A 57671-nucleotide genomic window follows, 5' to 3' on the forward strand; every position below is an offset into this window, starting at 1 on the left:
AATTGTAACCAATTTATCACCAAATCGACTTGGCAGAAGCCAAGTCTTTTTAATAAAATGGAAATGAGTGAGTAAAAGGGAGGAAACCATGAAAAAGATACTAGTGATTGATGATCATCCAGCTGTCATGGAGGGCACCAAGACGATTCTGGAAACGGACACGAATCTTTCTGTCGATTGCCTCAGTCCTGATGCCAGTGAACAATTCGTTCTCCGGCATGATTTTTCAGCTTACGATCTCATATTAATGGATTTAAATCTGGGTGATGACATCAGCGGCATAGAGCTTTCTAAGAAAATCTTAAAAGAGAATCCTCTCTGTAAAATCATTGTCTACACAGGCTATGAGGTTGAAGATTATTTTGAAGAATCCATCCGCGCGGGCCTGCATGGCGCCATCAGCAAAACCGAATCTAAAGAGAAAATCATGCAATACATATATCACGTGCTCAACGGACAGATTTTAGTTGATTTCTCCTATTTCAAACAGCTGATGACCCAGCAAAAAACAAAAACGTCTTCTTCCCCTCAAAGTGAGCAGGATCGGTTAACCCCGAGAGAGCGCCATATTCTCCAAGAGGTCGAAAAAGGTTTGACCAATCAGGAAATCGCAGATGCACTTCACTTAAGCAAGCGGTCAATTGAATACAGCCTGACATCCATTTTTAACAAGCTGAATGTCGGCTCCCGCACTGAAGCGGTGCTGATCGCCAAGTCAGATAACGTACTATAAATCTTGAAGGGAGAATGACCTATGAATCTGAACAATACATTGCTCGGCGCACTCGGTATTGAAATCACTGAAAACACACCGGAGAGATGCGTGGCGGTGATGCCGGTGGATAAGAGGACGGTGCAGCCTTTCGGATATCTGCATGGTGGCGCGTCAGCAGCGCTGGCGGAGACTGTTGCAAGTGTCGGGGCCCAGCATTTTATCGACCGGTCGAACCAGGCGTGTGTCGGGCTTGAGATTAATGCCAATCATTTAAAATCCGTGAAAGAGGGCGGGACGGTCACGGCGATTGCGAAACCCGTTCACACAGGCAGGGCAACCATTGTGTACGGGATTAACATTTTCGATGAACGGGAAAGGCTGATCTGTGTTTCCCGCTGCACGCTGGCTGTTATAACAAAATAAACAAACAGCCGGAACCCTGAATCGTCCGGCTGTTTGTTTTTACAAATATGAATCTTCTTTACGTTTGATCACAAAGTTTCTGATCCCTTTGTAATCATCCTGAACGCTTCTTTTATCAAGCGCCGCTCCCGAATTGTACGCGGCCCTGCATATGAGGTGCGCTCCGACCGGCGCCGTCAGCAGGATAAAAATGATGCCGAGCAGTATTTTTACAGAAATTTCTCCGGTCAGCATCCACAAGTAGCCTAACACCCCGAGCAATACCAAATTAACGCCGAGTGTCGAGCCTTTTGAAGAGGCGTGGGCGCGCGTATACACATCAGGAAGCCTGAGTGTGCCGAAAGACGCGACCAGGCAGATCAGCGATCCCATCAGAATACAAACGGCGACGGCCCATTTAACGATTTCGATCATTTTCGATAATCTCTCCTTTCTCCAAAAACTTAGCAAAGGCAATCGTGCCGATAAACGATAAAATGCCGAGCAGCAGAATGATGTCCAAAAAGGCCGATGTGTTTAAGAGAATGGATACAAGCGCGGTCATGGCAATCAGATTAATGCCGATCCCATCAAGCGCGACGACCCGGTCCGGTATCGTAGGCCCTTTTATGACGCGAATGACGTACAGAAGAGTCGAAACCGCCATAATGCCGAGTGATAATTGCAGAATAAACGTAAACATCAGCGGCTCACCTCCTGAATGGCTTTCTCAAAAGAGACGCGGATGTCATGGATCGCTTTCTCCGCATCTTCAATGTCCATGGCGTGTATATAGAGAATCGACCGGTCATCGGAGATATCCATCACGAGCGTACCCGGTGTTAAAGTGATTAACAGCGAGAGCAGCGTGATCTCCCAATCCTCCGTCAATTCCGTCTTAAACGCGAAAATGCCCGGGCGGATGTTCAGTTTCGGCGATATAACGGTTTTCAGCACGCTGACATTGGCCAAATATAATTCCTTTATAAAGATCAGCGCCAGTTTGATGACTGACCATATTTTCCAAATATAAAACGGCCGCGAGAAGAAGCGCCGGAAAAAAAACAGCGCCGCCAAGCCCGCGATAAATCCGGTCATAAAACCCGCCGCGCTGAGGCTGTTTGTGAGAAACATCCAGCAAACAGCGAGAAGAACATTTAATAATAGTTGAAAAGCCATGCCATCTACTCCTTCAAAACAGCTTCAATGTATTTTTCCGGATTCAGCAGATTCTCAGCCGTCTGATTGACATACGGTGAAACCCATTCGGTTCCGAGCCCGAACAGAAGCGACAAAAGGAGAAAAGCGGCTGCCGGATAAAGAAGTCCTTTTGCGGACCGTCCGCCTGCGCCGGGGCCGGGGATTTCTTTTTCTTCCCCCCAAAAAGCCGTCGTAAAAACCTTCAGCACGGAATAGAGCACAAGCAGGCTGGATAAGAGAATCAATACGGAAAACAATGTTTCCCCCTTATCGAACCCGCCTTCCGCGATCTTCAGCTTGCCCACAAATCCGCTGAACGGCGGGATGCCGGCCAGAGATATGGCTGAAATAAAGAACATCCATCCTAAAAGGGGATAACGGGTGATCAGTCCGCCCATTTTATGCAGGCTGGCAGTGCCCGTCAATGCGATAAGCGTGCCGGCGAGCATGAACAGCGCTCCTTTAATCAGCATATCGTGAATCAAGTAATAAACCGCTCCTTGAATGGAGGCCGGCGTGTTCATGGCAATGCCGAACAAAATCACGCCGACGGCTGTAATAATATTGTAGATGACGATTTTCATGACATCCGAAAAGGCGATAGATCCGATTACGCCGAATAACACCGTCAGCATCGCAAGCCACATCATCAATTGGTGGGTAAAGCCCGTATCGTGAATAAAGATCAGGGTGAATACTCTTAAAATGGCGTACAGGCCGACTTTCGTCAAAAGAGACCCGAATAAGGCCGAAATCGCAGCCGGCGGGGCGTAATAAGAGCCCGGCATCCAGAAATACAGCGGGAATATCCCGCCCTTTAAACCGAAAACGACGAGAAGAAGGACGCCGATGACGGTTATCAGCCCGGTCTGGCCCGATTCACTTATTTTTACGCTTAGATCAGCCATATTCAGCGTGCCCGTCACCGCATATAAGTAACCGACGCCGATGACAAAAAACGCGGATGACACAATGTTAAACACGATATACTTCAATGATTCTCTTAATTGAATTTTCGTTCCGCCAAGCACGATCAGCATGTAGGACGCGATAAGCAGAAGCTCAAAAAAGACGTACATGTTGAACAGGTCACCCGTCAAAAACGCTCCGCTTACGCCGGCCAGAAGAAACTGCACCCCTGAATAATAGAAAGCGCGCTCCCTTTTTTCTCCGATGGAGCGGAAGGAGTACAGGATGACGAGCAGCCCGATTATGGCGGTTGTCAAAACAAGCAGTGCGGCAAGCTGATCCGCGGCGAGCACAATGCCGTACGGCGCTTTCCATCCGCCGAGTGTCAGCGTCTGAATCCCGTGTGTGAAAACGGTCTGAACGAGAGCGGCGCTGATGACGATGGAGACACAGGAAGCGGCAGTGCTGAATATCCGCATCAGCATCACGTGCCTGTTCATAAAAATCAGCAGCACTGCGGCAAGCAGCGGCACCAGAATAGGCAATATCACAAAGTTATTCATGTTGATCATTTCCCCTCATTCGATCCATATCGTCCGTTTTCAGTTCCTGATAGGCGCGAAACGCCATCACAAGCAGGAAGGACGTGACGCCGAACGAAATAACGATCGCCGTCAGTATGAGTGCCTGCGGCAGCGGATCGACAAACGACGTGCTTTTTCCGCCCAGTATGGGAGGGGCGCCTTTTTTCAGTCCGCCCATGGTCAGAAGCAGCAAATGGACGCCGTGGCTTAAAAGCGCGGTGCCGATAATCACGCGCAGCAGACTTTTAGAAAGCAGCAGGTAGGTTGCCGCCATAAACAAAATACCGGCAATGACAGACATTAAGATTTCCATTATTCTTCCTCTCCAATCGTTTGAATAATGGTCATCGTCACGCCGACAACAACGAGATACACACCTAAATCAAACAAAGTGGCCGTCGCAAGCTCCGTATTCCCAAGCACAGGGAGATGAAAATGGCCGAATGTATGGGTGAGAAAGGGTGCTCCGAATAAGAACGAACCTGCACCCGTTGCAATCGCGATAAGCAGACCCGCGCCCGCCACATAAATAAAATTGACGGGCAAAATCGATTTGACGGTTTTTAAATCAAAGGCCAAAAGCAACAGCACGATGGCCGAAGACGTAATCAGTCCGCCGACAAATCCTCCGCCGGGAGCGTTATGCCCCGATAAAAATAAATAGAAAGAGAAAAGCAGAATGATAAAAGATACAAGCTTCGTTGCCGTCTGAAGGATGATGTCGTTTGTGTTTTGCTGTCTCAACGCTCTTCTCCCTCCTCTTTTACTTTCGTTCTGATCATGCCGTAAATACCGAGTGCGGCAATCGACAGCACCGTGATTTCAAACATCGTATCAAATCCCCTGAAATCAACGAGGATGACGTTGACGATATTGTTTCCTCCCCCGAGCTTATGGCTGTAAGCGGTGAAAAAGGAGGAGATGCTGTCTTTTGTTTTTTCGCTGGAAGACGCGATTCCGAGCATTGTCACGATGACGCCGACACCGAGAGAAATGATAAAATTCGTCATCCGGAATGTTCTTGTCTTCTTTTTCCGCCGCATTTTCGGCAGATGATAAAAACAAAGAAGAAACAAGGCGACGGATATCGTCTCAATGACGAGCTGCGTGAGCGCCAGATCGGGCGCTCTGAAAATCACGAAAAACAGCGCGAGTGTGTACCCGACAACACCGAGTGAGATAATGGCCGTCAGCCGCGATTTGGCGAACACAGTCGCAATCGTTGCGCTCACCATAACGAGGGACAGCACGATTTCATACAGGCCGATTTCAGCCATGCCTTTCGCTGTCATGGAAAAGCCGCCTTTTGTGACGAACGCCGTTCCGATGAGAATGATAAACGCCGCAAAGATATACAGCAGATAATCCCGCAAAAATCCGGTCATATAAGATGACGTCAGCTGGTAAGATCTTTTTTCCATACTGCCCGTCACCGCATCGTAAAGCTTGTTCAGCGTCAGTTTTTTCGGAAACAGACCGTACAAACGCTCCCATTTAGACAGCGTTACGTAACCGATCGTGCCGACAATGATGATGCCGAGGGTCATCATTACCTCAGCCGTCACCCCGTGCCACTGGGAAATATGGACATGGAATGTATCTCCGCCGGTTAACAGAGCCGGATAAATGGAGTTCATCGCCGGTTCAATCAGGCTGTAAGACAAAACGTTCGGTGCAAAAAACAGACTGACGGCGCAAGCGGCAAGAATCACCGGCGAAATCAGCATGCCGAGCGGTGCTTCATGCGGCGTCTTTTCAAGCTGATCAGGTTTGCGCGCGCCGCTGAACGTTCTGAAAAACAGCTTCATGCTGTAGATGAAAGTGAAGACGCTCCCGATCCATGCGAGAACGGGGAACAGCACGCCCCACGTATCCAGGCTGAAAATATCTGCATGAGCAATCCGCAGCATACTTGTAAAGAACATTTCTTTACTTAAAAAGCCGTTAAACGGAGGGAGGCCCGCCATGGAAAACGTTCCGATCAGTGAAACGGTGAACGTTACCGGCATAAGCGCCATCAGTCCGCCGAGCCTGCGGATGTCCCGTGTTCCCGTTTCATGGTCGATAATGCCGACCGCCATAAATAAACTTCCTTTAAAAGTAGCATGGTTAATTAAGTGAAACACAGCCGCGGTGACAGCCGCCGTAAAATACTCTGAATGCTGGTAATGAAGCGCGGCGGCTCCTGCGCCGAGCATCGATACAATCATACCGAGCTGGCTGACTGTGGAAAATGCCAGAATCGCTTTTAAATCGGTTTGTTTCATCGCATTAAAGGAAGCCCATACCATCGTGATCAGACCGACTGAGGCAACCGTCCAAAACCAGACGGGTGAAAATGCAAAAACCGGACTGAATCTGGCAATCAGATAAATGCCCGCTTTCACCATTGTAGCCGAGTGCAGATAGGCGCTGACAGGAGTCGGCGCCTCCATGGCATCAGGCAGCCAGATATAAAACGGAAACTGCGCTGATTTCGTAAAGGCCCCCAATAACAGGAGAACCATCGCCGGAATAAAGAACGGATGGCCTGCGATAATATGCACCTGGTTGACCATTTCCCTGATACTGAAAGAATCCGTCATCAGATACAGCAGGATAAAGCCGCCGAGCATGCACAGCCCGCCGCCGACGGTAATCAGCAGTGACTTTTCCGCACCGTAGCGTGATTTCTTCCGCTTATGCCAATACCCGATTAATAAGAAGGATGACAGGCTTGTCAGCTCCCAGAACATATAAAGCACGATAACGTTATCGACGAGCACAACGCCGAGCATCGCGCCCATAAACATCAGCAGGTACACATAAAAGGGGCCGAGCTTTTCTTTGTCCTTCGATAAGTAAAAAATACTGTAAAGCGTCACCAAAGAGCCGATGCCCGTAATCAATAAAGCGAATAACAGCCCGAGTCCGTCAAGATAAACGGTATAGTTAATACCGAGGGACGGAATCCATTCGGCCGCATATCGGACGGTTTCCCCAGCCATTGTTACAGGGAGCTTGCTGATAAAGTAAACAAACAGCACAACGGGCACTATCAGCACAAACCAGCCTGTATGGACTTGTTTTACCCGTTTATAAAGAAAGGGAACGATAAATGCAAATAAAAAAGGCGCCAAAATCGCGAAATGTAACAGCTGCAACAGAAGACCTCCTTTGCTTGTTTTTTCATCAAGCAACTGCTTTATGTAAGAGTGAATTAATCAATTCACGGTCATAGGACCCAGTACAAATTATATCGCACTTTTTTTTACCCTGCTACGGCATAATGTATTCCTCTCTGTGTTTTTGTGGTCTTTTGAACCCAAAATAAATTTATCAAATATCCTGATCTTTGTATATACATTTATCTTTCAGATCAAGCTTTTAAAAAAGGAGCTGGTCAGATGAAGAGAAAGGCGGCGGCCTGTATTGGAATATTTTGTTCTATTATTGCAGGAACATTCATAGCGGACGATTTCTGCAAAACGCGGCAGCAGACGGAGGCAGATAATTGGGAGCGTTTTTTTCTCGGTGCGGAATACGCAGAAGACAAGCTGAGTGCGGCTGAATCAATGCAAACACCGTTTCAGCCGCGTGAGTATATCAGAATCGTATATAGATGAAAAGAGTTCCGGCACCAGGGTGCGGAACTCTTTTTTGTGGCAATCAGCGTTTTCCTTTAATGTAAGGGATGCCGTTGGCTTTAGGCGCATCCGCGCGGCCGATGAAGCCAGCAAGCGCGAGAATGGTCAGAATGTAAGGAGCCATCAGCATGTATACATTCGGAATGTCTTTGAACAGGGGCAAAAGCGAGCCGATAATGCTCAAACTCTGCGCAAATCCGAAGAACAGCGCCGCCCCGAGCGCGCCGATCGGATGCCATTTGCCGAAAACCAGCGCGGCAAGAGCGATAAAGCCTTGTCCGGAAATGGTGGAGTGCGTGAAATCAAGCGCGATCGTGGAAGCATATACACCGCCGCCGAGCCCGCCGAACAGCCCGCTGATCATGACGCCGATATAGCGCATGCCGAACACGTTGATTCCCATCGTATCGGCCGCCATCGGATGTTCCCCGACAGAACGGATGCGGAGGCCGAACGGCGTTTTGAATAAAATAAACCAGGAAACAAAGGCCAGTACGATGGCTAAAATCGACGTATAATATACGTCGGAAAAGAAAATCTTTCCTAAAACCGGAATATCGCTTAACCCGGGAATGTTCGTTTTGTAAAAGGGCTCCGGGATTTTATCAGTCTGCGCCTTTCCGTAGATCAGCTTGACGATAAACAGTGTCGCTCCTAACGCGAGCATATTGATCGCCACACCGGTTACCGTCTGATCGGCGCGGAAAGAAACCGCGGCGGCCGCGTGAATCAGTGAGAACAGTCCGCCGGCAATCATAGCCGCAGCCAAGGCGAGCCACGGAGCGGCGGCGCCAAGCTCGCGTCCGAAAAATAAGTTGAACATGACGCTTGTAAAGGCGCCGATAATCATCAGTCCTTCAAGACCGATGTTGACAACTCCCGATCTTTCAGAAAACACGCCGCCGAGAGCAGTTAAAATAAGCGGAGCCGCATATACGAGTGTTGCCGGGACAATAATGGATAAAATCTGCAGGAAGTCCACTTACTTCGCCCCCTTTTTCTTCAATTTATCAAGGATGAGACGGATGGCGTAGCTTGATGCCACAAACAAAATAATAATGGCGATGACGATGTCAACGACTTCAGAAGGCACCCCGGATTCAATCGGCATATTTAATGCCCCGACTTTAAGGCCGCCGAGAAGACATGCCGCCAGAACAACGCCGATTGCCGTGCTGCCGCCGAGAAGCGCAACCGCAATGCCGTCGAAGCCGACGCCGGTAAAGGCGCCCTTAACCGCCGCGTATTGAAAGGTTCCGAGTCCTTCCATCGCGCCGGCAAGCCCCGCGAAGGCGCCGGAAATCATCATGGCGTACATCATATTTTTTCTGACGCTCATTCCGGCGTATTGTGCGGCGTGCTGGTTAAAGCCGACAGCCCGGAATTCAAATCCGCTTTTTGTTTTATGAATGATAAACCACATGAGGACTGCCGCAAACAGAGCGATCAGAATGCCCCAGTGAAGGCGGGAGTAATCTGTCAGCTGCTCTAAAAACGGCGAGCGGAGCGACGCGCTTTCATGAATTTTGTCTGTTTTGTCCCGGTGGTCCGTCATGACATCGGAAATGAGATAATTGGTTAAATGAAGAGCGATATAATTCATCATGATCGTGACAATCACTTCGTGGACAAAAAAACGGGCTTTTAAAAATCCGGGAATCAGGCCCCAAATGCCGCCCGCAGCCGCAGCCGCCAATAACGAAAGCGGAAGGTGGATGTAAGCGGGGGCGTCAAAGGAAGCGCCGACCCACACCGCGGCGGTCCAGCCGACAAGGAGCTGTCCTTCAACCCCGATATTAAACAGGCCGGTCCGAAATGCGAATGCCACGGCCAATCCGGACAAAATATATGGCGTAATCTGGCGGATCGATTCCCCGATGTAATACACTTCTCCGAAAATGCCGCTCCAAAGAGCCGAATACCCGCTTACGACATTGTAGCCGCTGGCGAGCATGATGACCGCACCCGCAGCTAACCCAAGGATGATCGCAATCAGCGGCACAGCCAGATGAGAAAGTCGATTAATCATGTGTTTTCCCCGCCTCCATTTGCTTACTTCCCGCCATTAAAAGTCCGAGCTCCTGCTCGTTTGTTTCAAGCGGATTGACGTTTGCGATGATGCTGCCTTCAAAGATGACGGCGATGCGATCGCTGAGATTCATTATTTCATCAAGTTCAAAAGATAACAGAAGCACCGCTTTACCGGCGTCACGCTGCTCAATGATCTTTTTATGGACGAATTCAATCGCGCCGACATCGAGTCCCCGCGTCGGCTGGGCCGCAATTAAAAGATCCGGATTTCTGTCCACTTCCCGGCCGATAATGGCCTTTTGCTGATTCCCCCCGGAGAGAGCGCGCGCAGGCGTATATTCATCAGGTGTTCTGACGTCGTATTCTTCAATCAGGCTTCGCGCTTTGTCATAAATCGTGTGTTTATTTAATATGCCGAAAGAAGAGTAGGGCTTTTGGTAATAACTTTGCAGCACGATATTTTCTCCGATCGGAAAATCAAGGACGAGCCCGTGTTTATGCCTGTCCTGCGGAATATGCCCGATGCCGGCTTCAGTGACTTTCCTGGGCGGCATGTTTTGCAGCTGTTTGCCGTTTAACGTGATCGTGCCGGCATTCGTTTTTCTGAGACCTGTAATGGCTTCAATTAATTCAGACTGGCCGTTTCCGTCAACGCCCGCAATGCCGACGATTTCACCGGCTCTGACTGAGAGGGAGAGCTGTTTGACCGCCTCAACGCCGCGCGCGTCCTTAACCGTTACATCAGAAAGTGAAAGCACTTCTTGTTTCGGCTCGGCCGCTTGTTTATCCGTCTTGAATGACACTTCGCGTCCGACCATAAGGCTTGCCAGTTCATCTTGATCCGTATGTGCGACATCGAGTGTTGTAATGCCTTTTCCTTTCCGGATGATGGTGACACGGTCGCAGACTTCCATAATCTCTTTTAATTTGTGGGTGATGAGGATGATTGATTTTCCTTCATTGACAAGATTTTTCATAATCTGAATCAGTTCTTGAATTTCGTGCGGGGTCAGCACCGCGGTCGGCTCGTCAAAAATGAGAATGTCGGCGCCCCGGTAGAGGGTCTTTAATATTTCCGCCCGCTGCTGCATACCGACGGAAATATCGGCAACTTTGGCTTCAGGATCAATGTGCAGGCCGTAACGGTCGGAAATATCGCGCACGTCCCGGGCGGCGCGCTGTCTGTCAATTCGGCCGAAAGTTTTCGGCTCTTTTCCGAGAATGATATTTTCTGAGACGGTAAAGGTATCCACAAGCATAAAATGCTGGTGCACCATCCCGATGCCGAGATCGTTGGCTCTGTTCGGGCTGTTGATGTGAACGCGTTCGCCCCGCACCCGGATCTCGCCTTTTTCCGGCTGATACAGGCCGAATAAAACGTTCATGAGTGTCGATTTTCCGGCGCCGTTTTCACCGAGAAGGGCGTGTATTTCGCCTTTTTTCACTTGAAGCGTGACGTCATCATTGGCGACGATTCCGGGAAACTCCTTGCGTATATTAAGCATTTCAATGATATAATCCACCGATTTGACGCTCCTTTTCAGAGATACTTTGATGAGAAAGAGCTTGGCAAAAGAAAAGCTGCAAGAGATGCAGCTTTTCCTTCACCGCTCTTTTCATAAAAGAGAGGGGATAAGCACGGAAGTCTCCTTATCCCCTGGTTCTTACTCAGCCTTGAAGGATTTCAATTCTTTTTCAGTTGAAGGGATCTCGAGTCCGTCCGCGATTTTCTTCTTCCAATCGTCTGTTGCTTTGATGACATCGTCAGAAAGGTTCTCCTTGTGATCCGAGATGCCGACTGCATCTTGCGCCAAACCGTATGTTAATGTTTTGCCGCCCGGGAATTTCCCGTCACTTGCTTTTTTCGTTAAGTCCTCTACGGCTGTATCCACTTTTTTGACCATTGATGTCAGAGTGACATTGTCTTTTGTGCCTTTGACTTGACCTTCCGCGTACTGGTCTTTATCAACACCGATAACCCATACGTTCCGCTTCGGATCTTCTTTTTTCAGATTTTTCGCTTCTGTGAAGACGCCCGTTCCCGTTGCGCCGGCCGCGTGATAAATGACGTCAACGCCTGATTTGTACATGCTTTCAGCCGTCGCCTTACCGACATCGGCTTTGTCAAATCCGCCCGCATATTTCACTTCGACGGTCGCTTTCGGATTTGCGGCTTGTACACCCGCGCGGAAGCCGATTTCGAATTTTTTGATCAATTCAGACTCCATTCCGCCCACGAATCCGACTTTTCCCGTTTTGCTCGATAGCGCAGCGGCCGCTCCCACGAGGAATGAACCTTCCTGCTCTTTAAATGTAAGGCTCGCCACGTTGTCTTTTTTGACAACGGCGTCAATGATCGCAAAATTGGTGTCTTTGCGCTGATCGGCGATTTCGCTGATGGAATCCTGCATCAGATACCCGACGCCGTAAATCAGGTCAAAGTGTTCCCGCGCTAATTTATTTAAGTTCGTTGTATAATCTGCATCTGATTTTGATTGAAGATAGTCAAAACCGCTTTTGCCTTTTGTAAGCCCGTTGTCTTTTCCGAATGCCTGAATACCTTCCCAGGCGGACTGGTTAAATGATTTGTCATCGACACCGCCGATATCTGTTACCATGCCGACGGTAAAGTTTTTGCTGCCGGAGCCGTTTGCTTTGTCACTTGAACCGCATGCGCTTAATATGGTTCCGGCCGCCGCGATGAGCGCCATCGCCATTCCGATTTTGCGTTTTTTCAAAGATATAACCCCCCTGTAAAATATGGCTGTGCCGTTCAATTCAGACTTGAGTCCCCGTACCGGATGCAGAATCGAAAAAACTTTCTGATAATAATGATGAGACGTCTCTCTTTTTCCCGCCTTGAGCGGCTGTCTCTTCCGGGTTCGGGACTTATGACTTATCTGAAAAGATCTGCTAACCAATCATAATTTATCATTTTACCCGCCATAAATAAATAGAAATTTGCTTATTTTTTAAAAAATATCAATTTTATGAATCGGCTTCCTCATCTGGATAAAACAGAGGAGGATCAGCCAGGTCATTATCCTTATATAGCATACAAAAAAGGAATCTCAAGCCTTTTGTCACGGGATATGACAGTAAAAAAGCACCGTTCACAGCGGAACGGCGCTTTTTGACATTATAAATATTGTTTGATGCTGCTGACATTGCCGGTGTTGATATGATATTGGAAGACGGGTCTGCCGATCGTGCCGTACGCCATTTCTACATTCAGCACTTGTATGTCTTCCAGAAATTTAAGGTATTTCCGGATGGAGACTTGCGAGATTTCAGTATGCTTGGCGAGATCTTCTGTGGTAAAAGAGCCGTCACCGAAAGACTCAATGCTCGCCCAGATGAGTTTAAGCGTGCTTTTTGTCAATCCCTTCGGAAGGTGAACCTTTTCCGCCGCTTCTTTCTTTTGAAAAAGCTCGGCATCCAATTCTTTCTGTGTCATGCTTCTGTGTGATTGATAAACTTTCTGCTTGCGTCTGTAGTCGGAAAGAGCGGTTTGAAAGCGGTCAAATTCAAATGGTTTGATTAAATAATCGACGGCGCCGTACCGAAGCGTTTTTTTGATGACGTCCAGCTCGCTTGCGGCCGAAATGACGATGACATCAACCGATTCATTTTGTTTGCGGATTTCCGTTAAAAGCTCAAGCCCGTTTTTTCCCGGCATGTAAATGTCAAGAAGGATGAGATCGATATGATGCTCGCTCAGCACGTGCAGCGCGCTTTGAAAGGATGATGCGATCCCTTTCAGCTGAAATCCTTCAATCTGGCTGAGATAGCGTTTATTTAATTCACCCACCATGGGGTCGTCTTCAACTATGAGTACATTAATCATCATTTTCCTCCTTCGGTTCATACGGAATGCGAAGACTGAAAGTCGTTCCTTCATTCTTTTCACTTGTCACAATCATATGGCCTTTTAAATTTTCTGTTGCCTGCTGGGTGAAATAGAGGCCGAACCCCCGGTTTGTCCCTTTCGTGGAATAACCTTGTTCAAAAATACGGGCTTGGTCTGCCGCAGACATTCCGGCTCCCGTGTCCGTAATCTCTATATCAAGCTGGCGATCCTGAAACCGCATCGAGCACGTAATGTTTTTTTTCGGCATCTGCGCCACCGCGTCGAGCGCGTTGTTTAACAGGTTTCCGATAATCGTAATGAGCTCATGGATGACGGCTGGATCCGCCGCATTCGGGATCAGGCTGCCGAGCTGAATGTCCAGATCAGCGCCCTGTTCGCGTATGTAGCTTTGTTTTCCTAGAAGAAACCCTGCGAGAACCGGACTTTTGACATCACTTATAATCTCGCTTGTTTCCGTCTTCTGCTGAATGGCAATGTCTTTAATGTAAGTGCCGAGATCATCGTATTCTTTTAACTGGACAAGCCCTAAAATAACATGAAGCTTATTCATGAATTCATGAGACTGGGCTCTTAATGCGTTTGCATACATTTTAACACCGGACAGCTGTTCTGCTAAATGTTTGACCTCCGTTTTGTCCCTGAACGTGGCGATCGCTCCGACGGTTTGTCCTTTCAGATGAATCGGAACCTCATTAAAGACCAGCTCAAGCCCGTTAATGCGGATATCCCTGTCCTGAAGCGGTTTTTTCGTTTCAATCACTTGTTTCAGCCGGCTTTTCGGGAGAATATCGTTCACATCTTGATCGACCGGATTAGTCGGAATACCCATTTTAATAAAAAGCCGTTTCGCTTCCGCATTGGCGAGCTTGATTTTTCCCCGCGCGTCAACCGCCAGAATGCCTTCCTTCGTTGATTCGAGCATGGCGCTCCGCTCTTCCAGGAGGGTGGCGATTTCATAAGGCTCAAGACCGTACATAATGTTTTTGACGGTGCGGGCGACAATGACGGCTCCGATGACGCCGACAAAAATACTTACGCAGATGATGAAATAAAGCGGTCTCAAACTGTGGCTGACGACATCCTGTATTTTGTTAAGCGAAATTCCGACCGAAACGACGCCCACTTGTTTTTTATCTTTTCCATAGATCGGTACGAAGGCTCTCATGGATTTTCCGAGAGTTCCCGCTGATGTGCTCGTTTTGATATGCCCGTGCATCGCCGGCTGTTCATCTCCGCCGGTGAATTTCTTCCCGATTTTATTTGCGTCGGGGTGGGTGAGGCGGATGCTGTTCATATCCATCACCACGACAAATTCGGTTCCTGTCGTATGCTGGACGTCTAATGTATAATCCCGGAGCTCTTTCAGCCCTTTTCTTGTTTGCAATGCCCGCGCGACACTCGGTGTTTCCGCGACCAGCTTTGCGGTGCGCAGCGCGGTCGTCCGTTCTTCTTCTTTCACGCGGTCTGCTGTTTGGACGCTGATCGTGAAAAAGGTGATACAAAGTGCGATAAGGACGACAATACAGACGAAAATCGTTAATCGGGTTTGCAATTTTAATGTTTTTTTCATAACAGCCTTCCTTACGTTTATCATTCCCGCGTTCTACTTTACTCCGAAAAAGCCGGTTTGTGAAGATCAGGCCCTTATTTCGTAAAAGTGAGGAAAAATGGTATTTTTTATCTTGTCAATGTGTTTTAAGTCCTCCATAATAAGTGAGGTAGATTACAGAAAGGGACTTTTTATATGAAAAATACTTATTGGACGGGTTATTTTCCGCTCGTTGCGATTCTGCTTTTTAGTTCGTCATTATCCATTTCTACCTCGCTTTATGTCATGAAGATACTTCAGACGCTCGGCATGTATCAGGGGATGCTGGATTATTTCTCTGAGAAAGGGATCAGACTGGCGCTTTTTGCAGCGTTCGCCCTTGTGTATTTTATGCTTTTTTCGGCTTTGAAGCTGATTGCAAACACAGTGACAGAGCTGTCTCTTTTGTTTTTCACAAATGACCCTGAAGGGGACAATCTGAAAAAAATCAGATTAGGCTCTTTAATTTATGTAGGCGGAGGAATTCTTTCCTTTGCGCTCGTGCAGAATGGTTTTTGGATTGCGGCGTTATTTGCCGTTGTTACGCTCGTTTATTTGATTTTCATGGTGTACAGAATCTATTCGACACTCTCGATCGTTTCGCTGATCGGTTTTATATTGCTTGAGATTCTGTTTTGGTTTACTTTTGTTATCGGTATTTTGTACATCTTTATCAAGCTTTATAATAGCATAATGGCTAGCTTACCTGTGTAAGCTAGCCATTTTTGTTAAGACAGAAATCTGTTTTTGATCTCAGGGGAGGGGAGCATGCATGCTTCCCTTTTTCCGAACCATTTGTAACGGCGCCGGGCGATGAAAGAATAGGCTCTGTCCCTGAGGGGGCGGGGCACTGCGAAAAAAACCGCTGACAGCCGCCAGGCTCCGCGGAGATGACGGGAAACCTTTAACACGGCTGCGGATTTTTTGTATATCCGCCCGTTTTCGATAAAAATCATGCTGTCAAATTGTTCTGTCGGAAGTCCTTCTGATGCCAAAAGCTCCCGGGCGGTATCTGATTGCAATGAAGCAAATGAGATTTTGCCGGCCGGATCGCGTTTAATGATGAATTGAACGGCGCCGTTGCATAAGTTGCAGACGCCGTCAAACAAAAGCACGCGGTCCGGAAGCTGAGCTGGTTTCAAAGCGGATCCCCTCCGTTATCTTTAATAAGCTGCCTGCAGCGTGTTTTTCCAGATCGAAAGCTGAGGGCTTGCGTCATGAAGGTATTCGACGCTTGACGGTGTATCCTTTCCGACCCATACCCCCATCGTATAAGCGTCCGTCAGGCCGACAAACCACATATCGTGATAGTCATTTGACGTTCCTGATTTTCCGCCGACGTACGGAGCTTTAAAGTTCGCTTTTTTTCCTGTTCCGCTTTTGACGACGGCTTTCATCATTTCTTTGATCTGCATGTTGGTCCGCACGCTGAATACCTGCGTCGGCTCATCTTTCCATTTTAATATCGTTTTTCCTTTTAAATCAGTCACTTTTGTAATCGCGTGACTCGGCGTATAAACGCCGTTGTTGCCGAACGTGGTGTACGCATTGGTCATTTCAAGCGGAGTCATGCCGTTTGTAAAACCGCCAAGCGCCGCAGGCAGACGGTAATCCGCGCTGACCAGCTTCGCGAAATGAAACGGTTCAAGGTAGCTGAACGCCTTATTGACGCCGACGCGGTCCATGATTCTGATGGCCGGTGTGTTGTACGAGTATTTAAACGCCGTTTCCAGCGTGACCGTACCGTACGTGCGGTTATTGTAGTTTTGCGGGCAGTAATCCGCACTGCAGAATTTGCTTGCGTCAATCTTGCTGTGTGGCGTTGCGCCGGTCTTTTCAATGTAAGGTCCGTAATCAAGCAGCGGCTTAATGGATGAACCGGGCTGTCTGTATGCCTGATAGGCACGGTTGAAATCATATTTATGATAATCTTTCCCGCCTGAAAGCGCGATAATCTGATGTGTCTGATGATTAATCACGGCCGCTCCGCCCTGGACGCCTGCATACGGCAGATTTTGATTCACTTGGGCGACGACCTGGTTTTGCATATACGGATTCAGCGCCGTATAAATCTTCACGCCGTCTTTTAACAATGTGCTGACTCTGTCTGAAAGCTCACTCTGTATTTTTTGTTTCGCCTTTCCGGAAGCTTTTTCAAGACGTTTGTCATAGCCTTCGGATGATGAAACAAGCTGTGTGAATTCATCATTTACATAGGAAACATAGTCAGGATATTTATTTGTTTTTTCGTTTATATCAAGCTTGATCTTTTCCTTTTCGGCTTTTTTCAGCTGTTTCCCGGATATAACGCCTGCTTTTTTTAATCCGTTAAGCAATCTGACTTGTCGTTTTTTCGTATAATCAAAATGCTTGAGAGGATCATATAATGTAGGGTTATTAGGGATGGCGCAGATAAAGGCCATTTCTCCCAAAGTGAGAGATTTCAGCGGCTTGCTGAAATAAAATTGTGCCGCCGAACCGACACCGTATACGCCGTTATTAAAATAAATCGTATTTAAGTAGCCTTCTAAAATCTCATCTTTGCTGTATCTTTTCTCAAGCTGATAGGAATAGGCCAGCTCCGTCAGTTTTCGGCTGAAGGTGCGTTCATGGCTTAAATACACATTCCTTGCCAGCTGCTGGGTGATGGTGCTGGCGCCCTGATCAATTTTATGATCTTTGAAATTGGAGGCGGCCGCCCTGACCATCCCCATAAAGTCAAACCCTTTATGCTCATAAAAATGACGGTCTTCAGAGGTTAAAAACAGTTGTTTTACCTCATTCGGTATTTTATTAAAGGGCACGATCACGCGGTTCTCATGATCGCTGACAATCTCAGAAACAAGGCTTCCGTCCCTGTCATACATGTAACTGTTTTGAACCAGGTTGATCGCTTTTAAATCAATATGTTTATCGAGCACCTGATCAAAAGGCTTGATTTGTTTTACCTCTTTGCCGGAAGCAATAACTGTAAATGCACACAACGGGATAATGCCGAGCAGCAAAATCCATCCGATTATTTTACGTACCATGGTCACTCTCTTTTCTCCTGATTTCTAGCCATATCGTATCATTCTTTTAAGAATACGAGAAGGTTAAATTTAGAAGAAATCGTGATCGCTGCCGGTCAGCCCGCATTTGACGCTGTATCCTTTTGCAGATGTCCCGCCATCCATAAGAGCCCCGCGCCTATTAAAAAGAGAAAGGCGGTGACGTAGAAAGCAGCCGAAATGGAAAAACCGCTTGAGACCGCACCTCCGAGCAGAGGGCCGAGCACATTTCCGAGAAAACGAAAGCTGACGTTATAGCCGAGCACCTCTCCCTGGATGCTGCCCGGCGCCCTGACGCGGATTGCGGCCGTAATGCAGGGGAGCGTGCCGCCCATGACCATGCCGAACAGAAATCTGAAGACTAACAGAATGGAGAGGGAGGAGGCGAGCGCCTGCGGAATGAAAAACACCGCTGAGGCAATCAAAAGCACGATTAAGATCCGGCTGTGGCCGAAGCGGTCGCCGAAGTCCCCCCATTTCCGGGCAAGCAGTAAGCTTCCGAGTCCGGTCGCTGAAAACGCCATTCCGGAGAAAAAAGCTAAATTAACAGGTCCGTGCAGCTCATTGACATATAAAGCGAGCAGCGGCTGAATGCTGAAATTGCCGGTCTGCACGATCATAGTAAGCACCATCATCGCCCAAAGCGCGGGCTGGTGAAAAATATAAGAGAGCACCTGTTTTCTGGAATAGGTTTTCCGTTTGTTTTGTTTCTCGCCGAGCGGCTGCTCATTGACCTGAAATAAAACGAGAAGCACGGACGCGAAAATGACAAAAGACGTAATAAAAAATGTGTACGTAAACCCGAAGCTGTCAGCGAGCAGCCCGCCCAGCATCGGTCCGAATAAAGTGCCTGACACCTGACCCATCTGCAGCGTGCCGAGCGTCTTCCCGGCAGTCTCTTTCGGCGTCTGCGCCGAAATCATGGCAAGCGATGTCGGAACAAAGCCTGTTACTAGACCCATAAGCAGCCGCAGGACAAACAGCTGATAAACGGATGTCACAAACCCCATCAATAAAATGCTGACGGCAATGCCGGTTCCTGTAATCAAGAGAATTTTTTTGTAGCCGCGCTTATCGCCGAATCTTCCCCAAAACGGGGAAATCACAAACGCCATTAAAAACGTGACGCCGAACACATACCCGCTCCATCTCTGCACATACCCGCCCGAATGGGGGCTGATCGTTTCGATATATAACGAAAGAAACGGAACAATCATGGTCATGCTGGCGGAAATAAAGAAATTTGTAATCCAAATGACGACGAAGTTCTTCTTACGGACAGAAATAACATCACCTTCTTTACTTTTCGTGTATCTAATCATTAGTATATAGGAATGAATCCGGTATTTGTATTTTCGATGCGGATATAGGAAAATTCATTATTTTTAGAAAATGAAGAAAGTTTCAGAGGGGAAATTGATATACTATCATAAAATATCATTTTTGATCGGAGGAAAGGCAGGTGTAAAAAAAGTGGATCAGCGCAGTCTGCTCATTATTGATTTTGAATTTACAATGCCTGACGGAAAATACAGCCCGCAAAATTTCTTTCCCGAGATTATTGAAGCGGGGATTGTCAAGACAGTGAATGATGAAGTGACTGAAACGTTTTCGAGTTATATCAAACCGAAAAAATTTCCGAAGCTGACGAAACGATGCAAAACCTTTCTGAACATCACCCAAAAAGACGTGGACGGCGGAATCACGTTTAATGAATTCATCCGCAAATTAAATGAGCTTGATCCTGATAAAAACTGCACGATCGTCACCTGGGGCAATATGGATATGAAAGTGTTAAAGCAAAATTGCATGTTTAACCACATCCCTTTTCCGTTCAAAGGAGAACTTCGGGATCTGTCCCTTGAATACAAAAATTTCTTCGGCGACAGAACATTGACCGGCCTTTGGAAAGCGGCAGAAGAGTATGGCGATAAAGGGACGGGCACGCATCATAAAGCGCTGGATGATGCGCGGACGACATACAAATTATTCAAGCTTGTCGAGCGGGATAAACAATATCTTGAAAAACCGAAACCTCCGACGATCGGTGATCGCGTCGATCTGACTGAACTGTTTCGCCGGGCCACATAAAAAAACCCAATCATGCCGACTGGGTCAAGTTCTTTTAAAATAGTCACGCTCTAACGCGGCCAAGTTGTCGAGCGAACGTTCCGCCCATTCTGAGCCGTCCGCTGTAAGCTGATCTTTCAGCCGGGCAGACGCCGCTTGTAAGGAAGCCGTATAATCAGGCACCTCGCCATCAAACGGTTTGACCATCTGATGCGGTATGTTTGTCTGTTCCCCGAATGCAAGCGCTCTTCTTTCATGAAAAAACGGAACATCCGCCTGCTTCGGATGATGAAGATCTCCTTGAGCGGGATGCGTCAGAACGGCTTTAATTTTCACTAAATAGTGATTGGGCCTGACGTCTGTCACTTCCCCTATGTATGCTCCTGTTTTATAAAACCCTTTTACGATTGTGCCGATGTCAAACGTATTCATAGCGTTCACCTCTCTCTAGTTATTCTATAAAAGATCAACGCGGTTGGCTAGTGAACAGCTGCCGGAAGCCTGACTGAGGCCGTTGTGCCCGAGTGCTCGCCGCTGGTGAAACAGACGGAGCCTTCATGATGCTGAATAATCGAGAATGTCACGGTAAGCCCGAGCCCGGTGCCGTTCGTTTTCAGCGTATAATATGGCTTGCCGAGTTTCTGCAGTTCTTCATCGGACATGCCGATTCCGTTATCCGTAATCTGAATGAGAATCATCTCTTCCTGTTTTTGGACGGAGACCTCGATTCGGCCGTTTTCAGAGGGCACGGCTTCAATACTGTTTTTAATCAGATTAATGAAGGCCTGTTTCAGTTTTTTTACATCGCCGAACACATATAAATCAGGCTCGCTTCGAACCGTAACGGTCACCGATTTAAAATTGGCATAAGACTCCATTAAGGAACCTGTTTCCTTTACGAGCAGAGAAATATCAAACTTTTCTTTTTCATAGTCATCCTGCTTCGCCATATCGAGATAATTCGTAATGATCGTCTGAGCCCGGTCGAGTTCGGACAGCACAAGTTTCTGATATCCGGAGTGGGATTTGTCCTGAAGCTGCTCGCCGCTGAACAGCAGCTGCACAAAACCTCTGACGACCGTAAGCGGATTGCGGACTTCATGGGCGACGCTTGCCGCAAGCTCGCTGACGACGGCCATTTTTTCTGAGTGAATCAGCCTTGCCCGCATGGACGCATTCTCATCAATGATCTCAATCAAATAAATGCACAGCAAAAGGGCGCTGACTTGAAAAAAAACAGATACTGCCGCCTCATAATAAACGGAAGATAGATTTTGAAAATTGAAAATATTGGTCGCGGAATAGATGAAGACAGATGCGGTTAATAAGGCGGTTTCAGTGCAGCCGATGAGAAGAGCGAAAAGCAGTTTCTTCCGCTTTGAAAAAAAAGGCCATTTCGTTTGGAGCTGGATAGGGATGATGATTAAAAAAGGAATTAAGGATAAGAAAAAAAGAGCGGAAGGTTCAAACCATATGAGCTGAAAAAAAACGGATGCCGCCCCTGCGGCAAGTCCTGCGGCGGTACCGGAATAAAGCAGGCAGACGATAATGGGAATCAGCTGCAAACCGTAACGGACGGAATGAAGCTCCTGGATGGGAAAAGCCGTACATAATAAGGAAGATGACGCTGCAAATACGGCGACCAGCAGGCGGTTCGCTCTCGGTACAAGCAAATCGGGCTTGCTGAGCCAGAAGACTTGATAAAGAAAAATAGGGAATAAAATAAAAGAGAAGTGAAGCAGGTAATCCTTTACAATCTCCATTTATGCGAAATCCTTTCCTATGTAAATATGAATCTATTATAACATCTTTACCGGAAAAAAAAGTATATATTTCTCTAAAGCGAACGCCCTTATCTCATCTGATAAAGGCGTTCTTTCCGCTGCTAAGCGAGCGCTGCTTTCATTCTCTCAAGCCCTTCTTTTACGGCGGCGGCTGAACAGCCGACATTAAGTCTCATAAATCCTTCGCCGCCCGGTCCGTATTTTGTTCCCGGCTCTAATATGATTTTCCCTTTTTTGAGCATTCTTTCTTTGAGCTCGGCATCCGAAAATCCGTATTCGCTGAAATCCATCCAGATCAAATAGGAAGCGTCAGGCTTCATCATGCGGACTTTCGGCAATTCTTTTCTTAAAAAGTCCTCAGCCAATTTCATATTCCCTTCAATGTAAGGAATCAGCGCGTCAAGCCAAGGGCCTCCCTTTGTATAGGCCGCTTCGATTGCTGCAACCGCAAATGTGTTGAGGCTGGAAATCCCGTTCTGATGCAATGCGGCGGAGAATTTCGCCCGCTTATACCGATCGGGAATGATAATGGCGGATGCCTGAATCCCGGCAATATTAAACGTCTTGCTCGGCGCGACACAAGTAACGGAAATCCGCGCAAACTCCTCAGACAGAGAAGCGAAAGGCGTATGCGGCTTTCCGTACAGCATCAAGTCGGAATGTATCTCGTCAGAAACGACGGTGACGTTATGGGCGGCGCACAGCGATCCGAGCTTCATAAGCTCATCCCGGCTCCACGCTCTGCCGGACGGATTGTGGGGATTACAAAGAATCATCAGCTTGACCTCAGAATCGTTCAGCTTTTTCTCAAGATCCTCAAAATCCATACAGTAGACGCCGTTTTCTTCCCGTAACGGGTTATGTAAAACCTGCCGTTTGTTTTCCTTGATCATCTGATAAAAAGGCGTATACACCGGTGATTGAATCAACACCGGATCGCCCGGTTCGGTAAAGGCTTGTACGGCCATGCTGATTGCCGTGACAACACCGGGACTGAACGCGATGTTTGCGGGATCGGGCCGGTAGCCGTGCCGCGTCTCAAGCCATGAAGCGACGGCTTCTCTTGTGTTTTCGTCAGGAGACGTGTAACCGAATATGCCGTGGTCAAGGCGGGCTTTTAAGGCGTCAGTGACCGCTTCGGGAGCGCGGAAATCCATATCGGCAACCCACATCGGAAGCGCATCCGATACGCCGAATAACGCTTCCGCCTTGTCCCATTTCACCGATTGTGTGCCAAGACGGTTTTCTCGAAGATCAAAGTTCATGTATGTCACTCCTGTAGTATCATTATTTTGCACAGCGTATCTATGATAAAATAGAATTGCAAACTTTATTATAAGCGGTGATGAAAATGGAAGAAAGCCAAGCGGTCATGGAAATGATGAAAATCATTGCCAAGTGGGACCCGTTTAAATATGGAGAAGATTTTTATGAGACAGAAGCCGTCGACATCGTTCAGGCCGTCTACAGTGAAGACCGTGCCGACAAGCTGGCAGCAGCCATTCAGGATATCTTTGAAGCTTCATTTGAGCAAAAGCTTCCGATCGAAGGATGCCAAAAGGCCGCTGAGCAGCTTCTGTTCATAAAAGAAAGCAGCTCCTGCACCCCTTAAAAACCGGCGGTTCCGCCGGTTTTTTTATTGAATAAATTCAAAAATCCGCTCCGAAACAAACTCCGGGCGCTCTTCAGGTACGAGGTGCCCCGTATCCTTGAGTGAATACAGAATGGAATCCGGCAGGTCGTCATGAAGCCGTTTTCCGACTGAGACCGGAACGACACGGTCTTCTTCTCCCCAGATTAAAAGAGCGGGGTTTTGCACTTTCTTCAAATCCTCGGGCTCTAAATCGCCCTCCCTGTGTCTGATAAACCTTGTCATCGCTTTGAAAATCTGGCGGTCTGTAAATGGTTTTTCGTAACCGTCAATCATTTCCTGATCGATAAGCGTCCGGTCGTGAACGACATTTAACAGGTTGTTCAGCACGCCGTCTTTTGAAAGCCAATACTTAAGATACAGGTCAAAACAAGGGAGATGCGTCCCGAATATAATCGACGGGTGCGAGCGCTTTAAATACCCCGAGCTGCACAGCAGGACGATTTTAGAAAAAAGCTCGGGTCTGAGAAGAGACGCGGATAAGGAAATCTGGCCGCCCATTGAATGGCCGATGAGTGCGGCCCGGCTGATACCGAGCTTTTCCAGAAGTCCGATCAGAAGCTTGGCGAGGTTTGCGTAAGTATATACGAAAGTCCGTGACTTTTCCGATTGCCCGAAAGGAGGCAGGTCAACGGCGATAATATCATAATGGTTTCTGAGCAGCGGGATCAGTTTTCTGAAGCTGAATGCCGAAGATAAAAAACCGTGTACGCAGACGAGTGTCTGTCTGCCGGGATTTTCATAATGCTCGTAATACAGCTCAACTCCGTCTATCGCGGCCCGTTTAATCGGTGAAACAGCTTCCATGAGAGCCTTCGCCGTCCTTTCTTTGTTGTAATGTAAAGGCTTTTTTGATTGTCAGATTTTAGCTCTGGTTTCTTTCGGGTTTTTCTTAGCATTTGTCGAAAATCGTGATATAATGTCATGAAGATTTTTGATAATGCAAAGGTGTGAAACGTATGAAGCTGACCGAAAAAGAAACAGAAATATTAGAAATTTTAGACGAAAACAGCCGCGTTGATGCGGAAACGATTGCGAAAATGGCAAACATTCCCGCTGAAGAAGTCAAAAGCATCATTGAAAAGCTTGAAAAGGAAAAAGTCATCATTGATTATGCGGCGATGATCGACTGGCGCAAAGTCGACGGTTTGGAAGGCGTCACGGCGATGATTGACGTAAAAGTCACTCCGAAACGAAATGTCGGCTTTGATGAAGTCGCTGAGCGGATATACAGATTCCAGGAAGTTGAATCAGTGTACCTGATGTCAGGGGTGTATGACTTATCTGTCGTTATTCGCGGCAACACGATGTCAGATGTGGCAAGCTTCGTGTCTGAAAAATTGTCCACCCTTGAGTCTGTCGTTTCCACGACAACGCACTTCATCCTGAAAAAATATAAGCATGACGGCAAAGTCTTTGAAAGCGGAGACGATGACAAAAGAATCGTGGTGTCTCCGTAAATGGAAACGAAGACTTCTTATTTATCTGACTACGTGCAGCAGATTAAACCGTCAGGCATCCGCAAATTCTTTGATCTGGCCGCTACGATGGAAGGCGTCATTTCACTGGGAGTGGGAGAGCCTGACTTTGTGACGGCCTGGAACGTGAGGGAAGCGAGTATTCTTTCTTTAGAACAGGGTTATACGGCTTATACGGCAAATGCGGGTCTTTATGAACTGAGAGAAGAAATCAGCCGCTATTTAGATCAGCGGTTCAGCCTGAGTTATTCGCCTGACAGTGAACTGATCGTTACTGTAGGGGCAAGCCAGGCGCTTGATCTCGCTGTCCGCGCCATTATGAATCCTGGAGAGGAAATGTTAATTCCCGAACCGTGTTTTGTCGCATATGAATCACTCGTGACGCTGACGGGGGCGAAGCCGGTGCCGATTCAGACTGTCGCTGCAAAAGGTTTCAAAGCATCAGCAGCCGATTTTGAAGCGGCCCTGACGGACAAAACAAAAGCGCTGCTTCTATGCTCGCCGTCAAATCCGACAGGTTCCGTCTATTCGAAAGAAGAGCTTGAATCCATCGCTGCTTTCGCTGAAAAACACGACTTGATCGTGCTTGCCGATGAAATTTATGCCGAACTGACGTATGACGAGCCATTCACGAGCATGGGGGCCATCAGCGGCATGAAGGAACGCACGATTCTTATTTCCGGCTTCTCCAAAGCATTTGCCATGACGGGGTGGAGACTCGGATTTACGGCGGCGCCTCCCGTGATCAGGGATGCCATGCTCAAAATTCATCAGCACGCGATGATGTGCGCGCCTTCCATGGCTCAGTATGCGGCGCTTGAAGGGCTGAAAAACGGTCAGGAAGACGTCGAAAGAATGAAGAAAAGCTACCGGAGACGCCGAAACCTGATCGTGGAGACATTGAACGAAATCGGACTCGGCTGCCACCACCCCGGCGGAGCATTTTACGCCTTTCCTTCCATTCAGTCGACCGGCATGAGTTCAGAAGAATTCGCGGAACAGCTGCTCATTGAAGAAAAAGTAGCCGTCGTTCCGGGGAATGTATTCGGCCCGAGCGGCGAAGGCTACATCAGATGTTCCTATGCGACATCCATTGAGCAGATTCAGGAAGCGCTCGTCAGAATCAAACGGTTTGTTGAAAAAAGGGCATAAAAAAAGATACGAACCCGGTTCGCATCCAAATAAAAGGGGGGAATACTAGAAAGCCTTCGTAATCATAGTATACCCTCCTTTATCTGTGCTTAAACATGATTATGTAAAAAAGTTCTCTTTGCGAAAAACAAACTTGTATGATATAATTTTAAATTGCGTATAATCTGTATTTAATTTAACTTAGGAGTTGTTATGAATGGCAGCAAAATTTGAAGTGGGCAGTGTTTACACTGGTAAAGTAACAGGATTACAAGCGTATGGTGCGTTTGTTGCATTAGATGAAGAAACTCAAGGACTTGTTCACATTTCTGAAGTCACTCACGGTTTCGTAAAAGACATTAATGAGCACCTTTCTATCGGTGACGAAGTACAAGTAAAAGTACTTGCGGTTGACGAAGAAAAAGGAAAAATCAGCCTTTCTATCCGTGCGACTCAAGCGGCGCCTGAAAGAAAAGAAAGCAAACCAAGAAAACCGAAAGCGGCTCAAGCTTCTGAAGAAACATCTGCTCCGCAAGGTTTCAACACATTGAAAGATAAGCTTGAAGAGTGGATTGAACAGTCCAACCGCAAAGACCTTATCAAAAAATAATCATTAAAAAAAGCACCGGATATGTATGTTCGGTGCTTTTTTTATGTTTATCTGACTTCCGGATTTGCCGCTTCCTCGCGGGATGTTTCTTCGTTCGGCTTAAACAGCAGGCCGAGATTGATCAGACCGGCGATGCCGACAAGGCCGTAAATAATCCGCGACAGAGCTGATCCTTGGCCGCCGAAGATGGCTGCTACTAAATCAAATTGGAAAAACCCGATCAGTCCCCAGTTAATAGCGCCGATAATCGTTAATACGAGACAGATACGCTGAATAACACTCATGTAAACAACCTCCTCTATGAATTCGTGAAACAGTTATAGATTGTGACAAAGCAAAGAATCTATGCATACTACATTCTCCGCCGTGTAAATCACACACTGTTTCAAGCTGTACAAGTGCCTTTCCCGGGAATTCGATGTCTGTAAACCATGTGATGCGCCGTCAAAAAAGCGGATTGCTTTACATTGAACGTCATCTTTCTGCATAATATAAATCCAAAGGAGGAGATGTCATGCAAAACTTTACATATTGGAATCCGACCAAGTTGATTTTCGGAAAGGGAGAGGTTGAAAAACTTCCTGAAGAAATCAAACCGTACGGAAAAAACGTGCTGCTCGTATACGGAGGAGGCAGCATTAAGCGCAGCGGTCTTTATGATCAAGTAACCGAACTGCTGAAAAAAGCGGGAGTTACCGTACATGAATTGGCAGGCGTAGAGCCGAATCCGCGTGTCTCAACGGTGAACAAAGGTGTTGCGCTCTGTAAAGAAAACAGCATCGATTTCTTATTGGCCGTCGGCGGCGGAAGTGTCATTGACTGCACGAAAGCCATCGCGGCGGGCGCTAAATATGACGGCGACGCGTGGGATATCGTCACGAAAAAACACCAGCCGAAAGAAGCGCTGCCTTTCGGAACAGTGCTGACACTTGCGGCAACCGGTTCAGAGATGAACTCCGGATCAGTCATCACAAACTGGGAGACACAAGAGAAATATGGATGGGGGAGCCCGCTCGTTTACCCTAAATTCTCTATTCTCGATCCGGTAAACACATTTACCGTTCCGAAAGACCACACCATTTACGGCATGGTCGATATGATGAGCCATGTGTTTGAACAATATTTCCACCACACGTCAAACACGCCGTATCAGGACCGGATGTGTGAATCGCTTCTGCGCACGGTGATTGAAACAGCGCCGAAGCTGATCAATGATCTGGAGAACTACGAGCTTCGTGAGACGATTTTATATACAGGCACGATCGCATTAAACGGAATGCTGTCAATGGGCGCAAGAGGGGATTGGGCCACACACAACATCGAGCATGCGGTATCAGCGGTTTACGATATACCGCACGCCGGAGGTTTAGCGATTCTGTTCCCGAACTGGATGAGACATGTGCTCAAAGAAAATCCGGCCCGCTTTAAACAGCTTGCCGTCCGTGTCTTCGATATTGACGAGACAGGCAAATCAGATGAAGAGATCGCACTTGAAGGAATCAGCAGGCTGTCTGATTTCTGGACGAGCCTGGGCGCTCCGAACAGACTCGCTGATTATGATATTTCTGATGAGAAGCTGGATACGATTGCAGATAAAGCGATGGCAAACGGAGCATTCGGACAGTTCAAGTCACTGCAGAAAGAAGACGTGCTTGCGATACTGAAAGCATCATTGTAATAACATAAAGGGGGCGGCCGGATTGGCAGCTCCTTTTTTTCTGTGTTATAGTAATTCCCTTACGATTTTTTTGGAGGTTATGATAAATGGAGAACTTTACGTACTACAATCCGACGAAACTGATTTTCGGAAAAGGTCAAATCGACCAATTGAAAAAAGAGCTGAAGCAATACGGGAAAAACGTGCTGCTTGTATACGGAGGCGGCAGCATTAAGCGTAACGGCCTGTATGACCAAGTAACAGGCATCTTAAAAGAAGAAGGCGCAACCGTTCATGAGCTTGCGGGCGTTGAACCGAACCCGCGTCTGGAAACGGTAAATAAAGGAATTGAGCTGTGCAGAAAGCATGAGATTGATTTCCTTCTCGCAGTCGGCGGCGGAAGTGTCATCGACTGTACAAAAGCGATTGCGGCCGGTGCGAAATATGACGGCGACGCATGGGACATTTACAGCAAAAAAGTAACGGCGCAGGACGCGCTCCCGTTCGGCACGGTGCTGACGCTTGCGGCGACAGGCTCTGAAATGAACCCTGATTCCGTTATCACAAATTGGGAAACAAACGAAAAATTCGTATGGGGCAGCAATGTCACTCATCCGCGTTTCTCCATTTTAGATCCTGAGAATACTTTCAGCGTTCCGGAAAACCAAACCGTATACGGCATGGTGGATATGATGAGCCACGTATTTGAACAATACTTCCACAATGTTGAAAACACGCCGCTTCAGGACAGAATGTGTTTTGCGGTCCTTCAGACGGTAATTGAAACAGCGCCGAAACTTTTGGAAGACCTTGAGAACTATAAGCACCGTGAAACGATTTTATACGCGGGTACGATCGCATTAAACGGCACGCTGCAAATGGGCTATTTCGGCGATTGGGCTTCCCATACGATGGAGCACGCCGTATCAGCGGTTTATGACATCCCTCACGCGGGAGGACTTGCGATTCTGTTCCCGAACTGGATGAGATACACGCTGGATACAAATGTAGACCGTTTTAAAAACCTGATGCTCAACATGTTTGACATTGATACTGAAGGCAAAACGGATAAAGAAATTGCGCTTGAAGGGATCGATAAATTGTCCGCGTTCTGGACAAGCCTCGGCGCACCGTCCCGCCTTGCGGATTATGACATCGGTGAAGACAAACTTGAGCTGATCGCAGACATCGCCGCAAAAGAAATGGAATACGGCGGATTCGGCAATTTCCAAAAACTGAACAAAGATGACGTACTTGCTATCTTAAAGGCGTCACTGTAAGATACATTTCCGGCCGGGGTGAAGATGAAATAGATTTTCAAGCTGCAGATGTAACCGTTTTGGGAGTCCCTTCATTAGTGCATCAAGAGCAAGTGAAACACCCCTTGCCATGAGACAACTATGGAAATCTCACATGATGCGGATTTGACTCCCTGTTTCTGTACATTTAGCAGAAAAGGATCAATTAACTTTGCGATTGCCGATCATCTATTTACACAAAATCTAAATCATGAAGAGCCGCGAATTTAAAAAAGGAGCGCTGATTCAATCAGCGCTCCTTTTATGCATTTTGTGTACTAAGATCCCGCTGCGCCCCCATATAGCTTCCCATTAAGTTTTGATAACCGGGAAGATGACTGGAGATTAATGCGCCAAAACCTTCAACATCGTTGCGCCAATCACGCTGTAACTCGCATGCTACGCTGAACCAGTTCATAAGCTGCGCGCCGCCATGAGCCATACGCGTTAATGATGCATCTGCTACTTGCTTATTAAACGTCCCCGAAGCATCTGTCACAACAAACACTTCGTAGCCTGCTTTAATGGCAGAAAGCGCAGGAAAAGCAACGCAGACGTCTGTTACCACCCCCGCGATAATCAGCTGTTTTTTGCCAGTCGCCTCAATGGCTTTAACAAAGTCTTCATTGTCCCATGCATTAATTTGTCCGGGACGGGCTATTTTTGGGGCGTCAGGAAAGAGATCAACGAGTTCTTGCATGAGCGGTCCGTTGGGTCCATTTTCAAAACTCGTTGTTAAAATAACCGGTAAATCAAAGAATTTAGCCGTATCACCGAGAGCCAATACATTGTTCTTAAATTCATCAACGCTATAGTCACGCACGAGACCGGAAATAAGGCCGGTTTGATGGTCAACTAAAAGCACGGCAGCATCATCTTTTGAAAGACGGGAATAAAGATCAGACATTTTATCATCCTCCTTGAATTAAGGCAAGTAAGTTTGTCAATTGAAAACGGTAAATCTATTCATATGCTGTATAGAAAGAAAGTTATTTCTGAGGTGACTTTTCGTGAGGGGGATGATCCTTCAATTAATTTGGAACGGGAACCGGAGCATGATCAATCCAATGGATAAACTGTTGTAAATAGCGTTGAAGATAACGTTTTGTTTGTTCATCCGTCAGTATGTTTTGAGCGGAATCAATTTTCTCATGGACTTGCGAAATCAGCATTTTTTGAAAGGGCAAAACATTGACTTGCATAGCTTCGAGTACTTCCCTCATTTGCGTTTGACCAAAGGCAGTACCGAACCCTCCGGGGGTTGCTCCGATTAAGCCAACCGGTTTTCTGTTTAAAACAGAAGGGGTCCGCGGTCTCGATGCCCAGTCCAATGCATTTTTTAATACCCCCGGAATTCCGAAATTGTACTCTGGACTTACAATGATGACGCCGTCAACGTCTTGTATATCAGCTCTAAAGGATGTTACGGAGTCTGGTGCTCCGGCAATTTCTAAATCTTCGTTAAAAAAAGGAAGACTGTCTATTTCAACCCAACGAAATTGAGCCGCATTATCGAAAGTCAATCAATGATTGAGCAATTGCTCGATTATACGAGTTTTTTCGTAAACTTCCACAAATAAGACCAATGGTTTTAGTCATAAAATCACCTCCCGGTTTAAAATCACTTTCATCTTAACACGATACCCCAAATATAGACACTATTTTTAAAAATGGACATTTATGCCTTAATATTCCTTCGTGGCAGCCTCTCAAGAGGAGTACTATATAAAAAGAACCGGCCCATCGGGATTGGCGATGGATGTCATCCTGCTCCAAAGTAAAGGTGATACGTTCCTGGATCACCAACATTCGATTCGTTATCCCTCTCACGATTATTACAAATATAACCATATCGAATCCGGGGTATTGTATAAAAAATGAATGCATTTTTAGCGCAAATCCCATATTCATCATGCCTTCTTCATGACTTGATTTAGCGGGTGAGTTCATATAAAGTGAAAGAGAAAACAATTCACCGTGATGGAGGGACAAGCAAATGACGCATGTACGCTTTGATTACTCAAGAGCGTTACCTTTTTTCAATGAACATGAACTTACATACGCACGTGATTTCGTAAAAACGGCACACCATAATATCCATGAAAAAACAGGCGCCGGAAGCGACTTTTTAGGATGGGTGGACCTCCCTGAAAACTACGATAAAGAAGAATTCGCGCGCATTAAAAAAAGCGCTGAAAAAATCAAATCAGATTCAGACGTGCTTCTCGTCGTGGGTATCGGCGGTTCATACTTAGGCGCCCGCGCGGCGATTGAAGCGCTCAATCATTCTTTCTATAACGTTCTGCCGAAAGACAAGCGCAAAAACCCTCAAGTTATCTTTATCGGCAACAATATCAGCTCAACTTATATGAAAGATGTTATGGATCTTTTGGAAGACGCTGATTTCTCTATCAATGTCATTTCTAAATCAGGCACGACGACGGAACCTGCAATCGCTTTCCGGATTTTCCGCAAACTTCTTGAAGAAAAATACGGAAAAGAAGAAGCGAAAGCGCGGATTTACGCGACGACAGATAAAGAGCGCGGCGCTTTAAAAACGCTTTCTAATGAAGAAGGCTTCGAATCATTCGTTATTCCTGATGATGTCGGCGGACGTTTCTCCGTTCTGACTGCGGTAGGTCTTCTGCCGATTGCGGTAAGCGGGGCTGATATCGATGAAATGATGAAAGGCGCTCTTGATGCAAGCAAAGACTTTTCCAGCTCGGAATTAGAAGAGAACGCGGCTTACCAATACGCCGTCGTCCGCAACGTTCTGTATAATAAAGGCAGAACCATTGAAATGCTTATCAACTATGAGCCTGCGCTGCAATACTTTGCGGAATGGTGGAAGCAGCTCTTCGGCGAAAGTGAAGGAAAAGATGAAAAAGGCATCTATCCTTCTTCTGCTAACTTCTCAACAGACCTTCACTCTCTCGGTCAATACGTGCAGGAAGGCAGACGCGATCTGTTTGAAACTGTATTAAACGTTGAAAAACCGAAGCATGAGCTGACAATTGAAGAGGCGGAAAATGATCTCGACGGCTTAAATTACTTAGCCGGCAAAACGGTCGATTTCGTCAACAAAAAAGCGTTCGAAGGCACGATGCTTGCCCATACAGACGGAAAAGTGCCGAACTTAATTGTCAATATTCCGGAGCTTAATGCATATACATTTGGATATCTCGTCTATTTCTTTGAAAAAGCGGTGGCGATGAGCGGTTATCTGCTCGGAGTCAACCCGTTTGATCAGCCGGGTGTTGAAGCCTATAAGGTGAATATGTTCGCGCTTCTCGGCAAACCGGGCTTTGAAGAGAAAAAAGCAGAGCTTGAAAAACGCCTTGAAAAATAAAAAGAAGGGCTGGCCCTCAGCATGACGGGTCAGCCTTTTTTAAACCGTGAAAGGTGTGATGATGAATGATACGACTCTTATGTAAGCATGCCGTCATTTCCGTCTGTTCCGCCGCTATTGTCTATTCGGCACTAAAACTGTCTCCTGAATCCCTCTTACAAACCATCCTGTTTTTCGCTTTCCCTCTCGGCTTGTTTACGGACATGGTCCGGCTGAAACTGAAGATTGGCCGGATGCAGTCGCTGATCACGAAGTGCTGTCTCTATGCCGCCGTTTTCTATATTTCAACGGAAGCCGTTCTCTCCGCAATTGTGACGTATGTTCTGATTGAATGCGCCGTTACCTCTTTCCAGCGTCTGTCTGCCGCTCCCGATTCTTCCCGGGCGCCGTATGAAGACGCCGCAGAGCGGGGACGCTAAAGACAAAAAGGAGCATATGCACATGATCAGCATTCCATCTTCACTTGAAGGGCAATCGTTTTTACTCCGCGAACTGGAACAGGTGCTGAAACCGATCGGTTATACCATCGGAGGCGGCTGGGAGTATGACCGCGGGTTCTTTGATTACAAAATTTCCGATCAGGACGGCTATTTATTTCTCCGCATCCCTGTTGAAGCAAATAAGGGACACCTGGATGAACGGGGGGCCGCCGTTACAATCGGCACCCCCTTTTTGCTGAGGCACGTCTATCAGGAGGAAACGGATGATCACGCAGGCGGCGGTGTTTTTGAGTCATTATTCAACCAATTCTCCGAGCCGAAACGGCGGGATGCGGCAATTGACCGCTCATATACAGATATCGGGATCTCGCTTGTAAAAGAGCTGGAAGACGTCCTGCTGCATTAAAGAGCCAAAAACAGATCAGTATCGAGCACCTGGTATGACAGGGGAGGGGTCAGCATCGGCCCCTCTTCTTTTTGTATGCCGATGATCGTGGTATTCCGTTTGAGATAATAGAGCGCACAGTCATGATAAGATGAACCCTTTAAATCCTCGGGGACGGGAATGATGCGCACCTTTTTCTCCAGCGTCAGATCTGACAGCGTTTGCGGTTTGGCAAGCTGCAGCTTGACCCGGTAATGCTCAAACATCACCCGGCTCGACAGGCGTGATGTGCACAGAATCTTATTGGCTCCTGCGCGCTCGGCGTTTTTGACATACCGTTCCGTTAAAATTTCCACGATACAATAAACGGACGGATGCAGCCCTTTGATGGCGAGAAGCGTTAATACCGACAGCATATCAGCTTCGGATTCATTTTTCTGCTGGTCTGCTGTCAAAATGACGGTATCGGCTTCCGTAATATTCGCCTTATTGAGCGTACTGTCATCAGCGGCATGTCCGCGGATGAAATGGACGTTTTCAATAAGCGGCCCTTCCCTTAATGAATCATCAATCAGGACGACAGTTTTTGACGGCGCGATGTGCTGCAGTTCTTTCAGCAGCATATGCGACTTCTCATTCCATCCGATAAGAATGACGTGCCCCTTGCCTTTAAAGGCGACCTTCCCTTCGACATAGCGATGCTGTTTGCTGAACACGGCTGAAGAAAGCGTGGCGAAATAGGCGGTTACAAAACTCGCTCCGCTTAATACAAGCACCATGCCGGCAATCTGCCCGAGCGGCGTCTGGGGCACGTAATCGCCGTAGCCGACTGTGGCCACCGTAATAACCGCCCACCAAACCCCTTCAAACACAGACGTGAATTGCTTCGGCTCAAGCATGTAAATGAGTTGGCCGAACAATAAAATCAAGGCGATAATGATCAGTCCGATCCGAACATATAACGGCCATCTCAGCCAGGAAATAAATAAACGGTTTGATTTCATTCGCCCGGCTCTTCTTTCGACAGAGAGATGGATAAAATCTGCTTAATAATGGTGTTTAGTTTTTCGTTCAGCTGTTGCTGGCCGTATGAGTCACGCGCATGTCTGATTAAATCGGCCGTCTCATCTTCAAACTGAATGAGAGGTTCGTCGTTTTCCGATTCATTATAGAGCTGGATAAAGGCGTCAAGCCCCTCGTTCATTCTGTCTATCGCATTGCTCAGCTGTTCTTTCTCGCCATTTGTCACTTTCATGTCGATCACACCTGTATCTTTTTTTATACAGTATGTCCCAGTTCGTTTGATGTCTTTCAAAAATCGCCGAAAACATATTCACCCTCATTTTTTCATATGATAAAGAAAGCGGACCGAAAAAGGGTGAGTCAAATGACAGTCATTCAAAAACTGCTGGCGGCGCTGGCCGGAGCGCAGCTGCTCGCTTCGGCGGCCGTATTGCTTATTTTCGATTTGAATGGATACAATCATATGTCCGGCGGATTTTCATGGCTTGTTTTTGCAAAAGAGACCGCAGGCACGTTTCCGTTTTACATCGGATTGGCCGGGTGTATCCTCATCATGCTCGGAGGATTGATTCCTGTCAGAAAAAAGAAGCGGATTTCTGTACAGGAAAGCGGACAATCATTAAAATAATATATAAGCAAATCGTACGATATAAGAGAAAAAGGAAGAGGATAATATGCTGTTTATCTTTTTAACAATTGCTGCATTGGGATTGTCGTTTTGGGCACAATTTAAAGTGAAAAGCAATTTTCAGAAATACTCAGACGTAGAAGCTTCCAGTCAGCGGACGGGGGCGGAAACGGCAAGACGGATTCTTGATATTAACGGTTTATATGATGTGCCGGTAGAACCGGTAAGAGGCACTTTAACAGACCATTACGACCCGACGGAGCGGGTGGTGCGTTTATCTGAGCCGGTATATTACGGCCGCTCCATTTCCGCCATTTCCGTCGCTTCCCATGAAGTCGGACATGCTTTGCAGCATCAGGAATCATACGGCGCGCTTGTGCTGAGGCACAAAATTTTTCCGGTCGTCAATTTTGCCTCCGGGGTCGCCCCTCTGCTTTTCTTGGGCGGGATGCTCCTGGGCAGCTTGAACTTAATCGGACTCGGCATTATTTTGTTTTCGGCCGCTGTTTTTTTCCAGCTTGTCACACTGCCTGTCGAGTTTAATGCCAGCGCGAGGGCGAAGCGGATTATCGTGTCGGAAGGATTCATTCGCAACAGTGAAGAACACGGCGTGAATAAAGTGCTGAACGCCGCCGCGCTGACGTATGTGGCTGCGGCGCTCGTTTCATTATTCGAGCTGCTTCGTTTTGTGATGATTTTCTTAAATGGTCGTGATGAGAATTAACACGAAGGAGGTGGCCCCTTACCGTTTGCGGTAGGGGTTTTTTTGCTTATATTAAAACTGATTCTCATTATGCTGTTAATCGGATTAACGGCCATCTTTGTCGCTGCGGAATTTGCGATTGTCAAAATCCGCGGTTCAAAAATCGCGGAGCTGGTTGAAACCGGAGACAGCCGGGCGCTCGCGGCGCACAGGGTGATTTCAAATCTCGATGAATATTTATCAGCGTGCCAGCTCGGCATTACGATTACGGCGCTCGGACTCGGCTGGCTCGGTGAACCGACGATTCAGCGGCTTCTTCATCCTGTTTTCAGCCTGATCGGAATGCCGTCATCCATTACGCACGTCGTCACGTTTATTGCGGCGTTTATCGCCGTCACGTATCTGCACGTCGTCATCGGAGAGCTTGCGCCGAAAACGATATCCATTCAAAAAGCCGAAGCCGTCAGTCTGTGGACGGCGAAACCGCTCATTCTGTTTTATAAAGTGATGTATCCGTTTATTAAGCTGTTAAACGGTTCAGCCGGATTTTTGGTCAAGCTGTTCGGTTTTCATTCGGTGAAAGAACATGAGGTCGTGGTCAGTGAAGAGGAATTGCGGCTGATTTTGTCCGAAAGCTATAAAAAAGGTCAAATCAATCAATCTGAATTCCGTTACGTCAACAAAATATTTGAATTCGATAACCGGGTCGCCAGAGAAATCATGGTGCCGCGCACCGAAATCGCCGCCATCTCGCTTGAACAGTCAGTTGATGAAGCCATACATTTGATCATCAACGAACGGTATACGCGATATCCGGTTATTAAGGAAGACAAAGATCACATTCTCGGCATTATTAACAATAAGGATTTATTTAAGGCGTATTTTCTCGGCCGCTCCATTGAATTAAAAGAAATTATGCGTCCGGTCATCAGAGTCATTGAAAGCATCCCCGTTCAGGAGCTTTTGATCCGCATGCAGAAGGAGCGAATTCATATGGCGATTCTCGTTGACGAATACGGCGGCACGGCGGGACTTGTGACCGTCGAAGACATATTGGAGGAAATCGTCGGGGAAATCCGTGATGAATATGACCAGGATGAAATGCCCCACATCGTCAAAAAAGGCGAACACCATTATGTGATGGACGGCAAGGCGCTCATAGAAGAGGTGAATGATCTCCTTGATATCGCCATCGAAAATGAAGACATTGACACGATTGCCGGCTGGCTCTTAACACAAAAAATGGAGCTGAAAAATGGTGATGTGTTTCATGCCGAAGGGTGTGAATTTAAGGTGCTGGAAGCGGAAGACCATCATATCCGCTTCGTTGAAATTAAAAAAACTGATTTCTGAGCCTCCTGCTTTTGCAATGAGGCTTTTTTTATGGAAAAAATGCTTCTTCGTCCCGCTCCTTCATATGCTGTAAAGAAAGGAGTGTCGGTATGAAAACGGATTGGTGGAAAACGGCGGCCGTCTATCAAATTTATCCCCGAAGCTTTATGGATTCGAACGGGGACGGAATCGGCGACATGAACGGCATCAGAGCAAAACTTCGTTACATAAAAGAGTTGGGGGCGGATGTGATCTGGCTTTGTCCCGTTTTTGACTCGCCGGGCGCGGACAACGGCTACGATATTCGGAATTATAAACAAATTGCCGGCGAATTCGGGACGATGGAGGATTTTGACCGGCTCCTTGCGGATGTCCATGCGCTCGGCATGAAGCTGATTATAGACCTCGTCATCAACCATACAAGCGATGAGCACCCTTGGTTTATCGAATCACGCTCGGCGAAAGATTCCGAAAAACGGGACTGGTACATCTGGAGAGACGGAAAAAACGGCAAAGAGCCGAACAATTGGGAAAGCATTTTCGGCGGATCAGCGTGGGAATATGATCAAGAGACCGGCCAGTATTACCTGCACCTGTTTGACAAAAAACAGCCTGATTTAAATTGGGAAAACGAAGCGATGAGGCAGTCCGTTTATGAGATGGTCCGCTGGTGGCTTGATAAAGGCATAGACGGCTTCCGGGTGGATGCCATTTCTCACATTAAGAAAAAAGAAGGGCTCCCTGACATGCCGAACCCGGACGGTCTCCCGTACGTCCCGTCTTTCCCGTATCATATGAATGGGGAAGGCATAATGGATCTCTTAAGAGAGCTGAAACGGGAAACATTTTCGCGCTATCCGATCATGACGGTCGGCGAGGCGAACGGAGTGGCGGCTTGGGAGGCGGCTGATTGGGCCGGTGAAGAACACGGCGTCTTTCAAATGATTTTTCAATTTGAACATCTCGGCCTCTGGGATACGGAAGATGATCAAAGCATCTCCATTCCGGCGCTTAAGCGCGTCTTGTCTGGCTGGCAGAACAGTCTTGAAGGAAAGGGCTGGAACGCGTTATTTATGGAGAACCACGATCAGCCCCGTTCCGTCTCGGTATGGGGTGACGAACGTTTTTTGACAGAAAGCGCCAAGGCACTCGCCGCGATGTATATGCTGATGAAAGGCACGCCGTTTATTTACCAGGGGCAGGAGCTCGGGATGACCAATGTTTCGTTTCCATCCATTGAAGATTATGATGACGCCGCAATGAAATATCTGTATGAAAAAGAGACGTCCCGCGGCGTTCCGCATGAAAAAGTGATGAAGATCATCTGGAAGAAGGGCCGGGATAATTCACGGACACCGATGCAATGGAGCGGTGAGGCGAACGGCGGGTTTTCTGATGCTTCTCCGTGGCTCGGAGTGAATCCGAACCACACATGGCTGAACGCTGCATCACAAATGCAGGATGAAACATCCGTATACCATTTCTACAGACGGCTGCTCGCCCTCAGAAAAGAACACAGCGTATTGATCAGCGGCACATATGAATTGCTGCTTCCGAATGACCGGCAGATTTATGCCTATCTAAGAAAAAACGGAACAAAAACCGCCCTGATCATCACAAATCTGTCTAAAACCCCCGCTTTATACAAGCATCCCGGCTATCCGCTTGACTCCGATACGCTCGTGCTCGCAAGCATGGAAACACCACCGCATCGGCATGTGACATCCTTTCTTTTAAAGCCTTATGAGGCCCGCGTATATATATGGTGAAAAACTTCAGTCCCGAGGCTGAAGTTTTTTGTGATCTGCGTTTATCATCGCGATCCGACAGGAAAAGACAAATACAGAAACGAATATGGGAAAGGAAGAGAAAAAGAAAGGAGGCATCTATATGCTGAAAAAATTGCAGATTCAAACAAACAGACGGGATGAAATGATCGACATCACACATGAAGCTGAAGCGTTTCTCCGCAAAACAGGCGTGAAAAACGGCTTGGCGCTCATATACTGTCCCCATACAACCGCCGGCATTACCATAAATGAAAATGCCGATCCGGATGTGAAGAGGGATATGCTCAGAAGGTTTGATGAAATGTATCCGTGGGAGCACGAACTGGACCGGCATATGGAGGGAAATACGGCGGCGCATATGAAAGCGAGTACAACCGGCGCCTCCCAGCATGTCATCATAGAAGACGGGCGCCTGATACTCGGAACATGGCAGGGCGTTTATTTTTGCGAATTTGACGGTCCGCGAAACAGAACATGTTATATCAAAATACAGGCTGAATCGGAGGAAAACACAAATGAGTGAGTGGATGAGTGCATTATCATTAACAAAGCCCGTCATTCAGGCACCGATGGCCGGCGGGCTGGTCACGCCGCGTCTGGCTTCGGCGGTATCAAATGAAGGGGCGCTCGGAAGCCTCGCTTCAGGATACGTCAGCCCGCAAGCGCTTGAAAAACAGCTTATCGAGATGAAAGAGCTGACGAACCGCTCCTATCAAGTAAATCTTTTCGTTCCGGAAGAAAGGCAGATGCCTGAGGCGGAACTGGTTGAAAAATGGAAAGCCCGCATCCCGAGGGCAAAAGACGCCAAGCCGTTCTCTGATCTGAAAGAAGAATGGAATGATTTCGAGGAAAAAGCGGAGCTTCTGATCCGTTACGGAGTCAAAGCGTGTTCATTCACCTTCGGCCTGCCGCCGGAAGAAACGGCGGAAAAGCTGAAGAAAAGCGGATGTTTCCTTTTCGGCACGGCGACAACGCCGGAGGAAGCGAAGGTCTTTGAAGAACGGGGGATGGACGCCGTTATCCTTCAGGGAATAGAAGCCGGCGGGCATCGCGGGTCGTTTCTGCCGGTTAAAGGAGAACCGGCTCTCGGCCTTATGGCGCTGATTCCGCAGGCTAAAGACGCGCTGAATATCCCGGTGATTGCGGCAGGCGGCATTTTTGACCGCCGCGGCGTGCAGGCCGCCCGCTGTTTGGGTGCGGACGGCGTTCAAGTAGGAACACCGTTTCTCCTTTGTGAAGAAAGCAGCGCCTCACCGGGATATCAAAAAGCCATTGCCGATTCAAAAGGAGCCGACACGCGGCTGACCACCCTGTTTTCGGGAAAACAGGCGCGGGGAATCGTGAATCAGTTCATGAAAACATATGAGGCTGACGAGGGAAATACGCTGCCTTATCCGCTGCATAATACGCTGACAAAGCCGATGCGCGGGCACGCGGCTCAATCAGGAGACGCGGAGTATATGTCTTTATGGGCCGGCCAGTCCGCCGCGAAACTTGAAGGGCCGACAGACGTGAAAACCGTTTTGGAAGAATTGTGCGAATCATAATCCAGAAATCGTGAGGTGATGGATGATGAAGATTCTTCAAATGTCCTATAAAAAAAGAGGGACTATTGAGTTTGTCTTTGAAGATTTTCCGCATTCTAAAGTCACCATGGCGCCGATTAAAGGGTATTACTTTGTCCGCGCCATTAAATGGAGCCGACGGGACAGAGCCGTCACCCGACATGATTTAGAGAAGTTTGAATGGGCTGCAAACCAAGCGCTCGGCACGACGGCTTTTTACCGGAAAAGAAAAGCATTCCGCATCCCATCGTCACAATGACAGACGATGGGATTGTTTTAATGCATGATCTGATAAAGCGCGGGTGCATCAAGCCTTGTTGCCTGGTTAAGCAGATAAGCCGGCTGCACGGCATTTTTTTTTCTTAAAGAATTCAATCTCTGGATGATTTGTTCAGCGGTCAGAATCCCGAGACCGTGGGCGAAATATTGATCATTCCCCATCACAATGACATTCTCTCCCCGCCACTGAGCCTTTGCAGGATTAAAATCAGGATTTTTAAAATATAAACAATCTCCCCGTAAAAAGTGGCTGCCGGTTTCCGTGTAGATCGGCAGATGCTCATAGTGCCAGTCATACAAAGTGATATCCCGGAAACGCCGGTTAAACCGTTCTTCACCGATTGTCTTTAAGACGGCCAGATAATAAATCACAACAATGGCGGTAGCGCATTCAAATGCGTAAAACGCCCCGTTTTCAATAATGTCCCGAATCGCTTTTGAAGCGGGGATTCTGTACTTCAGCTCCAAGGCTCCTTCCGGCGTCACTCTCCAATAAGCCGTATTTCCGTATGTTTTGGCGAAAGTTGCAAATTTCACACCTGATCCGTGCAGTTCTCTTGCGGCTTCCACAATATGGCGGCGCAGCCGCACCTCGAACATCAGTTCAGCAATCGACCCGTAATCGAATTGTACGGGAGAATTGAGCAGTTCATTTATATACGGAACAAGGCTTTTTTCCGTCTGCCAGTTCGCGATGTCCTGAGGCCGAAGCACTTGGCCGGATATGATAATCATCTGCGCGCCCCCTATCTTTTTTTATAAGATATGCAGGAAGCTTGGGCAATGAAAATCAAGTCATAAAAAAGGAGGAAATGTTAACAAAATGTGAAGACTGAGCCGATATATAAGGTATCACACTTGAGGGAGCAGCTTAATATGAAAAAATTCATTAATTGGTGCACAAAGGCATCGATTTCACGTAAATTAATCATTTCATTTATCGTGATCTTAATCATACCGATTCTCGTGTTAGAATTCAGTTCATACCATACGGCGAGCAATTCGCTGGATGATCAGATTTCAGGCAACGCGAAAAATAACATCGAATCTTTTAACACAACCATTACAAATGATATCGGCTCAAAAGCAAAGGCGATTGAATTTTTCAGTGAAACGTTAAAAGGATCATCCTTCTCAAAGAAAAACATGTCTGCTCTTGAAGAAAAGTTCGGGCAATACACGTCTATTCATAAGGACGTAGCCCGCGTTTACGGAGGAACCGAAGACGGCAGCTACGCACAGGCGCCGAAGGAGAATACTCCGGCCGATTACGATCCGAGAACACGCACTTGGTATAAAGACGCTGTGAAGGCCGGCGGCACGCTCGTTGTCACCGACCCTTACACCGCGGCAAGCGACGGCAGCATGGTCGTTACCGTGGCAAAGCAGATGCAGGACGGAACAGGCGTAGTGGCCATGGATATTACGATTGACCAGCTGCTGAAGCAGATGCAGGGAATCAAAATCGGACAAAAAGGATTCGTGTTTATCACGTCCAAAAATAAAACCTATGTCGCGCATAAAGACCACAAACCGGGCGACAAAGTTTCAACCCCGTGGCTGAATGAGGTATACAGCAAAGACAGCGGCATTATTTCATACAAGCTCGATGATCAAAATAAAAAAATGGCGTTTACGACAAATAAACTGACCGGATGGAAAATAGAGGGGAGCATGGAGCTCAACGAAATTAAAGACGCCTCACAACCGGTGCTGACGATGGGAATGATCGTCCTTGCAGCATCCATTATCATCGGGGGAATTTTAATTCTGTTGATTGTCAGATCCATTACGTCACCGCTGAAACGGCTTGTCCGCTCTTCTAAACAAATCAGCGGCGGAGACTTGACTGAAACCATTGATATCCGCTCGAAAGATGAATTGGGCGAACTCGGCGCGAGCTTTAATGAAATGGGAGAATCTCTGCGCGGACTGATCAGCGCGATTCAAAACTCTGTCGACAACGTGGCCGCGTCATCGGAGGAGCTGACCGCTTCAGCTTCGCAGACAAGCAAAGCGACGGAACATATTACAATGGCCATTGAGCAGTTTTCAAACGGAAACGAAGAGCAAAGCGAAAAAGTCGATTCAAGCTCAGCCAAGCTGAATCATATAAATGACGGACTCACCGCCGTTTCCCGCACATCATCATCCATTACGGAAGCATCTAAACAATCGAAGGAAGCTGCCGGCACCGGGGAAGAATATGTGCAGCAAACCGTCGGGCAGATGAATCTCATCAATCAATCGGTCCAGCAGGCGGAAGCGGTTGTAAAAGGCCTTGAGGCCAAATCAAAAGACATCACTCATATTTTAAGAGTCATCAACGGTATTGCCGATCAGACAAACCTGCTTGCTTTAAATGCAGCCATTGAAGCGGCAAGAGCCGGTGAATACGGGCGGGGCTTCTCAGTGGTAGCCGAAGAAGTGCGCAAGCTTGCCGTCCAATCCGCCGGTTCTGCCAAAGAGATTGAAAAACTCATTCAGGAAATTACGGCTGAGATTAATACATCACTTCACATGTTCACATCCGTTAATGAAGAAGTTCAATCAGGACTTGCCGTGACGGACCGCACGAAAGAAAGCTTCCAGAATATCTTCGGCATGACAAACGATATCGCCGAGAAGCTTCAATCGATGAACGGCACGGTTGAACAGCTGTCAGACAGCTCCCAGCACGTTTCAGCCGCAGTGACGGATATTGCGGACGTATCTAGGGAAAGCGCAGCAAGCATTCAGGATATTGCCGCATCCGCAGAAGAACAGCTTGCATCAATGGAAGAAATCAGCACATCCGCCGATACTTTGGCGCAAATGGCCGAAGAACTGCGGGAATTAACGAAACAATTTAAAATCAACTAGTAAAAAAGGACGCTTTCCGGATGGAAGGCGTCCTTTTTTATAGTGACAGCCGGATAATTGAATAAAAAGTCTTGCATACAAAGGGAGTACATAGAACTATTTTTCATTTATGACTTAATTTTCAATGTAATAAAAAGGGAGTCGGCCGATATAAACAGTAAATGATTGAAAGAGGTTTACAAAATTGAAAAAAACAGCAAAAAAAATCGCCAGAAAATCAATAGCCAAAAAACTGATCATTTCATTTTTACTGATCTTAATCATTCCGGTAGCAGTATTGGCTGCCGGCGCCTACCGTTCGGCGGCTTCATCCGTTGAAAAGCAAATGATGGAAAGCGCCGAAGGAAATGTGCAAATCTTAAACAATATGATTGATGACCGGATCGGAATGTTTACAAAAAGCTCTGCATATTTCAGCGAATGGGCGACAAGCGCTAAATTTAAAGAAAAAAACCAAACGGAAATGCAAGAAAGGTTCAAGCAGTTTATTGAAAGCAATGATAAAGCGTCCGCCGTATTTTCAAGCAGCAAGGAAGGAACGTTTACCCGTTATCCGCATGCCGATATGCCGGCCGATTTCAATCCGCTTGAAAGAAGCTGGTATCAGGAAGCCATGGAGAATAAAGGCCAAACCATCATCACAGACCCTTATGAGTCCATCTCAAACAAAAAGATGGTCGTCACCATGGCCCGCGCGGCGCAAGACGGATCAGGCGTCGTCGCCATTGATATAAAAATCGACGATCTCATCACGATGACAAAAGAAGTGAACATCGGAAAAGAAGGATATGCCTTTATCCTCAGCAAAAATAAAAAAGCCGTTGCCTACAGTGATGAAAAAGCCGGCTCGGCGGTATCGGGAAAATGGGTTGATACATTATTCAGCGGGCAAAAAGGCGACTTTGAATATACGCTGAACGGGAAAGCGAAAAAAATGGCGTACGTGACCAATGAAGCGACGGGCTGGAAGATCAGCGGAACCATGTCCGTGGATGAAATCAAGGATGCGGCAAGACCGGTTCTGACTCTGGCCGTTATCATATTGGCGATAGCCATTGCCGCAGGGATGATTTTCATTTATTTTGTCATCCGCTCAATTACCAAACCGTTAAAACGTCTCGTAGCTTCAGCGGAAAAAATCAGCAGCGGAGATCTGACGGAAACCATTGATGTCAGCTCTCAAGATGAGCTGGGCGTGCTCGGTAAAAGTTTTAATCATATGACAGATTCACTCCGTTCGCTTATTCAGGGAATTCAGGACTCTGTTGAACATGTCGCTTCTTCCTCAGAGGAGCTGACGGCTTCGGCTGAGCAGACGAGCAAAGCAACGGAACATATCACCCTTGCGATTGAACAGTTTTCTAATGGAACGGAAGACCAAAGTGAGAGTATTGATAAAGCGACAGCCCAAGTGAATGAGATGAAAGACGGGCTCAGCGATCTGGCGGAAGCGGCAGCCGTGGTGACGGAAACGTCAATTGAATCGGCGGAGATATCCGGCGCCGGTGAGCGGCTTGTCAAGAAAACAGCGGGCCAGATGGGCGCCATTGACCAATCCGTAAGTAAAGCGGAGCAAGTCGTACAAGGGCTTGAACTCAAATCGCAGGACATTACCAGCATTTTGCGCGTCATTAACGGCATTGCCGATCAAACGAATCTCCTTGCTTTAAATGCAGCCATTGAAGCGGCAAGAGCGGGAGAATACGGACGCGGTTTTTCAGTCGTTGCCGAAGAAGTGAGAAAGCTTGCCGTACAATCCGCCGATTCAGCGAAAGAAATCGAATCCTTAATTCATGAAATCGTCAAAGAAATTCATACTTCGCTCGGAATGCTGGAATCCGTCAATCACGAGGTGAAAAGCGGACTTCAGTTAACGGACGAAACGGAAAAAAGCTTCCGGGACATTTCCGTTAAAACAAATCAGATTGCCGGTGAACTGCAAAATATGAATGCAACCGTGGAACAGCTTTCTGCCGGGTCTCAGGAAGTATCAAACGCTTCAGAGGATATCGCGGCCGTCTCCAGACAAAGCGCGGCCGGCATTCAGGACATCGCGGCTTCAGCTGAAGAGCAGCTTGCGTCCATGGAGGAAATCAGTTCCTCCGCCGTCACGCTGGAAAAAATGGCGGAAGAATTACGCGAACTGACAAAGCGTTTTAAGATAAACTCTTAATTAAGTCTAAAAGACTAATTTTAAGACAGGTAAAAAGTATGTTTCGTTATATTTCTTCTTTTTGGATGTGTATAATTACCCATAATTGCCGATATGAAGGGTAAACACGCAAGAGGAGATATAGCAGATGAAAAAAATTGTGCAAATCATCAAGCAGAGATCGCTTACAAGAAAACTGCTCATTTCTTTTTTGGCCATTCTCATTCTTCCTATTTCAACGCTGGCTTTTATCGCCTATCAATCGGCGGTAAGCACGCTTGACAGGCAGATGATGGGAAGCGCACTAGATAATGTGCAGCAGATTAACGATATGATCAACACAAGCATCAGCCAAAAGGAAGACGGAACGGCATATTTCAGCGACTGGCTCACAAAGGATCGGTACAAGCCGAAAAACCAATCGCAAATTACCGATAAATTCACAGAGTACATGAAGATCAATAAAGACGTGGAATCCATTTATACGAGTGACACGGAAGGACATTTCACACGGTATCCGGATCTGCAGATGCCTAAAGGATATAATCCGCTTGAAAGAGACTGGTATAAAAAGGCCGTGGAAAATAAGGGGAAAGTTGTTGTAACAGATCCTTACCGCACGGCTTCCACCAATACGATGGTCGTGACGGTCGTTCAGCAGACGAAAGACGGCTCAGGAGTCGTCGCCATCAATATGAAAATCGATGAGCTTCTGAAAACGACAAAGAAAGTGAACATCGGAAAATCAGGCTACGCTTTTATCCTGACGAAAGACAAAAAAGTGGTCGCCCACCCGAACCGCACGTCAGGCACAGTATTAAACGGGGAGTGGGCTGAACAGCTGTTCACCAGCAAAAAAGGTGATTTTCAATACAAATACGACGGCCAGGAAAAGAAAATGGCTTATGATACAAACGGGCTGACAGGCTGGAAGATTACCGGAACGATGTATCTGGACGAAATTCATGAAGCGGCCCTGCCGATCCTTCATCTGTCCCTGCTCGTTCTCGTATTAGCGATTGTGATCGGAACCATCGTCATGGTGCTGATTATCCGTTCAATCACAAAACCGCTCAAGCAGCTTGTGACATCATCGAAACAGATCAGTGAAGGCGACTTAACAGAAACGATCGAGATTCAGTCAAAAGATGAATTAGGCGAGCTTGGCAAAAGCTTTAACAATATGGCCGCTTCACTCAGGTCTCTCATCCATGCCATCCAGGATTCCGTGAATAACGTCGCATCTTCCTCAGAGGAGCTGACGGCTTCAGCGGAGCAGACAAGCAAGGCAACCGAACATATCACACTGGCGATCGAACAATTTTCTAACGGAAATGAAAGCCAAAGTGAAAACATTGAAAGCGCGGCGGAACATATTTACCAAATGAACAGCGGGCTTAAAGATATGGCGAAAGCATCTGCCGTCATTACCGAATCCTCCGCCACATCAGCGGAAGTCGCCAATTCAGGCGGAAAGCTCGTCCACCAGACGGTCGGCCAAATGAACGTCATTGACCGGTCAGTGAAAGAAGCTGAACAAGTGGTGCGCGGACTTGAAACAAAATCAAAAGACATTACAAACATTCTCCGTGTCATTAACGGAATCGCTGACCAGACAAACCTTCTTGCGCTGAACGCGGCAATTGAAGCCGCACGTGCGGGTGAATACGGGCGGGGCTTCTCAGTCGTCGCCGAAGAGGTCAGAAAACTTGCGGTCCAGTCTGCCGATTCAGCGAAAGAAATCGAAAGCTTAATCATAGAAATCGTCAACGAAATCAATACATCTCTCGGCATGTTCCAATCCGTCAACAAAGAGGTGGAGAGCGGACTGGATATTACGAATCAGACCGAAACGAGCTTCAAACGGATTTCTGAAATGACGAACCAGATCGCCGGAGAAATTCAAAATATGAATGCGACGGTAGAACAGCTGACAGCAGGCTCTCAGCAGATTTCAGGAGCTTCTGAGCAAATCGCGTCCATCGCAAAAGAAAGCTCCGCCAGCATTCAGGATATTGCGGCCTCCGCCGAAGAACAGCTGGCTTCAATGGAAGAAATCAGTTCGTCTTCGGAAACGTTATCCCAAATGGCGGAAGAATTACGTGATATGACGAAACGATTTAAAATAGATTAATAGGTCATAGAACACCCAAATGTGCTGTTTGGGTGTTTTTTTTAGTTTTTTTAATAAATCTTTTGTCCTATCTGACGATATTAGATTTAGCTTTTCAAAGAAGGAGACTGAAAAAATGAAACAACTGATACATTGGATCAAACAGCCATCCATCAGCAAGCCGCTGATCGCGGCATTTTTAGCCGTATTGGTGCTTCCGGTCGGCATACTCGCCTACTTCAGCTACCAAACGGCGGGGAGTACATTAGAAAGCGAACTGACCCACAGCGCCCAGGGAAATGTCAGTGAACTGAACAGCGTGCTGGAAAACATGCTTGAGGGTAAGCTGAAAGCGATTGACTACTTCAGCGAATCAATCACAAAGGAAAAACTGAACACAAAAAATAAATCGGTACTGCTTGACAACATGAAGCAGTATGTCACCGTAAATGACGATGTCGCGTCAATTTACGCCGCGTCTCGCGACAAAGCGTTCGTGAAATATCCGTCCGTTGATATGCCGTCCGATTATAATCCGCTCACGCGCGAGTGGTATACCAAAGCGGTTGAAAAAAGCGGACAGCCGGTGTTTACCGAGCCCTATAAAGACGCTGCAACCGGACAGACGGTTGTTACGATTGCCCAGCAGACAAAAGACGGATCAGGCGTTGTGGCGCTTGATATTAATCTTGGCGACCTGCTGAACGCTTCCGAACGCGTCCAGATCGGTCATAAAGGTTTTGCCTTCATTACAACGGGAGATAAAAAATACATCGCGCATCCGACTATAAAAGCGGGAACGGAAGGCTCCGGAGAGTGGACGGAAGAAGTATTTTCCAAATCAAGCGGATCGTTTGAATACATGTTTGAAGGACAGCAGAAGAAAATGGCCTTCACGACAAACAAACTGACGGGCTGGAAAATCGCCGGCACATTTTTTGTCAGTGAGATCCATGACGCAGCCTCGCCTGTCATGAAAATGGCGCTGATCATCCTGGCGGTTTCTCTTATCGTCGGCGGTATTTTAATCGTTTTTATCATTCGCTCGATTGCAAAACCGCTCAAAAAACTTGTTTCGACATCAGCTAAAATCAGTGACGGCGATTTAACGGAAGTCATTGACATCAAGTCGAAAAATGAATTCGGGCAGCTCAGCCAAAGCTTCAATGAGATGTCGGCGTCACTCCGGTCTGTCATCGGCGTCATCCAGTCATCCGTCGAACATGTCGCTTCTTCATCCGAAGAGCTGACGGCATCCGCCGGACAGACAAGCAAGGCGACAGAGCATATTACACTGGCGATTGAACAATTCTCAAACGGAAACGAATCACAAAGCGAGAAATTGGAAGAAAGTGCTGATCACCTTTCCCAAATGAATGCGGGCATTGCCGAGACGGCGAATGTATCGGCGGAAATCACTGAATCCGCCATCCAAACCTCTGAAACGGCCGGAAGCGGAGAAGAATTAGTGGCGAAAACGGTCGGCCAGATGAAAACAATTGATCGTTCCGTACAGCAGGCGGAAGCGGTCGTAAAAGGGCTGGAAACGAAGTCGCACGACATTAAGAGCATCCTCAACGTCATTAACGGCATTGCCGATCAAACAAATCTGCTTGCCTTAAACGCTGCCATTGAAGCGGCCAGAGCAGGCGAATACGGGCGGGGCTTCTCCGTCGTTGCGGAAGAAGTGAGAAAGCTTGCCGTACAATCAGCCGGCTCCGCGAAGGAAATCGAAACGCTGATTCAGGAAATCGTCAAAGAAATCGCCACATCGCTTTCCGTATTCCAAGCGGTGAATCAAGATGTGAAGGAAGGCCTCGATATTACGGATCAGACGGCCGAAAGCTTCAAAAAAATCTCAGAAATGACGACTCAGATTTCAGGCGCCTTGCAGCATATGAACGGAACGCTTGAGAAGCTTGCAGCCGGGTCGCAAAATGTGACAAACGCGGTGGAGGACATTACCTCAGTCGCCAAAGAAGGGTCCGCCGGCATTCAAGACATCGCCGCCTCAGCTGAAGAGCAGCTGGCCTCCATGGAAGAAATCAGTTCATCCGCCGAAACGCTTGCGCATATGGCTGAAGAACTGCAGCAGGTCACACGGAAATTTACGATTCAGTCTGAAGACGAAGAACAGCTGTAGCGAGCTGTTTCTTTTCCTCATTTTAAAAAAGCGATACACTAGTATAAAAGAAGGGAGTGGCAGTGATGAGATTAGAAGGCAAAAAAGTCATAGCGCTTGTCAGTGACGATTTTGAAGACTTAGAGCTTTGGTATCCCGTCTACCGGCTGAGAGAGGAAGGCGCGATCGTTCATTTAATAGGAGAAGAAGCGGGCCGTTCATACAAAGGAAAATACGGCGTGCCCGCGACGGCGGATTACGATTTTAAGAGCCTGATTATTCAGGAGTATGACGCCGTGCTCGTGCCTGGCGGCTGGGCTCCTGACAAACTGCGAAGATATCCCGAAGTTTTGGACATCATCCGTACGATGAACGAGCAGAAAAAGCCGATCGGCCAGATCTGCCATGCGGGCTGGGTGCTCATATCTGCCGGAATTCTCGCAGGAAAAAAAGTAACGAGCACGCCCGGCATCAAAGACGACATGACAAATGCAGGGGCACAGTGGCTGGATGAAGCTGTCGTAACTGACGGACACATTGTATCAAGCCGCCGCCCGCCCGACCTTCCGCAGTATGCAAAAGCGTTTGCTGACCTGTTAGCGTCCAAATAAAAAACATCCGCCCGAATCCGGGCGGATGTTTTTAGTTTTGATCGGCGGGAAAGACAATTCCGATTTGTTTTCTCGCTTCTTCCATAATGCTTGCCGTAATGAAAGAACGTTCAAATGTATTTTCGGAAGACTCCCGCTGTCCGTTTCGAAGAAGATTGATGAATTCAGCCGTTTCGTAGTACATCGACGGTTTCAGATCAGGGACTGAAATGTCTTCCGTCCGGCCGTCACGATAGCGGATTTCCGCCCGTTCCGGTCCGTGAATGCTGTCCAGAACGATCGTGCCGTCTTCACCCTGAATTTCCGCCGGGGCAAACGAATTTGAGATTTTCGAATGCATCAGCACCGCTTCAAATCCGTCGTATGACAGAATCACCGTGCCTTCGCCGTCAACGCCGGATGCTAGTTTATGACCGGTCGCAATGACGTTTTTCGGTTTGCCGAACAGGACGACGGCCGGATAAATGCAGTACACGCCGATGTCCATTAACGAACCGTTCGATAATTCAGGCTTAAACGCGTTTAGCACCGTACCGTTCTTATATGCATCATATCGTGATGAATATTGGCAGTAGCTTGCTGTGAATCTCCTGACGGGTCCGATTTTATGTAAGTGGTTTTGAAGCATGCTGAAGTTCGGCAGGAACGTTGTTTTCATGGCTTCCATCAAGAGAACGCCGTTCGTTTTGGCTGCGTGAATCATTTCATCCGTTTCCCTTGCGTTAGACGCAAACGGTTTTTCGCACAGTACATGCTTGCCGTGTTCCATAAAAAGGACCGCCTGCTCTTTGTGAAATGCATTCGGGCTGGCGAGATACACCGCGTCATAGGCTTTGCTTTCCGCCATTTCTTTCAGGCTGGTGAAATAATGAGCAGCGCCGTGTTTGCCGGCGAATTCCGCCGCGCGTTCCTCAGTTCTGGAATAAACCGCCGTTAATTGAAAATCATCAATAGCAGAAGCCGCCTCCAGAAATCGTTCTGTAATCCAATTCGTTCCGACTGTTGCAAATCGAATCATTGCTATCGCTCCTTCTATGTATTGGCTTACATTATAGCTTTTTTTCTGAGAAACATAAATGGAAAAAAGGCTGCCAGCTAAAGGGATAGGAAAAATTCCCATAGAGACCGGTTATTATTTTTCATTACAGGAACGATAGTGTACAATTTAAGTAAAATACATATGATGGAGGAACAATAGTGGAAACATTGCAAACATGGGGCGGCAGATTTAAACAGTTTTTCTTAGACAATAAATTTGTCTTGTTTTTGCTTGTATTGCTGCTCATCGGTCTCAATATCCTTGTCTTTATGAAGACATCATTTATTTTCACACCTATTATCGTCCTGCTCAAAACGATTGCGCTCCCCGTCATTTTGACAGGAATTGTTTATTATCTGCTTAATCCGATCGTAGATATATTGGAAAAAATAAGAGTGAAAAGAGTCTATTCCATCCTGCTCCTTTACCTCATTATTATAGGGCTGATTACGATTACGGTCGTTTCAATTATTCCGTTTTTAAAGGAACAGATCATGAGCCTGATCGACAATCTGCCGAAATATGTGGATATCGTTGAAGATCAGACGAAAAGCCTGATCGGAAGCGATTTTGTAAATCAGGCGCAAAAGACGATGAATATCAACATTTCCGATCTTGCTAATAAAGTATCGGCGCAGGCGGCGACAATTGCAAACAGCACATTTACCGGAGTCGGGAATTTTATCGGCGCGCTGACGGAAGTAATTATTTCAATTGTGACCGTGCCGTTTATTCTGTTCTATTTGCTGAAAGACGGCAAAAAACTGCCGATTTATATCTTAAAGTTTGTGCCCACCCGTCTGAAAGAACAAACGTATACGATGCTTAGTGAAATGAACCACAGATTAAGTTCCTATATCAGAGGACAGGTCATCGTCAGCTTCTGCATCGGGTTTTTATTATTTATCGGCTATCTGATTATCGGACTTGATTATGCGTCACTGCTTGCGGTCATTGCCGCTTGTACGAGCGTTGTTCCGTATTTAGGGCCGACCATTGCCATCACGCCGGCGATTATTATCGCGTTGGTCACTTCGCCCCTTATGCTGCTGAAGCTTGCGATTGTATGGACCGTTGTCCAGCTCGTGGAAGGAAAATTAATTTCGCCGCAGATCATGGGGAAAAATCTTCACATTCACCCGATTACCATCATCTTTGTTCTTTTAACCGCCGGAAAGCTGTTCGGGGTTGTCGGCATTATTTTAGCCATCCCGGGGTATGCGGTCATCAAAGTGGTCACGACCCATCTGTTTGATTGGTTCAAAATGCGTTCGCATTTATATGAAGAAGAAAAAAATGATGCTGGATCGAAGTCATAAAATCGGAACGGACATGATATTTATTATAAGACAGGCTTTCCTTCAGAGGAGAGCTTCTCTTTTGTAAATGATGAATGAAGGGAAGAATGGGATGACACTATGGGAGATGTTCACAGCAGCCGTTTTGGGAATCGTGGAAGGGCTGACGGAGTATGCGCCGGTTTCTTCCACGGGACATATGATCATAGCGGATGACATCTGGCTGAAATCCGGAAGCCTGATGAATCCGGAAGCCGCCAATTCCTTCAAAGTGGTGATTCAGCTCGGTTCGATTCTGGCGGTGGCCATTGTGTTTAAGGATCGGATATTACATTTACTCGGCCTCAAAAAAAACGTCACGCGCGATCAGCAGAAGGGATACAGGCTGACCATCGCGCAAATCGCCGTCGGTCTTGTTCCGGCGGCGGTGCTCGGTTTTTTATTTGAGGATTTCATTGACCGCTATTTATTCTCCGTCAGAACGGTCGCTTACGGATTAATTGCCGGAGCCGTGCTTATGCTTATAGCGGACTGGATCAATAAAAGGAAAGAAACGATCGATACGGTAGACAGAATCACCTACAAACAGGCTTTCTGTGTCGGATTATTCCAGTGTCTCGCCTTATGGCCCGGATTTTCCCGCTCAGGCTCAACGATTGCCGGAGGTGTCATTGTCGGCTTGAATCACCGGGCAGCCGCAGACTTCACATTTATTATGGCTATTCCGATTATGGCGGGCGCAAGCCTTCTGAAGCTGGTGAAATACTGGAGCAGTCTTTCTTATGACATGATTCCGTTTTTTCTAGTCGGCTTTATCTGCGCCTTTGTCGTCGCCCTCTTAGTCGTCAAATTTTTTCTTCGGCTTATTAACCGGATTAAGCTTGTCCCGTTCGCCATTTACCGTGTCATCCTCGGCATCATTTTAATCATGCTCGTTCGATAAACGAAGAGGCCCCCGGAGGGTCTTCTTTTTATGTTCGAAAAGCGTCTCAGGAAAATATGAGCAAACTGAATTTTCTGCTTGAAATTCAAAGAAGACTCGTCTATAATAAAACATGACGTTACAGCACGGGGCCATAGCTCAGCTGGGAGAGCGCTACGCTGGCAGCGTAGAGGTCAGGGGTTCGAGCCCCCTTGGCTCCATACCTTTAAACCCTTATTCTATAAGGGTTTTTTTATTTGTCAGGAACAGAGCCAATAGCCCTAAAAAGCAATTGGGGACAATTTTGGGACGAAAAATTTATTTTGAGGAAGTTTAGTTGCTTTTCGCCTTCAATTAGGATTGAAGAAGCCGCCTCTAAAGGCGGCTTTGTTGTTTATCAATTTTCTTGCGGAGCAATCTTTGCTGGTGTAGCACCGCAGAACAGGAAGAATGTAAATAATACTGGTGGAGAAATTGCTACACCTAATTTGCCTATATATTCCAATACTGTCCACCAATCTCCTTTTTCAATTGCCTTTTGAACTTTATCTAATGCTCCTTTAGAGATACCAATAGCATCTTCAAGGCATCTTTGAACAGTGTTCTTTTGGACACTTGCATACTTATATTCCTTGTTCATATAGTTAGCGAAGGCGATCATACCCTCTTTTTGACCTTTGGTATAAGGAGACTTTTCAAGCTCACCCTCATTAACTGTGTAACCTGTTTCTTCATCAAAAATTACAATCTTAGTAAAGATGTACTCAACTTCTTTTAAAGATTTTTCAATTTGTTCTTTAGTTAATCCATCTAACCCGTTCTCTTCCTCTGCTGAAACTGTTGGCGCTATTGTAGCAATAGCAAGAAGTAGGGTCAACGCCAGAAAAACTAATCTTTTCAACATTATAACTCCCCCTTTTGGAAAATTGTACAAGCAACTACATGGTAACACATTTTTTTCCAAATGAGGGTATGTTTATCCGGTTTTAATCTGTTTAGACAGGATAAGTCAAATATCGACAAAAAAGATTATGACCATAAACTCAAAGCAAGAGTCGAAACCCCCCATGCTATTATCCCAAACATTACAGAGAACCTAAGACAAGCTTCAAATTTTGAAAGCCCTCGCTCTCTTTTTGTTTTACCTAATTTCCAATAAATAGCGTATCCGGAGAACACCAAAATGATTATTCCAAGTCGTGTCATGTTTTCTAAAAATTCTATACCATCCATTGATTTTCACCTCGTTTTTATTTATGAGAAAAAATAAAGTAGACTTGTAGAGAGTCTACTTATACACGTTTATCCAAAGTACACATTTCTTTAGAGCTGAGAACGCTTGAGTGATAAAGTAAGGCTCATTTTAAAATGGCACATCCTTATCCCCTCCCCATTTGTATTCCCGACACATTAGTTTTATTATCGCAAATAGAATGGCCATTTCCAACAGTTATGTGAAAATAAGTAATGCGTAATATGTCTAATGGTATAAGAAATGATGTATCTTTTATCCAACAAAATCATGATTTTATAATCACTGTAGACCGCAAACAAATTGCGGTTTTTTTTCGTTCAAACATAATTTGGAAATGTTAGAATATTATATAAAAGGAGGAGTGGCCTTGTGAGTTCTGTTTTACCATCATCGGAGGTTGGCGTTAAGATCAATGAATGGTACAAAATGATACGTCAGTTCAGTGTTCCGGATGCGGAGATTTTGAAAGTGGAAGTGGAACAAGAAATAAATGAGATGGAAGAAGACGAGTATCTACTGATTTACTACACCCTCATGAAATTCCGCCATCAGCTTATGCTGGATTATTTAGAACCGGTGACTACCCGCGTGAGACCGACAATTGACGAGCTGCTGGAAAAAATCGAAGCATCAAATAAAGGAATTTCCGGCCTGCTGTGCTATTATTCTTTATTTTTCCGCGGCATGTATGAATTTGATCAAAAGCAGTATGTAAAGGCGATCGGCTTTTATAGAGAGGCTGAAAAACAACTCGTTCATGTGCATGATGAAATTGAGAGAGCGGAGTTTCATTTTAAACTGGCTGAAGCATATTACGGTATGAAACAAAGCCACGTCTCCATGCATCACGTAAAGCAAGCGCTCGATATTTACGATCAGTATGAGTTGTATAAGGTCCGGAAAATTCAATGTCTATTTGTCGTATCAGGGAACTATGTAGACTTTAAACGTTATGAAAAAAGCTTGCCGCATTTAGAAAAAGCTTTAGAGTTGTCGAAACAAGTAAACAATAATGAAAGGCTGCTCAGTTCTGCTTATTACAACATAGGAAAGAATTACGGAGACTTAGAAGAATACAATAAAGCTGAAATCTACTTAAAAAAAGCAGCGGAGATATCTGAAAAGTATAAATTGGGTAACCTTCCGCATTCCTTGTTTACATACGCAAAGCTTCTATTTAAACAAGGGAAAACAAGCGAGGCGATTCAAATCAGCAAAAAGGGACTTTCATCAGCGATATTTCAAGGAGATAAGCTGTTTGAATCTCTGCAAAAATATTTGGAGGCTTTATATATTAATGCAATAGACCAAATAGGAATCAAACAAACAATTGATTACCTTGAGAAAAATAAAAACTATTCGTATGTAGAAGATATTGCTCTTGATACGGCTGCTGTTTATGCAGAGTCAAAGCAATATGACAAATCTTATTTTTATCATCAAAAAATGATTCAAACGCAAAAACAAATTCAGAGGGGAGAATGCCTGTATGAATTTTAGAAAAGGCGTATTTATCATTGTGTCGGCTGTCGTTTTAATGTCAGGGATCGGTCTAGCAACATCGGCTGTTTCATTTGATGGATCTTATCAAGTTTCGTCTGATCGTAATCAAACCTAAGAAGGAGAGTGCCTGTATGAATTTTAAAAAAAGCATCTTCATTATTTTGGGTCTGTCGTTATCTTTTATATGCGAAGTGGGTGTGAACACAGTGGAAAAACAAACACATGATACCTTTCAAACTGCCTCAGATCGTTTCCAGACTTGATCAGCTTACGCCTTTTCTTCGGAAAAGGCTTTTTTCCTTTCTTCATTATATTGTTTCAAAACATCCACTTGTTTTTATTCTTATCCCATTTCAGCATACGCTGCCTCATGAGGTTCTTCACTGCTTCCCGGATAGCGCGTTCATCCTTGCCGGTTTTTCTCTTCAATTCATCCAAGGAGGGGTTTTTTCCGAATTGGATCATGTTAAAGATAATCCGGTACACTTTTCATTCGAAATCAGTCATTTGATCATCTCCCACTTCATAAGTCTCAACGGATAAAAGAGAATCAAATACAATAATGTATCCACCTTTAAGTTCTCGACAAGAGTTTCCTTCCGTATGTGGTCCCGTAATGAACTGCGCAGATAACCTCGCGTATGT

Annotated in this window: 58 protein-coding genes, 1 tRNA gene and 2 pseudogenes (1 of these 61 cut by a window edge); 32 read left to right on the forward strand and 29 right to left on the reverse strand. The window is 46.6% G+C overall.

Annotated features, from left to right (window positions below; all coding sequences use genetic code 11):
* From D5S11_RS03285 to D5S11_RS03295, 3 genes are all read left to right on the forward strand, one after another.
* Window positions 1-8, forward strand: partial view of a sensor histidine kinase gene (locus D5S11_RS03285; RefSeq protein WP_108724755.1) — the end only. 2281 nt of this gene lie to the left of the window's left edge; the window shows 8 of its 2289 coding nt (coding positions 2282-2289); the start codon falls outside the window, past its left edge; its stop codon occupies window positions 6-8.
* Window positions 9-88: 80 nt separating this feature from the next.
* Window positions 89-733 (forward strand): two-component system response regulator ComA, encoded by a 645-nt coding sequence (gene comA / locus D5S11_RS03290; protein ID WP_003152052.1) that lies wholly within the window; start codon window positions 89-91, stop codon window positions 731-733.
* A gap of 21 nt (window positions 734-754) precedes the next feature.
* Window positions 755-1138 carry a hotdog fold thioesterase gene (locus D5S11_RS03295; protein WP_007408674.1) on the forward strand — a complete coding sequence of 128 codons (384 nt, stop codon included), beginning with the start codon at window positions 755-757 and terminating at the stop codon, window positions 1136-1138.
* A gap of 39 nt (window positions 1139-1177) precedes the next feature.
* Here the strand turns inward: D5S11_RS03295 and mnhG are convergent, their stop codons facing one another.
* The 7 genes from mnhG to D5S11_RS03330 are packed head-to-tail and all read right to left on the reverse strand — an operon-like array spanning window position 1178 to window position 6953.
* Entirely contained in the window at window positions 1178-1552 is a 375-nt protein-coding gene (mnhG, locus tag D5S11_RS03300) for a monovalent cation/H(+) antiporter subunit G (RefSeq protein ID WP_003152056.1), read from the reverse strand.
* A complete protein-coding gene (locus D5S11_RS03305; protein WP_012118311.1) occupies window positions 1536-1820 on the reverse strand; it encodes a Na(+)/H(+) antiporter subunit F1 in 285 nt (94 codons plus the stop codon). Before D5S11_RS03305 ends, mnhG begins: the two co-directional genes overlap by 17 nt.
* Window positions 1820-2296 (reverse strand): Na+/H+ antiporter subunit E, encoded by a 477-nt coding sequence (locus D5S11_RS03310; RefSeq protein WP_007408672.1) that lies wholly within the window; start codon window positions 2294-2296, stop codon window positions 1820-1822. The genes D5S11_RS03305 and D5S11_RS03310 overlap by 1 nt, the downstream gene beginning before the upstream one ends.
* 5 nt (window positions 2297-2301) lie before the next feature.
* The gene (locus D5S11_RS03315) at window positions 2302-3789 is read right to left on the reverse strand and encodes a Na+/H+ antiporter subunit D (RefSeq protein WP_108724756.1); all 1488 of its coding nucleotides are present in this window, start codon (window positions 3787-3789) and stop codon (window positions 2302-2304) included.
* A complete protein-coding gene (locus tag D5S11_RS03320; protein ID WP_003152063.1) occupies window positions 3782-4123 on the reverse strand; it encodes a Na(+)/H(+) antiporter subunit C in 342 nt (113 codons plus the stop codon). The genes D5S11_RS03315 and D5S11_RS03320 overlap by 8 nt, the downstream gene beginning before the upstream one ends.
* Window positions 4123-4554, reverse strand: a complete 432-nt coding sequence (locus tag D5S11_RS03325; RefSeq protein ID WP_007408670.1) for a Na(+)/H(+) antiporter subunit B — start codon at window positions 4552-4554, stop codon at window positions 4123-4125. Before D5S11_RS03325 ends, D5S11_RS03320 begins: the two co-directional genes overlap by 1 nt.
* Window positions 4551-6953: a Na+/H+ antiporter subunit A gene (locus tag D5S11_RS03330; protein ID WP_061047115.1), complete on the reverse strand. Its 2403-nt coding sequence runs from the start codon at window positions 6951-6953 to the stop codon at window positions 4551-4553. The genes D5S11_RS03325 and D5S11_RS03330 overlap by 4 nt, the downstream gene beginning before the upstream one ends.
* A 243-nt stretch (window positions 6954-7196) precedes the next feature.
* Between D5S11_RS03330 and D5S11_RS03335 the strand changes: the two genes are divergently transcribed.
* On the forward strand, window positions 7197-7415 hold the full coding sequence (locus D5S11_RS03335) for a hypothetical protein (RefSeq protein WP_007408668.1): 219 nt from the start codon (window positions 7197-7199) through the stop codon (window positions 7413-7415).
* Window positions 7416-7458: 43 nt separating this feature from the next.
* Here the strand turns inward: D5S11_RS03335 and nupQ are convergent, their stop codons facing one another.
* The 6 genes from nupQ to malK form a co-directional block, all read right to left on the reverse strand.
* Complete coding sequence (nupQ, locus tag D5S11_RS03340; protein WP_003152071.1) at window positions 7459-8418, reverse strand: guanosine ABC transporter permease NupQ; 960 nt, start codon at window positions 8416-8418, stop codon at window positions 7459-7461.
* Entirely contained in the window at window positions 8419-9465 is a 1047-nt protein-coding gene (locus D5S11_RS03345; RefSeq protein WP_012118308.1) for an ABC transporter permease, read from the reverse strand.
* Complete coding sequence (locus D5S11_RS03350; protein ID WP_020956265.1) at window positions 9458-10990, reverse strand: ABC transporter ATP-binding protein; 1533 nt, start codon at window positions 10988-10990, stop codon at window positions 9458-9460. Before D5S11_RS03350 ends, D5S11_RS03345 begins: the two co-directional genes overlap by 8 nt.
* A 141-nt stretch (window positions 10991-11131) precedes the next feature.
* A complete protein-coding gene (locus tag D5S11_RS03355; RefSeq protein WP_007408665.1) occupies window positions 11132-12205 on the reverse strand; it encodes a BMP family lipoprotein in 1074 nt (357 codons plus the stop codon).
* Between the two features lie 401 nt (window positions 12206-12606).
* Window positions 12607-13314: a response regulator gene (locus tag D5S11_RS03360; RefSeq protein ID WP_003152077.1), complete on the reverse strand. Its 708-nt coding sequence runs from the start codon at window positions 13312-13314 to the stop codon at window positions 12607-12609.
* A complete protein-coding gene (malK, locus tag D5S11_RS03365; RefSeq protein WP_012118305.1) occupies window positions 13307-14908 on the reverse strand; it encodes a malate sensor histidine kinase MalK in 1602 nt (533 codons plus the stop codon). The genes D5S11_RS03360 and malK overlap by 8 nt, the downstream gene beginning before the upstream one ends.
* A 174-nt stretch (window positions 14909-15082) precedes the next feature.
* On the opposite strand from malK, the gene D5S11_RS03370 reads away from it, so the two are divergent.
* Window positions 15083-15640, forward strand: coding sequence for a YufK family protein (locus D5S11_RS03370; RefSeq protein WP_007408662.1), 558 nt, complete (start codon window positions 15083-15085; stop codon window positions 15638-15640).
* A gap of 14 nt (window positions 15641-15654) precedes the next feature.
* On the opposite strand, the gene D5S11_RS03375 is transcribed toward D5S11_RS03370, so the two are convergent.
* The 3 genes from D5S11_RS03375 to D5S11_RS03385 form a co-directional block, all read right to left on the reverse strand.
* Window positions 15655-16068 (reverse strand): thiol-disulfide oxidoreductase DCC family protein, encoded by a 414-nt coding sequence (locus tag D5S11_RS03375; RefSeq protein WP_007408661.1) that lies wholly within the window; start codon window positions 16066-16068, stop codon window positions 15655-15657.
* 21 nt (window positions 16069-16089) lie between these two features.
* The gene (locus tag D5S11_RS03380) at window positions 16090-17964 is read right to left on the reverse strand and encodes a transglycosylase domain-containing protein (RefSeq protein ID WP_108724757.1); all 1875 of its coding nucleotides are present in this window, start codon (window positions 17962-17964) and stop codon (window positions 16090-16092) included.
* Between the two features lie 89 nt (window positions 17965-18053).
* A complete protein-coding gene (locus tag D5S11_RS03385) occupies window positions 18054-19298 on the reverse strand; it encodes a multidrug efflux MFS transporter (protein ID WP_007408659.1) in 1245 nt (414 codons plus the stop codon).
* Window positions 19299-19449: 151 nt separating this feature from the next.
* On the opposite strand from D5S11_RS03385, the gene kapD reads away from it, so the two are divergent.
* A complete protein-coding gene (gene kapD, locus D5S11_RS03390; protein ID WP_003152084.1) occupies window positions 19450-20067 on the forward strand; it encodes a 3'-5' exonuclease KapD in 618 nt (205 codons plus the stop codon).
* A gap of 24 nt (window positions 20068-20091) precedes the next feature.
* Here kapD and kapB read toward each other — a convergent pair whose 3' ends face one another.
* From kapB to D5S11_RS03405, 3 genes are all read right to left on the reverse strand, one after another.
* Window positions 20092-20478: a kinase-associated lipoprotein KapB gene (gene kapB, locus D5S11_RS03395; protein WP_007408657.1), complete on the reverse strand. Its 387-nt coding sequence runs from the start codon at window positions 20476-20478 to the stop codon at window positions 20092-20094.
* 47 nt (window positions 20479-20525) lie between these two features.
* Window positions 20526-21809 carry a sensor histidine kinase gene (locus tag D5S11_RS03400; protein ID WP_015240472.1) on the reverse strand — a complete coding sequence of 428 codons (1284 nt, stop codon included), beginning with the start codon at window positions 21807-21809 and terminating at the stop codon, window positions 20526-20528.
* A gap of 122 nt (window positions 21810-21931) precedes the next feature.
* On the reverse strand, window positions 21932-23095 hold the full coding sequence (locus tag D5S11_RS03405) for a MalY/PatB family protein (RefSeq protein WP_007408655.1): 1164 nt from the start codon (window positions 23093-23095) through the stop codon (window positions 21932-21934).
* A gap of 86 nt (window positions 23096-23181) precedes the next feature.
* Between D5S11_RS03405 and D5S11_RS03410 the strand changes: the two genes are divergently transcribed.
* Window positions 23182-23442 (forward strand): DUF1871 family protein, encoded by a 261-nt coding sequence (locus D5S11_RS03410; protein ID WP_003152094.1) that lies wholly within the window; start codon window positions 23182-23184, stop codon window positions 23440-23442.
* A gap of 24 nt (window positions 23443-23466) precedes the next feature.
* Here the strand turns inward: D5S11_RS03410 and D5S11_RS03415 are convergent, their stop codons facing one another.
* Window positions 23467-24288 (reverse strand): alpha/beta fold hydrolase, encoded by an 822-nt coding sequence (locus tag D5S11_RS03415; protein WP_007408654.1) that lies wholly within the window; start codon window positions 24286-24288, stop codon window positions 23467-23469.
* A gap of 152 nt (window positions 24289-24440) precedes the next feature.
* Between D5S11_RS03415 and D5S11_RS03420 the strand changes: the two genes are divergently transcribed.
* The 3 genes from D5S11_RS03420 (at window position 24441) to yugI (ending at window position 26700) form a co-directional block, all read left to right on the forward strand.
* On the forward strand, window positions 24441-24941 hold the full coding sequence (locus D5S11_RS03420; RefSeq protein ID WP_003152098.1) for an Lrp/AsnC family transcriptional regulator: 501 nt from the start codon (window positions 24441-24443) through the stop codon (window positions 24939-24941).
* A complete protein-coding gene (locus tag D5S11_RS03425; RefSeq protein WP_047936070.1) occupies window positions 24942-26111 on the forward strand; it encodes an aminotransferase in 1170 nt (389 codons plus the stop codon).
* 196 nt (window positions 26112-26307) lie between these two features.
* Entirely contained in the window at window positions 26308-26700 is a 393-nt protein-coding gene (gene yugI / locus D5S11_RS03430; RefSeq protein WP_007408653.1) for a S1 domain-containing post-transcriptional regulator GSP13, read from the forward strand.
* Window positions 26701-26747: 47 nt separating this feature from the next.
* Here yugI and D5S11_RS03435 read toward each other — a convergent pair whose 3' ends face one another.
* Entirely contained in the window at window positions 26748-26984 is a 237-nt protein-coding gene (locus D5S11_RS03435; RefSeq protein ID WP_003152104.1) for a DUF378 domain-containing protein, read from the reverse strand.
* A gap of 230 nt (window positions 26985-27214) precedes the next feature.
* Between D5S11_RS03435 and D5S11_RS03440 the strand changes: the two genes are divergently transcribed.
* Together D5S11_RS03440 and D5S11_RS03445 are read left to right on the forward strand one after the other, a co-directional pair.
* Complete coding sequence (locus D5S11_RS03440) at window positions 27215-28378, forward strand: iron-containing alcohol dehydrogenase (protein ID WP_007408652.1); 1164 nt, start codon at window positions 27215-27217, stop codon at window positions 28376-28378.
* 86 nt (window positions 28379-28464) lie between these two features.
* Entirely contained in the window at window positions 28465-29637 is a 1173-nt protein-coding gene (locus D5S11_RS03445; RefSeq protein WP_007408651.1) for an iron-containing alcohol dehydrogenase, read from the forward strand.
* A 280-nt stretch (window positions 29638-29917) separates the two neighbouring features.
* On the opposite strand, the gene ycaC is transcribed toward D5S11_RS03445, so the two are convergent.
* Together ycaC and D5S11_RS03455 are read right to left on the reverse strand one after the other, a co-directional pair.
* Window positions 29918-30562: an isochorismate family cysteine hydrolase YcaC gene (gene ycaC, locus D5S11_RS03450; protein ID WP_032869818.1), complete on the reverse strand. Its 645-nt coding sequence runs from the start codon at window positions 30560-30562 to the stop codon at window positions 29918-29920.
* 124 nt (window positions 30563-30686) lie between these two features.
* Window positions 30687-31254 (reverse strand): annotated as a pseudogene (locus D5S11_RS03455) (NADPH-dependent FMN reductase).
* A gap of 397 nt (window positions 31255-31651) precedes the next feature.
* Here D5S11_RS03455 and D5S11_RS03465 point away from each other — a divergent pair.
* From D5S11_RS03465 to D5S11_RS03475, 3 genes are all read left to right on the forward strand, one after another.
* Complete coding sequence (locus D5S11_RS03465) at window positions 31652-33004, forward strand: glucose-6-phosphate isomerase (RefSeq protein ID WP_007408647.1); 1353 nt, start codon at window positions 31652-31654, stop codon at window positions 33002-33004.
* Between the two features lie 65 nt (window positions 33005-33069).
* Window positions 33070-33423 (forward strand): hypothetical protein, encoded by a 354-nt coding sequence (locus D5S11_RS03470; protein ID WP_032869824.1) that lies wholly within the window; start codon window positions 33070-33072, stop codon window positions 33421-33423.
* Window positions 33424-33445: 22 nt separating this feature from the next.
* A complete protein-coding gene (locus D5S11_RS03475) occupies window positions 33446-33850 on the forward strand; it encodes a YugN-like family protein (RefSeq protein WP_012118292.1) in 405 nt (134 codons plus the stop codon).
* Here D5S11_RS03475 and D5S11_RS03480 read toward each other — a convergent pair.
* Together D5S11_RS03480 and D5S11_RS03485 are read right to left on the reverse strand one after the other, a co-directional pair.
* Window positions 33847-34833 (reverse strand): potassium channel family protein, encoded by a 987-nt coding sequence (locus D5S11_RS03480; RefSeq protein WP_032869826.1) that lies wholly within the window; start codon window positions 34831-34833, stop codon window positions 33847-33849. The genes D5S11_RS03475 and D5S11_RS03480 overlap by 4 nt on opposite strands.
* The gene (locus D5S11_RS03485) at window positions 34830-35084 is read right to left on the reverse strand and encodes a protein mistic (RefSeq protein WP_007408643.1); all 255 of its coding nucleotides are present in this window, start codon (window positions 35082-35084) and stop codon (window positions 34830-34832) included. The genes D5S11_RS03480 and D5S11_RS03485 overlap by 4 nt, the downstream gene beginning before the upstream one ends.
* A 132-nt stretch (window positions 35085-35216) precedes the next feature.
* Here D5S11_RS03485 and D5S11_RS03490 point away from each other — a divergent pair, with 132 nt between their 5' ends.
* The 7 genes from D5S11_RS03490 (at window position 35217) to D5S11_RS03520 (ending at window position 41129) form a co-directional block, all read left to right on the forward strand.
* Entirely contained in the window at window positions 35217-35480 is a 264-nt protein-coding gene (locus D5S11_RS03490; RefSeq protein ID WP_015418085.1) for a YuzI family membrane protein, read from the forward strand.
* Between the two features lie 46 nt (window positions 35481-35526).
* The gene (locus D5S11_RS03495; protein WP_003152125.1) at window positions 35527-36204 is read left to right on the forward strand and encodes a zinc metallopeptidase; all 678 of its coding nucleotides are present in this window, start codon (window positions 35527-35529) and stop codon (window positions 36202-36204) included.
* Window positions 36205-36246: 42 nt separating this feature from the next.
* The gene (locus tag D5S11_RS03500) at window positions 36247-37536 is read left to right on the forward strand and encodes a hemolysin family protein (RefSeq protein WP_007408640.1); all 1290 of its coding nucleotides are present in this window, start codon (window positions 36247-36249) and stop codon (window positions 37534-37536) included.
* 89 nt (window positions 37537-37625) lie between these two features.
* A complete protein-coding gene (locus D5S11_RS03505) occupies window positions 37626-39284 on the forward strand; it encodes a glycoside hydrolase family 13 protein (protein ID WP_108654984.1) in 1659 nt (552 codons plus the stop codon).
* A gap of 121 nt (window positions 39285-39405) precedes the next feature.
* Window positions 39406-39828, forward strand: coding sequence for a secondary thiamine-phosphate synthase enzyme YjbQ (locus D5S11_RS03510; protein ID WP_015418083.1), 423 nt, complete (start codon window positions 39406-39408; stop codon window positions 39826-39828).
* Window positions 39821-40852, forward strand: coding sequence for a nitronate monooxygenase (locus D5S11_RS03515; RefSeq protein WP_047936066.1), 1032 nt, complete (start codon window positions 39821-39823; stop codon window positions 40850-40852). Before D5S11_RS03510 ends, D5S11_RS03515 begins: the two co-directional genes overlap by 8 nt.
* A 25-nt stretch (window positions 40853-40877) precedes the next feature.
* Window positions 40878-41129, forward strand: a complete 252-nt coding sequence (locus D5S11_RS03520; RefSeq protein ID WP_007408636.1) for a hypothetical protein — start codon at window positions 40878-40880, stop codon at window positions 41127-41129.
* 17 nt (window positions 41130-41146) lie between these two features.
* Here D5S11_RS03520 and D5S11_RS03525 read toward each other — a convergent pair whose 3' ends face one another.
* Window positions 41147-41884 carry a protein-glutamine gamma-glutamyltransferase gene (locus D5S11_RS03525; RefSeq protein WP_020956257.1) on the reverse strand — a complete coding sequence of 246 codons (738 nt, stop codon included), beginning with the start codon at window positions 41882-41884 and terminating at the stop codon, window positions 41147-41149.
* A 141-nt stretch (window positions 41885-42025) separates the two neighbouring features.
* On the opposite strand from D5S11_RS03525, the gene D5S11_RS03530 reads away from it, so the two are divergent.
* The 6 genes and pseudogenes from D5S11_RS03530 to D5S11_RS03550 all read left to right on the forward strand — a co-directional run bounded on the left by D5S11_RS03530 (window position 42026) and on the right by D5S11_RS03550 (window position 51009).
* Window positions 42026-44011: a methyl-accepting chemotaxis protein gene (locus tag D5S11_RS03530; protein WP_015240457.1), complete on the forward strand. Its 1986-nt coding sequence runs from the start codon at window positions 42026-42028 to the stop codon at window positions 44009-44011.
* A 184-nt stretch (window positions 44012-44195) separates the two neighbouring features.
* Window positions 44196-46184, forward strand: a complete 1989-nt coding sequence (locus D5S11_RS03535) for a methyl-accepting chemotaxis protein (protein WP_032869835.1) — start codon at window positions 44196-44198, stop codon at window positions 46182-46184.
* A 127-nt stretch (window positions 46185-46311) separates the two neighbouring features.
* Entirely contained in the window at window positions 46312-48297 is a 1986-nt protein-coding gene (locus D5S11_RS03540; protein WP_007408632.1) for a methyl-accepting chemotaxis protein, read from the forward strand.
* Between the two features lie 115 nt (window positions 48298-48412).
* A pseudogene (locus tag D5S11_RS20440) lies at window positions 48413-49453 on the forward strand (cache domain-containing protein); the annotation flags it as partial.
* Complete coding sequence (locus D5S11_RS20445) at window positions 49448-50419, forward strand: methyl-accepting chemotaxis protein (protein WP_425340276.1); 972 nt, start codon at window positions 49448-49450, stop codon at window positions 50417-50419. The pseudogene D5S11_RS20440 and the gene D5S11_RS20445, both read left to right, overlap by 6 nt.
* A 65-nt stretch (window positions 50420-50484) precedes the next feature.
* The gene (locus tag D5S11_RS03550; RefSeq protein WP_003152143.1) at window positions 50485-51009 is read left to right on the forward strand and encodes a type 1 glutamine amidotransferase domain-containing protein; all 525 of its coding nucleotides are present in this window, start codon (window positions 50485-50487) and stop codon (window positions 51007-51009) included.
* 31 nt (window positions 51010-51040) lie between these two features.
* Here the strand turns inward: D5S11_RS03550 and D5S11_RS03555 are convergent, their stop codons facing one another.
* A complete protein-coding gene (locus D5S11_RS03555; protein ID WP_015240454.1) occupies window positions 51041-52027 on the reverse strand; it encodes a Gfo/Idh/MocA family protein in 987 nt (328 codons plus the stop codon).
* Between the two features lie 179 nt (window positions 52028-52206).
* On the opposite strand from D5S11_RS03555, the gene D5S11_RS03560 reads away from it, so the two are divergent.
* The 3 genes from D5S11_RS03560 to D5S11_RS03570 all read left to right on the forward strand — a co-directional run bounded on the left by D5S11_RS03560 (window position 52207) and on the right by D5S11_RS03570 (window position 54489).
* Window positions 52207-53367 (forward strand): AI-2E family transporter, encoded by a 1161-nt coding sequence (locus D5S11_RS03560; protein WP_007408629.1) that lies wholly within the window; start codon window positions 52207-52209, stop codon window positions 53365-53367.
* Window positions 53368-53458: 91 nt separating this feature from the next.
* The gene (locus D5S11_RS03565) at window positions 53459-54289 is read left to right on the forward strand and encodes an undecaprenyl-diphosphate phosphatase (protein ID WP_007613337.1); all 831 of its coding nucleotides are present in this window, start codon (window positions 53459-53461) and stop codon (window positions 54287-54289) included.
* 127 nt (window positions 54290-54416) lie between these two features.
* Window positions 54417-54489, forward strand: a tRNA-Ala gene (locus D5S11_RS03570).
* A 176-nt stretch (window positions 54490-54665) separates the two neighbouring features.
* Here D5S11_RS03570 and D5S11_RS20160 read toward each other — a convergent pair.
* Both D5S11_RS20160 and D5S11_RS03580 read right to left on the reverse strand, forming a co-directional pair.
* Window positions 54666-55172: a hypothetical protein gene (locus D5S11_RS20160; protein WP_060675421.1), complete on the reverse strand. Its 507-nt coding sequence runs from the start codon at window positions 55170-55172 to the stop codon at window positions 54666-54668.
* A gap of 125 nt (window positions 55173-55297) precedes the next feature.
* Complete coding sequence (locus D5S11_RS03580) at window positions 55298-55501, reverse strand: hypothetical protein (protein WP_038464241.1); 204 nt, start codon at window positions 55499-55501, stop codon at window positions 55298-55300.
* A gap of 391 nt (window positions 55502-55892) precedes the next feature.
* On the opposite strand from D5S11_RS03580, the gene D5S11_RS03585 reads away from it, so the two are divergent.
* Window positions 55893-57023 (forward strand): Rap family tetratricopeptide repeat protein, encoded by a 1131-nt coding sequence (locus D5S11_RS03585; RefSeq protein WP_108724758.1) that lies wholly within the window; start codon window positions 55893-55895, stop codon window positions 57021-57023.
* Window positions 57024-57671: the final 648 nt, after the last annotated feature.

The organism is Bacillus sp. L75 (assembly GCF_003676355.1).
In the GTDB taxonomy this organism is placed as follows: Bacteria; Bacillota; Bacilli; order Bacillales; family Bacillaceae; genus Bacillus; species Bacillus velezensis.

Excerpts from the sequence above, each read along its gene's own strand:
- comA (WP_003152052.1), top strand. The coding sequence starts at position 89 with ATGAAAAAGATACTAGTGATTGATGATCATCCAGCTGTCATGGAGGGC.
- D5S11_RS03295 (WP_007408674.1), top strand. The coding sequence starts at position 755 with ATGAATCTGAACAATACATTGCTCGGCGCACTCGGTATTGAAATCACT.
- mnhG (WP_003152056.1), bottom strand. The coding sequence starts at position 1,552 with ATGATCGAAATCGTTAAATGGGCCGTCGCCGTTTGTATTCTGATGGGA.
- D5S11_RS03305 (WP_012118311.1), bottom strand. The coding sequence starts at position 1,820 with ATGTTTACGTTTATTCTGCAATTATCACTCGGCATTATGGCGGTTTCG.
- D5S11_RS03310 (WP_007408672.1), bottom strand. The coding sequence starts at position 2,296 with ATGGCTTTTCAACTATTATTAAATGTTCTTCTCGCTGTTTGCTGGATG.
- D5S11_RS03315 (WP_108724756.1), bottom strand. The coding sequence starts at position 3,789 with ATGAATAACTTTGTGATATTGCCTATTCTGGTGCCGCTGCTTGCCGCA.
- D5S11_RS03320 (WP_003152063.1), bottom strand. The coding sequence starts at position 4,123 with ATGGAAATCTTAATGTCTGTCATTGCCGGTATTTTGTTTATGGCGGCA.
- D5S11_RS03335 (WP_007408668.1), top strand. The coding sequence starts at position 7,197 with ATGAAGAGAAAGGCGGCGGCCTGTATTGGAATATTTTGTTCTATTATT.
- D5S11_RS03345 (WP_012118308.1), bottom strand. The coding sequence starts at position 9,465 with ATGATTAATCGACTTTCTCATCTGGCTGTGCCGCTGATTGCGATCATC.
- D5S11_RS03360 (WP_003152077.1), bottom strand. The coding sequence starts at position 13,314 with ATGATTAATGTACTCATAGTTGAAGACGACCCCATGGTGGGTGAATTA.
- malK (WP_012118305.1), bottom strand. The coding sequence starts at position 14,908 with ATGAAAAAAACATTAAAATTGCAAACCCGATTAACGATTTTCGTCTGT.
- D5S11_RS03370 (WP_007408662.1), top strand. The coding sequence starts at position 15,083 with ATGAAAAATACTTATTGGACGGGTTATTTTCCGCTCGTTGCGATTCTG.
- D5S11_RS03385 (WP_007408659.1), bottom strand. The coding sequence starts at position 19,298 with ATGATTAGATACACGAAAAGTAAAGAAGGTGATGTTATTTCTGTCCGT.
- kapB (WP_007408657.1), bottom strand. The coding sequence starts at position 20,478 with ATGAATACGTTTGACATCGGCACAATCGTAAAAGGGTTTTATAAAACA.
- D5S11_RS03400 (WP_015240472.1), bottom strand. The coding sequence starts at position 21,809 with ATGGAGATTGTAAAGGATTACCTGCTTCACTTCTCTTTTATTTTATTC.
- D5S11_RS03405 (WP_007408655.1), bottom strand. The coding sequence starts at position 23,095 with ATGAACTTTGATCTTCGAGAAAACCGTCTTGGCACACAATCGGTGAAA.
- D5S11_RS03410 (WP_003152094.1), top strand. The coding sequence starts at position 23,182 with ATGGAAGAAAGCCAAGCGGTCATGGAAATGATGAAAATCATTGCCAAG.
- D5S11_RS03415 (WP_007408654.1), bottom strand. The coding sequence starts at position 24,288 with ATGGAAGCTGTTTCACCGATTAAACGGGCCGCGATAGACGGAGTTGAG.
- D5S11_RS03420 (WP_003152098.1), top strand. The coding sequence starts at position 24,441 with ATGAAGCTGACCGAAAAAGAAACAGAAATATTAGAAATTTTAGACGAA.
- D5S11_RS03425 (WP_047936070.1), top strand. The coding sequence starts at position 24,942 with ATGGAAACGAAGACTTCTTATTTATCTGACTACGTGCAGCAGATTAAA.
- yugI (WP_007408653.1), top strand. The coding sequence starts at position 26,308 with ATGGCAGCAAAATTTGAAGTGGGCAGTGTTTACACTGGTAAAGTAACA.
- D5S11_RS03435 (WP_003152104.1), bottom strand. The coding sequence starts at position 26,984 with ATGAGTGTTATTCAGCGTATCTGTCTCGTATTAACGATTATCGGCGCT.
- D5S11_RS03440 (WP_007408652.1), top strand. The coding sequence starts at position 27,215 with ATGCAAAACTTTACATATTGGAATCCGACCAAGTTGATTTTCGGAAAG.
- D5S11_RS03445 (WP_007408651.1), top strand. The coding sequence starts at position 28,465 with ATGGAGAACTTTACGTACTACAATCCGACGAAACTGATTTTCGGAAAA.
- ycaC (WP_032869818.1), bottom strand. The coding sequence starts at position 30,562 with ATGTCTGATCTTTATTCCCGTCTTTCAAAAGATGATGCTGCCGTGCTT.
- D5S11_RS03465 (WP_007408647.1), top strand. The coding sequence starts at position 31,652 with ATGACGCATGTACGCTTTGATTACTCAAGAGCGTTACCTTTTTTCAAT.
- D5S11_RS03470 (WP_032869824.1), top strand. The coding sequence starts at position 33,070 with ATGATACGACTCTTATGTAAGCATGCCGTCATTTCCGTCTGTTCCGCC.
- D5S11_RS03475 (WP_012118292.1), top strand. The coding sequence starts at position 33,446 with ATGATCAGCATTCCATCTTCACTTGAAGGGCAATCGTTTTTACTCCGC.
- D5S11_RS03480 (WP_032869826.1), bottom strand. The coding sequence starts at position 34,833 with ATGAAATCAAACCGTTTATTTATTTCCTGGCTGAGATGGCCGTTATAT.
- D5S11_RS03485 (WP_007408643.1), bottom strand. The coding sequence starts at position 35,084 with ATGAAAGTGACAAATGGCGAGAAAGAACAGCTGAGCAATGCGATAGAC.
- D5S11_RS03490 (WP_015418085.1), top strand. The coding sequence starts at position 35,217 with ATGACAGTCATTCAAAAACTGCTGGCGGCGCTGGCCGGAGCGCAGCTG.
- D5S11_RS03495 (WP_003152125.1), top strand. The coding sequence starts at position 35,527 with ATGCTGTTTATCTTTTTAACAATTGCTGCATTGGGATTGTCGTTTTGG.
- D5S11_RS03505 (WP_108654984.1), top strand. The coding sequence starts at position 37,626 with ATGAAAACGGATTGGTGGAAAACGGCGGCCGTCTATCAAATTTATCCC.
- D5S11_RS03510 (WP_015418083.1), top strand. The coding sequence starts at position 39,406 with ATGCTGAAAAAATTGCAGATTCAAACAAACAGACGGGATGAAATGATC.
- D5S11_RS03515 (WP_047936066.1), top strand. The coding sequence starts at position 39,821 with ATGAGTGAGTGGATGAGTGCATTATCATTAACAAAGCCCGTCATTCAG.
- D5S11_RS03520 (WP_007408636.1), top strand. The coding sequence starts at position 40,878 with ATGAAGATTCTTCAAATGTCCTATAAAAAAAGAGGGACTATTGAGTTT.
- D5S11_RS03525 (WP_020956257.1), bottom strand. The coding sequence starts at position 41,884 with ATGATTATCATATCCGGCCAAGTGCTTCGGCCTCAGGACATCGCGAAC.
- D5S11_RS03530 (WP_015240457.1), top strand. The coding sequence starts at position 42,026 with ATGAAAAAATTCATTAATTGGTGCACAAAGGCATCGATTTCACGTAAA.
- D5S11_RS03540 (WP_007408632.1), top strand. The coding sequence starts at position 46,312 with ATGAAAAAAATTGTGCAAATCATCAAGCAGAGATCGCTTACAAGAAAA.
- D5S11_RS20445 (WP_425340276.1), top strand. The coding sequence starts at position 49,448 with ATGTCGGCGTCACTCCGGTCTGTCATCGGCGTCATCCAGTCATCCGTC.
- D5S11_RS03550 (WP_003152143.1), top strand. The coding sequence starts at position 50,485 with ATGAGATTAGAAGGCAAAAAAGTCATAGCGCTTGTCAGTGACGATTTT.
- D5S11_RS03555 (WP_015240454.1), bottom strand. The coding sequence starts at position 52,027 with ATGATTCGATTTGCAACAGTCGGAACGAATTGGATTACAGAACGATTT.
- D5S11_RS03565 (WP_007613337.1), top strand. The coding sequence starts at position 53,459 with ATGACACTATGGGAGATGTTCACAGCAGCCGTTTTGGGAATCGTGGAA.
- D5S11_RS20160 (WP_060675421.1), bottom strand. The coding sequence starts at position 55,172 with ATGTTGAAAAGATTAGTTTTTCTGGCGTTGACCCTACTTCTTGCTATT.
- D5S11_RS03580 (WP_038464241.1), bottom strand. The coding sequence starts at position 55,501 with ATGGATGGTATAGAATTTTTAGAAAACATGACACGACTTGGAATAATC.